Here is a 57,671-nt window from a genome sequence, read left to right on the forward strand (position 1 = left end):
TCGACACCACCAGCTCAACGGCTTGCCGCTTGTACTCCTCGGTAAACGACCGACGTTGACGTTCCATTCGACACCTCCGCGCTCAATGAGCCTACTACAGGTGTCCACTCATTCGGAGGAGGTTCACTCGCCTAATTCTGGAATCCTCAACCGACTCAGCATCAGACACTCAAGTTCGGGCCATTGCGGGAGATAACGGCAGGAGGCCGCAATGACCCTCCTGCCGATGCTTGACCGTAAGCCGTGGAAGCCGACGTGATGCCTGGATTCGCCACCAGGTGGGGTGGGGATTCGCTCGGGGCTACCGGTGATCTGGCCCAGGCGAGCTGGCCAGAGGCCGGTAGGTCAGCGACACTTATATCTGAACGAGGCGAAGTTTCGGCGCGCCAATCAAGGGAGCGAGCCGTTGCTGGATCGCGACGATCTTTTCAAGAGGGCGCCACTGGATCGACATCCTTGCGATCCGGCCATCAGTGTCGACGCTCAGATCATCAACGCCAGTGACCTCGGCGTCTCCCGCGCGGATTCGCAACATGATGGCAGCGCGGTTCTCACCCGCGATGATGTCGGTCGCCTCGAACTGGTCGATGCCCGAAAGAAGGACCCTAAGCACGCCCAGAGCCGCCTCCTTACCAACAAAGGGCTCCGTAAAAATTGGACTCTCCAGCACCACGTGGTCGGCGAGATGCTCGCCAAGAGAATCAGGGTTGCGAGCGCGCATTCCTTCGAGAAAAGGAGAAACATGGTCCATCATCATCACAGCAGCTCCATCTTGGGGAATTTCGGTATCATGAAGAAAGAGGATCTCGGCTCCCGCCTTGCTTTTGGCCTTAGGATGTTCAGGTCTGCTATTTTGAGAGATGGCCGTCAAAGAATGACGCAATCTCCTCGAACACCTCACGCGTCTCTGGCATGGTGTCATCGCGAAGATATTGCGCGTGAGACATGGCCTCGAAGATCTGGAGCTGTGCGTCCACACCGGACTGGCGAAGCTTGCGGTGTAGGCGTACCGTGCTGCTCAGCAGTAAATCTCGCGTGCCGCTCGTCAGGATCGCTGGCGGAAGCTCCGCAAGCTTCCCGTAGATAGGTGATAAGAGGGGATCAGCGACATCGTGCCCGTTTGCGTAGAGGCGAGCTGCCGGCTCGCAGAAGCCCTCGCGTGACACCAGAACGTTGTCAATCATCGAGTTGGTGGCGAAGCTGTCGCCGACACCGGTCAGGTCCGCCATCGGAGCGCCAAGCCCGATGGCGCCAGGAAGCGGGATGCCTTGATCTCTAACGCGCAACATTGTTGCAAGTGTGAGTGCAGCGCCGGCTGAGGTGCCGAACATGGCCATTTGTGAGGACTTGCGAGTCTTGAGCGCCTCTTTCCAGACGGCAACCACATCATCAAGCGCAGCCGGAAAATAAGCGGCCGGTGGCATGCGATAATCGATAGCGATGACGTGATAGTTACCGAAGCCTGCCATCAAGATCGCCTCGACAGCCGCCGCCTCTCCGCCACCAAGAACGTAGCATCCCGCATGAACTTGAAGCAGCAGCCGATTGCGATTTTTCGGCGCTAGGCTGGAAGGCATGACATCGAACACGCGCACGCCGCCCATCACCATCGGTGTCACGGTCACATGCAGGCGCTCCACCAAGGCCAGCGCCGTCTTGGTGCCGCTCGCCTCACTCGAGCGCTGCCGTTCAGCCCAACCCTGTGGAGTGTTGGGCCACTGATTGAAGTCGGCCGGTGGTGGCTTTGCCACCAGCGTTTGAAGCGCGCTGCTGATGTCGGAAGGCGCAGGCAGGGGGCGGGCGGGCGCGACGCGGTCCTGCGCGTTCGCAGTGCCAAAGCAGAGAGACAATGCGACCAAACCAGCAGTCCGCACGAATGAGGGCAGCGTCTTCACGAGGCGTGCTCCTATCAGCCCTTCACGAGGCCGGCAATTTTTGCGAGTGCCGCATACTGAGTCTTAAAAGCCTCTAGAACCTCAGGCGGTGCGCTCTCGGGGCGGCCTGAGTGGAAGGGCGGGTCAGGCTCGTACTCCATCAGCAACTGGACGACTTGAGCTTGGACGGGGCCGCGCAGCATGGCAGCTACGGTTAAGGCGAAGTCGATGCCGGCCGTTACTCCTCCGCCGCTCGTGTAGCGGCCGTCAATGACGACGCGAGCGGGGTCTGGGATGGCCCCATACTGCGGAAGTAAATTGCGCTGCGCCCAGTGACAGGCACTTCGTCGCCCCTTCAGAAGGCCGGCTGCTCCAAGGATGAGCGAACCGTTGCAGATCGAGGTGACATATTTTGCCCCGTCAGAGAGGCGTCGCAAATCCTGCTGCACATCAGGCGTCATCATCGTCGAGCGATCCGTGCCGCCGGGGACACAGATCAAATCGCAGCCCTGCACGTCTGCGAGCTTCTGGCTTCCGCCGATCGAGACGTGCGTATCCGAGATGATCGTGCCACCCTGCGGACTTGCGATACTAACCCTCACATGTGGAAGGCGGGCAAGTACCTCATTTGCGCCAGCAAAGTCCTGGAGCGTGAATTTCTCGTACAGGACAAACAGGATGTGGAATGGGCTGCCGGCATCGATGGCTTCGGCGGCGATGGCTGCAGGCAGCGGTAAACCGCCTAGGACCGCGGCGGCCCCGGCGAGACCGCCGAGCATGAGCGCGCGGCGCGAAAGATCGGCCGACGCCGAGACGTTTAGCTTTGACTCGATGTCTTCGGCCATGTGCAATGCTCCAGTTGTCACGTCAGCAGCGCCGAATTGCGCTCAAGCATTTTTATCGTGATCAACGCCGGGCCCAAACGACATCGTTCCCTCAATTCACGCCATGGCTCAGGGCCAATTGTGCGGGTACCGCAGCGTGTCCGGAAGTCTTTCGTTCAATTTGGGCGATGTTTTCAGGAGCTGAACTGGTGCTGCATTCGGCTACTCGAGGAGGTCGTCAGTTCTCCAAAGAGCCTCGCAGCGCAGATCCATCAACAAATTTGCTTATCCATGCTCGTCCATGTGGCAACCAGGACAACCTCTCACATCGGGTGGAAGCCGCTCTAGCGGCCAGAAATGAGGGATCTACGTCGTTTTTCGGCGGTAGCGACCTTGATAGGTTGGCTGCAAGTACTAGCGCTTTCGGTGACTATTAAGGCAAATCATGACCGGAGAAACGCCGGGACACTTGGCACACATTGAGGATATCAAGCGCCTCAAGTCTCGCTACTGCCGCTTCATAGACGGCAAGCAGTGGGGCCGCTTGAAAGAGCTGTTCACCCCCGAACTGCAACTTGAAGGCTTCACGATTGTTGGCGGTAACGGTGCAACTTTTGTCGATGATCTGGCTCGGCGACTCGAAGCCTCAATGACCGCCCACCATTGCCACACCCCTGAGATCAGATTGACCGGACCCCACACTGCCGAAGGCGTGTGGGCGATGATGGATTTGGTTGAGTGGCCCCATCCAGTGGACCTCAAGAACTTCTCCGGTGCGACGGGATTTTACGGGACCGGGTTCTATGAAGAGCGCTATCGCTGGGACAACGGCCAGTGGCGGATCGCATTCATGCGCCTGACGCGAACCCGATTCGAACCTCTGATCCATGGCGCGCGGCCACCGGGCTTCGACGTATTTGCCGGTCTTCGCGGCTTCACGCCACCTTCGTCCGATTGGATGCGCTGATGCGCGATGCTTGATACTCACGATATAGAGAGGACCGATGATCGAACCGCTTAACAGACGCTCCGTGATGACGCTCACCGGTGCTGCCGCCGGCATCGTCGCAATCGCTCCGCCACGCGCCCAGGCGCAGGATACCAAGAAGATTGCCGCAATGAGAAAAACAGTTCTTGAGATTCCAGTAGACAACCCAACCTTCGCAGCCAGTATCGGATCATACGAGAAATTTGGCTACTCGCCCGCCGTTCGGGCCGGCGGGCTGCTCTTTATCGCCGGTCAAATCGGGCGCAGGCCCGATGGAAAGATCGGTGACACCGTCGCTGAGCAAACGGAACTGGCGTTGCAACGAACAGCCGAGATTTTGCGCCTTGAGGGTCTGGATATGACCGACTTGGTCGAGGTCGTTAGCTACCATGTCGATATCCAGCATAATCTCGAAGCCTTCATGGCGGCGAAAGAACGCTATGCCGTAAAGCCGTACCCCGCGTGGTCGATCATTGGCATTGATGCGCTAACCTCGCCCGATTTCAAGATCGAGATCCGGAGCATCGCCGCTTTGCGAAGCTAAGGACGAATCGGCGTATCGACCGACGTGTTTCTGTCAAAAAACATCACGCTAGATACTCGCTTAATTGACGGCGCGCTCCGGTGCTAATTCAGGTGACGGGACTCATGAACTGCTAGGGTGCCCGAATCTGGTTTACGAATGCCATCAATGCAGGCGTACGAACTGCTGCTTCCGATAGTAGGCGAAGTATCCAGGATATCGCGGCGGCCAATCCTCGAATAGGGGATTAGTTGTTCTGCCTCTATATGCGGAAGCATAAGGTGGTCGACCCACATAGCAATGCCTATCGCTATCCGGATCCGTAACAGATCAAATTCGAAGGACGCATCTTCCTGCCAAAGGCGGGTTGGACCCGGATGGTGGTCCACCGGGCCGATCCTGGGCAAGGTCAAGATGTGACGATCTCCAGCGTTGCCGAAGCTCGGCCATTTAGGGCCGAGAGTAGTCACTTGCCGGTCTGCCGATCGAGGCGGCGGACCGCCTGGGGAGGCATGCCGTAATGTTTTACAAAGGCTCGCCGCATGCGCTCGGGGTCGGTGAAACCGACCGCTTGCGCGATCGCCTCGATCGGCTCAGATCCGGCCTGTAATCGTGCGCGGGCCGCTTCGAGCCGAAGTCGTTCGACAGCCCTCGCTGGCGTCTCACCCGTTTCGCGCCGAAATGCGCGGCCGAATTGACGAAGGCTGAGACGCGCAGCTTCCGCAAGGCGTTCGATAGGTAACGGCTCCTGCAGACGATCGCGTGCGAAAGCCAATGCGATCCTTATGCGATCGGACTCCGGTTCCATCTGAGAGATCGGGGAATATTGCGATTGTCCGCCGGCGCGTCGATGATAGACGACAAGTTCGCGCGCTACTTTGCGCGCTAGTTCGACGCCGTGGTCAGCCTCGATCAGCGCCAAAGCAAGGTCGATGCCTGCCGTGACGCCTGCCGATGTCCAGATAGCGCGATCGGCGATAAAGATCTTGTCGGCATCGACCTCCACCGCCGGATACCTCCGTTGCAACTGGTGCGCCATCCGCCAATGCGTGGTGGCGCGTTTTCCATCGAGCAGTCCTGCCTCGGCCAGCAGAAATGCACCAGTGCAGACGCTCGCGATCCTGGATGTCCGCACGGCAAGCCGCGCCACCGCCTGCACTTCGCCCGGTTTAAGCATCGGGGCGATGTCGCCGCCGGAAATGACAAGCGTGTTCACATTGGCGTCACCGGCCGCCATGGTGGTCACCGGAACGCCACCGCTGCTCGGGACGAGTCCACCGGCGCGCGATAGGACCTCAAGCCTGTAAAGCGGCCGCCCGGCGACCTTGGCCACGGTCTCGAAGGCAGCGAACGGGCCAGCAAGGTCGAGGATCTGATGGCCTGGGTAAACGAAAAATCCGACGATGTGCATCGTTGGCGCATTCTAAGGGATCCAAGTCCTTTGCGCCATACGCTCCTGCCGACATAATCCGTGTGAACCGGGGAGGCCACCCATGACCATTCTGATCCCGCATTATGAGGGGGCTCGGAGCCCAGCGTCGGTGCCCGAGCATGCGTAGGTGTCCCAAGATCGAGCCGGCCGACTTGCCGTCGGTCTCGCGGCTGAGCTCGTCCTATGGCCGAGCCGATTTTGCCGATGCGTTTTCGGCGGACTTGCCAGAAACGGCCTCTGGGGACGTAGAGGCGCTCGCACGACATGTCTTCGAACAGCAACCTGAGTGGATCGCGATGCTGATGAGCATCCGAGACATTCTAGTGCGGCCTTTCGGCCTCAAAAGAGCAGCCGATCTGCAGTCCAGCGGAGGCGACCGCATCAGCATCTTTCGTGTCTTCGATCGAGACCAGGACGAGATCATCCTGGGAGAAGACGACCGGCATCTCGATTTCCGTGTGTCGGTCCTCTTGCAACCGACATCCGAGGGCCGGCCCCGTCGACTGATCGTAACGACGCTCGTCTTCTACAATCGTCTGCTGGGCCGGGCTTACATCGCGCTTATCGCGCCCTTCCATCGCTTGGTCGTACGATCGTCGCTCGATCAAGCGCAGAAGCGCGGATGGCCGAGTGATAGCGGCCGTGCCGCTCAGCCGCCTCCCGCGACGGGCCCAGCCAACGCCAGCAACGCATCGGATTGAACGCTAACAGGGACCGAGCGACGGTCATGCTTCTATGCCGGCAGGAGCCCTGTGGCCCGGTAGCTTTCGATCAACGCGTCAAACAATGATATGTCAGAGCGGCTTCTCGCCATGAGCTGAGCTCCGGCGACTGCCGCAAAGATCGCACGTGCCCGCGCCTGGCTGTTATCTGGGCGCGCCACGTCGGCGGCGACAAGCGCCTTGCTGATCCAGGCCACGTTGACGTCGGAGAAGGTCTGAACCTCTGCCGTCACCTCATCCGGAAGATCATCATATTCGGCCGACATGAAGCTGCAAAGGCAAAGCCGATTGTTGCTCTCAAGCGATCTCCGGAAGATTTTTCGGATACTCCCGTAGTGCACTGATCGGATCCGCCGCGTCTCTGAGTAAGCTTTCGAGCTCGCTTTCGGTATCTTCCCAGTAGCGCCGAGCAACCGCTGCACCCAAGCCCGCCTTGCTGGGGAAGTGGTGATAGATGCTCGCCGCCTTGATCCCGACCTGGTCTGCGAGATCGCGGAAGTTCAGTCCGCTGCAACCATGCGATTGAGCGATCTGCCTGGCAGCAATCCCCGAGCCTCTTCGTTTGGAAACAACCACCAACATATTGATATTGCTGAGGTACAATCCTCCGATTTTTTCCAAACGCGCGTTAAAATCGTTGAATAATCAAGCAGGTTTTGATTCCGCCATTCGGGCGTTCGCTCAAGGCTGGCGTTGGTGCGGAACTCCTGGACTTAGCGCTCCACTCGGCTGTTCATTTGGAAACTAGGAATTTGGAAAGGCGCCGTGTTGCCGGCGGCCAGGATCAAGTCTCAGCCAGCATCCAACTATCTCAGATCCCCCGCAGTCCCGTTCTCGTCTAGGACGCCGCAACGAATTCGCAACGAATTGGGTGAAACGACCGTGAACAGAACGCGACCAATGCGGTCCCCACATCAAGAAAGATCAATAACTTAGAAGATGCTCACTGCGTTCGGGACGCAGGGAGCCCCACGGTCAGATCGCAACTTGAACCGAATGTCGGTATCGGTGGTTGCGCCTCCCCGCAACCAACGATCCTTGCGAAAGCAAGGCACCCAAAACCCCGGCTTCCGAGAGGATGTCGGGGTCTTTCTTGTTCGCGGCGAACCGAAGGATCGCGGCCTGGTCGCCGCGCAGCACGATCGCCAACTCCGCCTCTTCAGGCACAAGCGTCACCTGATCGACTAGGGTGCGAAAGACTTCCGCGGCCTCGGCCTTCCCGTCCTCGCTCTGCAGGCTCTCATAGAGCGCCGCGATCCGCTGACGGTAGATCTCGGCCATATTCGGATGCAGGAGGGGCGGCGGCTCTTCGGCGTTCGCCAGCAATTCGGTCAGCTCGGCCTTGCGGGCTTCCAGACCGCCGATCTTGTACTTGAGCTGAGCGCCCGGCACGCCATCCAGGATGGCTTGGATTGCTCGGTCCAAGTCCCGCTGGACGCGTTCTAGCTCTTTTCGCTGACTGATGATGTCTGCGCTACGCTCAATCCGCAGCCGGTTCACCTCGCGGGTAAACTCGTCGCAGAACTCCTTGAATAGCTCCGGCTCCATCAGGTGGGTCCGCAAGCCGCTGAGCACCGAGGCTACGAGCGCGTCCCGTCGGATATTCAGCCGGCTGTCGCAGGTGCCCTTGTTCCGCGACGTCGCGCAGCCGAGCAGATCCTTAGAGATCATCGTGTAGCGCCTGCGACATGTGGCAGAATGCCCAGCCGATCGGTCATCACGGTGGCAACCGTGCGGCGAAGATCATGCGTGGTCCAATAGGGCAGGGGCTTAGAGACGACAAATCGTCGAACTCTGGCATCTCAATGAGTGATCTGAACTCGCGCCAATCATGAGGAACTCAAGTTCCGGACTTTCGCACCCTTGCAAGGGGTCGGCCTGCGTCGGCGAGCGCTACGGCCAGAACGATCTCATCATCCAGGGGCGCATCCGGAATCGAGAGCGATACCGCATCGAAATGATCGAAGCTCCACTCATCATCTTTCTGGTGAAGGGGAATATCGACGCTTGCGCCAGCGGCGGCCCGCTTGGTGACGGAGGGAATGACAGCCAATCCTCGGCCGACGACCGCACGAATGTATTTCCCGAGTGTCGGATGGAGAAGCGCCGCGCCATGTTCCAGCTCCCCGCGGAGACCGACAATGGCTCCTTTGCCATAACTGACGGCCGGTCTGCGATATACGAGCAGTTCGACGGCGCGTTTCGCAAGGATGGGTCCGACATTATCCGCTGCCTGGATCAGAGGAAATAGGTCCTCGGCGAAGCGGCCCGCAAACGGGTTGCCGAGCACCGCCGCGACGACGACCTTGCGCACCGACGGTGCGAGCTCCCTGTCGACCTCCTGATGAAGGTCCTCGACGATGGCGACGATTTTGCGAACGGTTGTCATGGCCAAGTCTCATTCCGAGGCGCCGACTACGAAGCTACACATTGCGCCGGCAGATTGCCGAGATCTGCGATGGTCTCAATGCCGTTGTCTGGCTGAACCCGCCCCAGCAGCGCCTCGCAGATGACGTGCCCGGAACTGTCGAGTCGCGCATTTCCCCTCGGGGCCTCGATTTCAACTTGTGGAAAGACGATACGGATCTTGTCGGTGTCGAGGGAGCCCGCGCGACGAACCGCATCGGCCCAAAGCTTCAGCGCGACATAGGTTCGCTCTCCATGCGGAAGCACCACTGTGGTGCCACGAACAGTACGGCGCACCGAAGCTGCAAATCGCTTGTCATAGGCCGCGAGCATCGCCTTATTGCTTGGCGTATCGATGCTCATGAAATAGTCCTCAACACTAAGGCCACCTGCGGCGGCGCCTTCCGTCGCTGCGGCGATCGATTCGTGAATGAGATTGGTCGCCAGTTGCGGCTTCATCTCGAAGCTCTTGTATTGTTTGACGAACGTGACCGGGTCGTCGCCAATGCCATGCCATACGATGTCGGCGCCCGATTCTCTGACCTGCTGGAAGGCCGGACCGAAATCACGAGCTCCAAACGGGAAGAACTGGACGCCCGCGAGTTTACCGCCTTTCGCTTCGATCGATGTCTTGATGGCCGGAACGAGAACATCCCGATTGGTTCCGAGATCCGACGCCAGGACATAAATCGATTTGCCGGCATTGCTCGCCAGCCATTCGATAGCCGGATTGACACTCTGGTTGATGGTGAGGCCTGTCGTAACCAGCCTGGGATGGCATCGTCCTTCATCGAAATTCGGGTGGAATAGGAGCTTCTTCGCGCTGGCTGCAACCGTCAGGATCGCCTCGCGTTCGGAAGGTAGAACCGTGCCGGTGATCATGGCGACGCCATCCGGGCCGAACAACTTGCGTGCCTTTTCAAGGGTCGTCCGCGTGGACATCTCGCTGTCTTCGGTCACGATCTCGATCTGCCGCCCCGCCGCTCCTCCGGCGGCGTTCACCTCGTCGACGGCAAGCGTCAGGCAGTTCTGATTGGTCTGTCCGACGAACGCCAAGGGTCCACTGAGTGGCCCGAGAAATCCGATCTTGACCACTTCCGCTGCTCGCAAAATGGCCGGAGCCCCGATCAGTGCTGCTGTGGAGGCCGCTCCAGCAAGCAGCAGGCGCCTGCGATTCAACAAATGCGTAGCGCGCGACATCATTCCACCCCTTCTTCAACCGTCAAATTGCGAAATACTTTTGCAGAAGGTCCGGGTCCCTGAACTCCGTGGGCGCCCCCTCATGAACGATCCCGCCACGGTCCATGACGATGCAGCGCTGTCCCGCTGCGATCGCGAGATCGATATTCTGTTCGACCAGCACAATGGCGAGCGACATATCGCGCGCCAGCGTCGGGAGCAGCTCGCCGATCAAGTCGACGATCATCGGCGCGATTCCGTCGGAGGGCTCGTCCATCAGCAATACGTCGGGCTGTCCGCAGAGCGCACGCGCGATCGCGAGCATCTGCTGCTCGCCGCCGGACATCGTGCCGCCTTTCTGGTCGAGGCGTTGACGCAACACCGGGAAATAGCCGAAAATGGTCTCGTCAACGTTCGTCTTGCCGTCGCGACGAGACCGGCTGCCGAGTTCGAGATTTTCTCTCACGGTGAGCCGTGAAAAAATGCCGCGCCCCTGCGGGACATAGGCAACGCCAAGTCTCGCGATGCGGTGCGCGGGGAGACCGACGACCTGTGCGCCGTGGACTCGAACGGACCCGGAAACGTCTGGAACGATCCCGATAATCGACTTGGCAAGGGTTGACTTTCCCGATCCATTGCGGCCAAGCACGGACAGAACCTCGCCGATCTCGACGCGCAGGCTCAAGTTGCTGATGATCGGCGCAAGCCCGTAGCCTGCAGTTAGATTCTCAATGTTGAGCATGTCTGGAGACCGAGCGACCGAGATACGCGTCGCGGATACGCGCATCCTGTTGAATGTCTTCAAGTGCACCGTCGCCGATCAACTCGCCCTGGTGCATCACCAGTATCCGGCAGTTCAGCGAACGCACGAAACTCATATTGTGCTCGATCACGGCAACGGCACAGCGCTCGCGAAGACGCTCGACGAGGCGCGCCATGTCCTTTACGCCTTCGACTGTCATCCCGGCTGTCGGCTCGTCCAACAGCAGAACATGCGGACGGCACATCAAGGTCATGCCGACCTCAAGCCACTGGCGCTGGCCGTGCGAGATCGCGTTGGCTGGTAGCTTGGCCTGCGGCGCAAGTTTGATCGTTTGCAACACGTCATTCGGGTCGGGCATCGAAACGCCGCTATGCGCCTCGACCGCGACACCCGCGACGATCAGATTGTCGCGGACTGACAGGTGTGAAAATACATTCGCGCCTTGAAACTTTCGGACGATTCCAGACCGACTGAATGCGTGAAGCGGTTGTCCGATCATGTCTTTGCCGCCAAGTCTGAGTCCACCAGCGTTCGGCCGCTGCGCGCCCGACAGGATATTGAGCAACGTGCTCTTGCCTGCCCCATTCGGACCGATGATGCAGATCAGCTCGTTGGACGACAGATTGAATCCGACGTTGCTAACTGCTCTGACAGCCCCGAACGCAACGGATAGCTGCGAGGCAGATAACAGCGGTTGGCTCATCGGTTCGCCTCTATTGAGGCGGTCGACCGATGCGTTGATGGCCAGCGAATCCTGCGAACTACCGCGAGGCCGTCCGGCACGAAAAGCACCTGAAGAACGAAAAGGCCGCCAAGCAGGATCGGCCACAGGTTGGCGCTGTAGCTCGCAAGCTCAAATTGCAGCCGGGTGACGAGCAGCGCCGCGACGACCGGACCGATCAACGTACCGCGGCCGCCCACGGCGACCCACACCAGGATCTCCATGGACATCGAGGGCAGGAACAGGTCGGGAGCGACCACCTGATTGGTGGCGGCAAACAGGCTTCCCGCGAGAGCGGCCAGCGCTGCCGAGAACACGAAGACTCCCAGAAGATAGAGAGACGTATCGTGACCCAGGGAATGTGCGCGAAATTCGTTCATTCCGAGTGCGGCCAGCACCTTTCCATAGTTGGACCGGGAGGCGAGCCACAGGCCGAGAAGCGAGACTGCCAGCAAGGCGAGCGCCAGGTAGTAGCTGGCATAAGGCCCGGAGAAATCGATCGCACCGTTCAGGAACGAAAGAGTGGGAATTCCCAGAATGCCGACATCTCCGCCAGTGAGCGACGACCAACTGACGACGAGTTGAGCCACAATCATCGTCATTGCCATCGTTATGATCGCGAAGAAGTGCAACCTGACGCCAGCGTAAATCAGGAAATAGCCGATCGCCCCGGCCAACAGGACCGCTGCGCCGATGCCAGTCATGACACCGAGGAATGAGCCAAGCATGAACTTTGTCGTGGCGATGGCCGTGCCATAGGCGCCAAGACCAAAGAAAACGGCATGCCCCAGACTCAGAATGTGAGCCCGGCCCCAGAGGAGATCGAGGCTGAGGGACAGGATAGCCATGATCACGGCGTCCCGTAGAGCCGAAAGTCCGTATTCGCTGATCATTGCCGGCAGCAGCGCGAGGCAGGCAAACCCAAGAGCCGTCAACAGGGCAATGCGGCGTTCACCCTTAGCCAACGGCTCCTGTCGGCAGAGTGTCGCTATTTGCGCGAGGCGAACCATGTCAGCGTCTTCCCGTCATGTCGTGCGCCGCGCTGAAGCCCGGGATGAGCCCCTGTGGCCGCATGCGCATGATCACGATGGCAAGGCCGAGGCTGAGCGCCGATGCCGCTGACGGGTCAATGCGATAGCTCAGCAACGTCTCGGCGCTCCCCATCAATACGCTCCCGATGACGGGGCCGATCAATGATCCGATCCCGCCGACGATCACCACAAAGAAGGCCTTACCGATGTAGAAGGAGCCGAGATGGGCTTCGACCGACGCCAGAGGCGCGACCAATGCTCCCGCGGTCGCCGCGAGCGCACTGCCAGCACAGAACGCAAGCCTCCCGACCCGTTTGGTATCAATGCCGAGCGCCTCCGCCATGATCCGGTTCTGCAGCATAGCTCGCAGATCAAGACCAATGCGCGTACGTGTGAACGCGATCATCGATATCGCGATCAGTACTGCCGCCATAGCGATAATGAAGAGCCGATAGGTCGGATATTCCGCACCAAGGATCGGCAAGACGCCTGCAATCGGCGTCTGGACGTTCTGGGGACGCGCGCCAAAACCAAGCTCGATGAGCTTTTGCAGGACAAGGCTCAATCCGAATGTGGCGAGCAGCGTATCGAGTGGGCGGAGATAGAGCCTCTGAACGATCAGCATTTCGATCGCCAGGCCGATAAGTGCTCCGAGCAATGGAGCCGCGCAGAGTCCAAGCCAGAACGCTCCGGCACCATAGGAACTTCCGATCACCTGAGCGAGCGAAACCGTGTAGGCGCCAATCGTCACCAGCTCGCCGTGGGCGAGATTGATGACGTCCATCAGGCCGAAGATGATCGCAAGCCCGAGCGCGACAAGCGCAAGAATGCTGATCAGCGTAAGCGCGTTAAGCACGATGACGGCAATATCAGCCACGACGGCCCCTCAATTGTTTCCGGAGATCCGCGGCGTGACATTCATGCGCAAATCCGAATCCAGAACGAGGCGTCGGCTCACATCGGCGTTGAGGCGCCTGACATATCGCTCTGCCTCCACGATGTGTTCAAGCATGAGCTGACGAACGGCGTCGGCATCCTTCTTGCGGATTGCCGCCACGATAGCGCGATGCGCAGCGACGTTGGCATCCCCGAAGCGGCGATACTCCTTGCCGGCGGGATCGCTCCCGAGCACAACAAGGTGACGCAACATCTGGTTGATGATCTGACAGAACAGGCGCAGCAGCGGGTTCGGATTGGCCTGTGCAAGAATGTCGTGGAAGTGCAGGTCTTCCTGGCGCTGGAGCAGCGCATGTGCGCGATCCTTAGAGTGCGGCGCGCAGGTTTCAATGCTGCGCTCGAGCGCAGCGATTTGCTCCTCGGTCAGATGCGGCACCGCACCTGCGGCCAATTCAGGCTCAATGACGCGACGGATCGCATAGATATCGTGGATCGTGACGTCCTTGAAGAACAGGTAGTTCTGCAGCAACTGGAATGTACGGTCCAACTCAACTTCGCCAACGCGTGCGCCGCCGGCGGGGCCGGTGCTGATCGTCACGAGTCCTTGCACCTCAAGCGATTTTAACGCCTCCCGCATCGTCCCTTTGGACACCCCGAACGTGTCCTGAAGTTCGCTTTCCTTCGGAAACCGGTCTCCGGGCTGCATGGCGTGCTCCGCGATCCAGCGCTTGATTTCTTCGGCGACGAGGTCGCCGCGCTTCTGGGCGTTCAGCGGCTTGCGAGGCCGGGGCGACTTCGACGCGTCGGGAGTTTGGTTCATTTCACCGGACCTTGACCGTCCGGATGCCGAACGGCTAATGAATATATTTATCATAATAAATATAACCAGAAGGACGAGCATGTCAACCGGCAAGGCACCAAGAGAAGGATCCGCCAGCGTTCATTCACCCCGGGAGCTGTGGGCGTTCTCCGCCAGCCAGCTTTCGAGGGGCTATGAACGCCACGAAATTTCGCCGGTGGAGGTTTGTCACGCGATCCTGGACCGCCTATCGGCAATTAATCCGTCGCTCAAAGCGTTCTGCTTCGTCGATGAGGACGAGGTGCTGGCGCAGGCTCGCCAAGCGGAAGAGCGGCATCGGCGCGGCGCAGCGCTCAGCGCGCTCGACGGAGTGCCTGTCTCGGTCAAAGACAATATACAGGCTGACGGTACGCCGACCCTGTTCGGTTCACGCGCGATCGACCGCGCAACCTCGTTCAAGCAGGACAGCCCGTCCGTTGCACGGCTGCGCGAGGCCGGCGCCGTCATTCTCGGCAAGACCACCATGCCGGAATTCGCCTACAAAGTGACCACGGAAAGCCCATTGACCGGCATCACCGTGAATCCTTGGAACCGAGAACACTCTCCGGGTGGCTCAAGCGGCGGCGCCGCCGCGGCCGTGGCAGCCGGACTTGGCCCCATCGCACTCGGTACTGATGGAGGCGGTTCGATTCGAGTACCAGCAGCATGGTCCGGCATCTTCGGTTTCAAGCCAAGCTTTGGACGTGTGCCTCACTATCCTCGCGGCACATTCGCGCCGCTGAGTCATGTTGGCCCGATGACCCGCACCGTCACGGATGCCGCTCTCATGATGCAGGAAATCACCCGACCCGACGTCCGCGACTGGTATTCTCTTCCCCCTGATGAGGTCGATTACCTTGCGGAAATCGGACGCGGCGTGGAGGGAATGAAGGTCGCGGTGACCACCGCCATGGGGCTGCCAAACGTCAGCGGCGACCCTGAAATTGCGCAGGCCGTCAAACGAGCAGCCGACATTCTCGCATCCCACGGAGCACTCATTGTCGATGCGGACCCGCCGGCCGTGGAGAATTGCCGGGCGTTGCATTTCACGATGTGGACTTCGTATTGTGCAGCCGTTGTTCGCAGCCTCTCTGAAAAGCGAGATCTCCTCGATCCGGGTCTGCTCAAACTGGCGGAGCTAGGTGAGAGCCTTCCCAGGCACGCATTCCTCGAGGCCGTTGCTGCACGCGCGGATGTCGGCCGGGACATCAACACGTTCTTTTCGCGTTACGACCTTCTACTTGGTCCTGTATCGCCTATTGTTGCGCCTCGCACACCCTGGCTTCCAGCGAGCCCACCGATCGTCCCGTTTCTTACGAGCTGGTGTAATCAGGCAGGCGTGCCTGCAGCGTCGGTACCGATGAGCTTTAGCAAAACTGGACTTCCGATCGGAATCCATCTGGTTGGGGCACGATTTGCGGATACGACCGTCTTGCGGGCGAGTATGATCCTCGAAGCCAGTCGGGCCCCTTTGCCATGGCCTGAGATTCGATAATTCAGGACCGGTCCCCTCCGCCTTACATCAAATCGGTCGTTGACCGCGTGGACGTACCGCGCCTGCGTGCATCGCGGGTGATAAAGCAACCCTCGAGCAGACTTATCGTAGGTGAGCAAAACGCGAACCGAATGTTCGCAGTTTTTACGTAGATAGCGCCCCTGGCCGGAATCGAACCGATGAAGAAAGGTGCGTGATCTTGGCCCTAAGTTTGCGTCGGCATCTAAATGTCAATCTCGATCATAGGAAAGATTCTTTAGAAAGTGATGCGCCCGGCGATGTAGCGCACCTCTGATTCGAACCCCGACAGCCGGCGATAGCAGCCCGCGGCCCTCAACACACACGGGCGAGCGCGGCGGCCGTCGGTCAGCTAACCTTGGCCGGAGATATCGCTGGTCATCCGAAGATGGCCTCGACGTCCTTCAAGGAGTGGCCGGTCACAGCAGCGATCTGCGGCACGCTCGCGCCAGCAATAGCGAGGCGAACCAATCAGGAAAATTCGAATTTCGCGAGAGAAGAAGCCGGCGCGTCAGTCAGATTTTTGACCGGCGGTTAACCGATCTCGCCGAGACTTTGCACCCAGCCAGACCCGGAGACGTGGAAGTGTCCTTCCAACTGACCGTCTTGAAAGTGCTGGCCGGCCAGTCCGCCGGGCGAGCCTCCGTTGCCGAGGTCCGGCACGCCGTCGAAATCTTGATCAACAGCGGCAAGGACTGGACTGATCGCATGAAGCGGTTGGCTGAGCACGCGCCCGATCTGAATATCTTCACGGCCAAGTTCGTGCTTCGGGATAGTGCGGGCTGGGAAATCACGGAGGAGGGGCGGCTATTCCTGGCCGCGCTTGAAACTGCGGTCGCCGTTCGAAGATCGCCGCTTCGATCATTGGACGATCCGCCAGCGACTGAACCCGCCGCGCCGGGGGCGACAGATGCGGCGAGATTGTCCGATCCTCCCCGAAGCCGTCGTCAACGAACACGGCGTCGCCGCGGCAAAGGTCGATCAAATCGACGAACGGCGTGAAACGCGCGGATGCTCAATCGCGTGACGCGATTGCAAGCCCTCGTTCGCTGCGTCGACGTCAGATCGCGGCGGATAAAGTTTTCGTCGATCTCGGCAAGAGCGCGCCCGATGATCGGCGCGGGATCGATCCGAGAAACGCGATCGAAGGGTCTATGTCGGGGCAACCACCGCGTACCCTTGTCTCAACGCCTCTTCAAACACGCGTTTAAGCCCGGGATCAGACAAGATTGCTTCGCCCGGCTGGAAACCATCCACCGGTCGCCACTCAAGCCCGCGCTTTGGCGCAGGCAGCTTGCTCGGATTGATGGCGTACGCGGTCCGCCCGGGCGCCTCACCGAAGGCGCCTTGTTCAATAAATTTCTGAAGCCGGTTCATCGATCCCCCAATCACGTGGCCGGCAGCTTGCCATGCTGGGAAGAGGGCAGCAACGCAGAGCCCGCGGCAGCTAGCGCCGATGTTGCTGGCCTATCGCGTGCCGTGCCTCAAGTCCGGCGGCGGCCGGCACTTTCCCATGCCCCGCATGATCCTAGCTTCTCAGCGCTCCGATATGTGAGGCCCCATTTTTGCCGGCGAATGCGACGCTGAAATCGGTTGCTGCCCCCGGTATCCTCGATCGAAGAAGGCTTTGACGGCGATCAGGGCATCGATCTTAGGAAATCTGCTGCACTGGGCAGCGGACCCATTCCTAAGACGGCTATCCAAATCTGCCTAGCCGCGAAAAGCGCCAATTCGTGCAGCGGTCGGAAACGCGTCGTCATGAGCCGACCCGACCGACGATCATATCGCCGATCTTGCGCCACAGCGGTTCTCCGGAGTTTGGGTCCAGGCAACCTTTTGATTCGGAGCGTATTGATGGGTGTGAAGCGCTATGAGGTAAGCGAGGCACAATGGGCTCGGCCAAGGTAGCTGGTCCCGGCCGCAGGTTTTGTGGGTTCTACGGTCTGGTGCCAACTGGCAGCACCTGCCGGAGCGCTATGGTAAGTGGAAGAGCGTACACGCGCGTTTCACTCGCTGGGCCAACCGCGGCAAAGTATTTGCCGTTGGTGAATGCGACCAATCGGACGCCACGGCGCTTTAGCTCATAGAGGGTTTCTCGAACATCAGAAAACAATTGTAGTTTGCTTTTTCGTACCTTGTTGAATGCGTGAAAAGCTGGATCGGGAAGGCGCCAAATTTGCTCGGCGCCCTCAGCCGTCACGTGTGCCAGGACTATGTTGGTTTCGAAAGCGCGTAAGGATGTTCAACGTCGTGATGTTTGACATGCACGGCCTTCAACTGGCTTAGGAGCAATTCTTTATCACAGCGCAGAAGTGCCTCCACCGCATCGACGATGGCGTAAAAGGCAGGCAGGAACGATGCGTACCCGTTGTATGGGGTGTTATCCAGATCGAAGACCGCTAGGTCGACGTAGGCCCGCATAATCCATACGAGCTTCAGAACCTCAAGATCCAGCTTGCCGCCGCGCTTGGCCGGTCGAAGTTCGCCGCCAGTCCGCTAGATCTTGAGCCAAGGTCGTTAGTGGGGTGTGACACGGTGCCGGTCGAGGCTGTGTGTTGGAGTTGAGGGCGCGGTTGCTGAAGGCGGCAGAGCGGGTAGTTAACCTTGCGTCTCCAGCGACACACCAAGAGTAAACGCCTTCGCAATCGTAGCGCTCTTCGTCCGCTTCAGCTTTTTTGCGATTTTCTCGGCACCCAACTTCTGCTTTGCGAGAACCTTCAGATCGCGAACATCTTCTGTCGTCCACTTGCGACGGATTACTTTTCCATTCTTGGCCAACTCGGCGCTCCTTTTGTTGTAGGGGGCGCGATTTAGCACAACGCGCGGTGTAGGCAAGACGACATCACGCAACCCTGAAAGTACACAATGCTCGACCCCAGCAATTTGCCACCCGAACTCTCCGAGCCTCCATCGGATGCGCGCGGCTGGCTCGCGTTCCAACCGGACACGGGCAAGGTCTGCCGAAAAGTAGAGGGCGAATGGTTGCCAATCGCCGAAGCGCAAGAACGTATTCAGGTTAGGACTCCCCATTGACCGCACTTAATTCCTATTCAACGGGCAGGGTTTCCGTTGCCGCTAATGGCACGACTTTAACTGGGTCTGGCACGATTTGGTCCGGCGTGAATTGGGCACCGGCGACATTTTGCAGATCGGAAATTAAGGCGGTCCGCGAACCGGTCCGCGATAAAAGGCCACCGTCTACTAGGCCGTGAACCCATAAACTTTCCTGGCGCACGGCTTGCCAGAGTCCGCTATGCCCAGATAGTAGACGTATGGTTGCAAAGCAGCGAAACGACGCTATGTGCCAACATCGGAAGTTGATGGCACCCGCCGCGAGACATATTCAATCACGCCAGTGCTTTAGAAAGGCTCGCTGCCACGTGTTCATGAGTACTCGTGGGATTTACCATTCCGGCGATCGAACTGTCGGCCCGATATCCTCAGGGCCCGGAAGGCCAGGCGCTGGCGGTTGCGGCGTGCCAACGGGCGGAAGCAAGTTGCCCCAATCCGTGCGCGCGCGCATCTGGTCGACTGTTGCCGCGGTCACGAAGTTGCCGTCCACCCGTATCTGCCATCCTCCACCGAGCGCCCGAAACACCGCAGTCAAGCCGAGCGGAACATTGGCGGCGGCAACGGCAAAGCTGTTCTCCGCCTGCAACAGATTCTGCTCCGCGGTCAGTACGGTCGTGAATGACACACCCCCTTGCTCGTATTGCTCCGTTGCAATTCTCAGAGCCCCGCTGGCGGCCTGAACGCTGCGACGCAGGAACTCGGCCTGGTTTCGCGACTGCACGTAGTTCACAAGTCCGTTGTCCACTTCCTGCTGGGCACTCAACACGGTGTTCTGATAGTCGACCAGCAATTGCTGCAGCTTGGCATCCTGCAAACGGACGTTGTTGGTGATCTGTCCGTAGTTCAGGAGATTCCATTGAAATGATGGTCCGGCGGCATAGGCCACGCCCTTCCAGTTGACGACGTCGCCAAGGGTATGGCCGTTGGCGGTGCTCGCCGAGCCGCCGAATGTGCCGGTGATGCTGATTGCCGGATAAAGTTGGGTGAGGGCGACGCCAATCTGTGCACTCTGTGCCAAAGCAGCAAGTTCGGCGGCGCGAACGTCCGGTCTGCGGCGCAGCAGATCGGCGGGGATGCCGACAACGATGGTTCGCGGAGGCGACGGTATCCGACCCACCGAACGTGAAAGCAACATTCCCAGCGACTGCGGGGGAACGCCGAGCAGCACGCAGAGCGCGTTTTCTCCTTGCTGCAATTGAACCGTTAGCTGGGGTATCGACGCCCGGGTCTGTTCGAGCACATTGGTCGCCTGGAAAACGTCAAGCTCCGAGGCACCCCCGCCCTGGAATTTTGCCTTCGCGATGCTGAGCGCCTTCTCCTGTCTGCGGACATTGGTTCGTGCGATGGCCATCAGCTGCTCCGTCGTACGAATGCCGATATAGGTCGCGGTAACGTCACCAAGCAGCGACACCAGAACGTTGTCGTAGGACGCGATCGACGCCAGATACATACCATCGGCGGATTCGACCCCTCGCCGGAACTTGCCCCACAAATCCAGTTCCCAGGCCGCTTGCGCGGCAACGGCATCGGTCCAGAAATACGAGGGCGTCGCGTTTGGACCCGACAGCGGCGTGGCCGCGCTGGTCCTGTTGTAGACAACCGAGCCCACTCCTTGCTGCACCTGCGGATAGGATATGCCAACGGCGATTCCAAGTAGCGCGCGAGCCTGCAGCACGCGGGTCCCCGCGCTTAGCAGCGTCAGATTTTGATTATAGGCAATCTGGACCATCTTATTGAGGGTGGGGTCGCGAAAACCTTCCCACCAATGTTCGTACTCAAGGGGGCCGGATTTGACCGAGCGATGGTCTACGTCACGAAATTTGTCGGCGAGCGGAGCGATCGGCGCGGTGAAATCCGGCCCAATGGTGCATGCCGTGATCGGCAGAAGAAGTGCTCCGGCAAGTATCCAATGAATTCCGCGGCCTGGCACACTGGCGACATTGTGCGGCCGAGCAATCGTCGTATGATACTGCTTGCCTACCACAGCGTTCCCCCGTCCGTGCACGTCGAATTGGATCTCACCTCGCGCGCCGCGTTAACCTCATGTTACACGCCTATGACGGCTTTTCCACAGTGGGCATGACATACAACAGCCACTTCTTCATCCGGATCGCGACTTTCGAGATGACGTGCGTAGCCTTACCCTTCTGCGTATAGATCGCCGCTGACCCGCCTGAGCCGATAGACAGCTTTCGGGCGACGGCGTCGTCGGCGAAATTGATCCGCACCGCATAAAGACCATCGGACCCAATCCGAGCCGCATTCGGGATGGTGCCGCTTGTTGTGAATTGACCGCCGCCCGAAGCGGGTATGATGTAATCTACCTTCCCCAGGAACAGCTTACCCGGATAGGGGTTGAGCACCATCTCGACGTCGTCACCCGGCTCGACATTCGAGAGCCAGTTTTGCGGAAACACTGCGGCGACCGCGGTATCTGAGACGTTGACGAAGGTTCCGGCAGCCGCAAGTGGCATGGGCACCAGCATAGTCCCGACTTGCACCTGCCAGTTTGTAACGTACCCATCGCCAGGGGCCGTCATCTTGCACTGTGCGAGGTTGAACCGCGCATCATCCAATTGAGCTTCCACCGCGGGAACGCTGCTTTGCGCTGTTTGCACGGCGGCGGCAGCCTGTTGCGCAGAAGCCTGCGCTTGCGCGAGGCCGGCTTGGGCCTGCAGGACAGCGGCATCTGCCTGCTCGCGCTCTTGTACGGCCTTGGCTACATTGAGCTGGCTGATCGCAGCCTTGTCCTGGCGTTGAATATTGAGCGCGATTTGCTCCTGGGTCTTGGCCAGTTCGTCGGCGGCCTTGACTTTAGTGAGGTTAGCCTCCGCATTCGGTATGGCGGCGTTTGCAGTTGCCAGTGCAGCCTCGGCTTGTTTTACGTTGGCCTTCGACGTAGCCAACTGCGCTTCCACCTGGCTCACCGTGTATTGGTAGGGCGCCGGGTCAATCTCCAGCAGCAAATCGCCTTTCTTGAGAGGCTGATTCGCCTGGGCGTAGATTGTCTTGACCTGTCCCTTCACGTAAGGGACGAGCTGAACCACGTACTGGCTCGTCACCATCTTGTCCGTGATCGGCGCCGACTGGGTCCAGACCACCACGACGCCACCGATCATGAACACACCGGCAACGATCATTGACGCGATAATATAGGCCGTGGGCTTGATGTGCAGGACCTTGAACAGCACCAGCACGACGGCGGTGTAGACAATGATCAGGAATGCGATCACCGCCGCGTCTCCTTGTCGTCGGGAGGTTTACGCAATGCAGTCAAACGCGATGCAGCTTCGACCGCACCAAGCGATTGCTCATCGTCCTTTGCTGATTTTGCACCAAATGGCGTCGTGAATGCCCATATGAACGCGATCGGCCAGAGCAATCCGCCCGTCGCAATTCCAATCCAGCTCATGGCGTTGATGGCACCTGCCTGCGGATGCCCCCATCTGTGCGCGAGCTGGCCGGGCAGTTTACCCACGCTGACGACGATTATGACGCCCACAAAAATAAGGACCGCAAATACGACAAAAGCGAACGCATCCAACGCGCCAAATGAGGAATCCACCGTTCGGCACTCCTTAAATTCAACTATTCAACTGAAGCTAATCCGATGGTCAGCCGGCCATTTCAAATCCGGCAGTCTCCAGCTCTTTGTCCAAAATCGCCTTCTCCTACGTCCGATAAGTGCCATAACCGGAAGTAGGCGAACCTCATTCGATCACTACCTCACCGGGCACAGCGGACTTTCGGCGGCTGCGATTCGCGCACTTAGTCGCGCGCTCTTTCGAGTGCGTGCCGCGTGATCTTTTCATCATTACCCGTCAATTGCGTTGGCCCCAGGTTGAAGGTCAACTTGTCGATCTTCCCGGTGAATTGGAACGGCAGCTTGTAGCTGTCATCCACCCCCGTGCGGGTGTAGCCGGACTTACCGATCCACGGAAAAATCTGAGTCGTATTTTTGTAGAGATAAAATCTGAGTCGTATTTTTGTAGAGATAAGGCGTCCACTGGTCGGTCTCGCCGCCCATGAATCCGTAAAAATATTGAAATCCCATGCCGACCGGCCATTGGTCGAACGGCCCCGCCGCGCTGTACAGATAGGTTGGGGTATTATGGTTCTTGCCGAACCACGAGGTGGCAAAGCCGTGATCCCGCAGAATCGTCCCGATTGTCGCGCTCTCAGGTCCGATGACGGAATCGTAGCCCGGATATCCGGTGGACAATTCACCGATCACGCCAAACCCGACCGAATGGTGGTTGCGACCGGTAATCAGCGCTGCCCGCGTCGGTGAGCAAAGCGCCGTCGAGTGAAACTGCGTATAGCGCAAACCGGCTTTCGCGATGCGATCCATGCTCGGGGTCGGGATGACACCGCCAAAGGTGCCGGACACTCCATAGCCTTGGTCATCGGTCATGATCAGCAACACGTTTGGCGCGCCTTTGGGCGGCACGACGGACGGTGACCAGTAAGGCTTGGAATCTTTGGCGTCTTCCTTGATCACGCCGCCGAACTGCGGGGGCTCGGGAGGGAAGCTGTTTGCCATCGATGTTGTCGTGGCGCTGGGCGAACCCGGCGTGCCCGTGATCTGCTGAGCCACCGCGCCCGGCGCGAGCGACATGCAAAGAACAATACTGGATGAAGATAGGAAACTCGTAATTTTACTCACGACGCGCTCCTACAATGCCGGTTTCGCGGTGCACAACGCCGCGTTGAACGTAGAACGATACTCTCCTAGTTCAAGAACTTAAAGTCTAAGAAAATACCCCTTTCCCTTCGCGGGCCTATGCATTTTCGGTCCCGAACGAATGAAACATCCGCGCGAGCGCTTCGTTTACCGGAGCATCTATGTCCGGCTTCGGTCACGCGGAAGTAATTCAAGGGCATTAGCGGCAACGCCATAGGCCATCGCGGGTTGAAGGCACCGGCCGACACGTGATTCAAGCTCCGAAACCGGAGCCTCGAATCATGCGCTACGAACTCAGCGATTATGAATGGACCGCCATCAAGCCAATGTTGCCGAACAAGCCGCGCGGCGTTCGGCGTGTAAATGACCGTCGCGTGCTTAATGGCATCTTTTGGGTCCTGCGTTCAGGTGCGCCATGGCGCGACCTGCCAGCGACCTATGGTCCCCGCACTACCTGTTACAATCGCTTCGTTCGGTGGCGGCAGGCTGGCGTCTGGGACCAGATCATGGATGCGCTTGCCGCCGGTCATGACGCGGCGGTACAGATGATTGATACCTCCGTCGTCCGCGTGCACCAGCACGGAGCCTGTATCGCGGACAACAATCATCAGGATATGGGTCGCTCGCGAGGGGGCCTGACCAGCAAGATTCACGCGGTCGTGGACACCAATGGCCTGCCGGTCCATCTCGCTCTCACGTCCGGCGAGGCGCATGACAACCGGCTGTGTTCGGTCCTCCTCAGCGCCTTGCGTCCCCAAACGATGTTGCTCGCGGATCGCGGCTACGACGCCGACTGGATCAGGGAGCTTGCTCGTCAGCAAGGAGCATGGGCCAACATTCCGCCGAAACGCAATCGCAAAGGCCCGATCTGCTTCAGCCCATATCTATATTGCGCGCGCAACTTGATCGAACGGTTCTTCAACAAGATCAAGCAGTGCCGCGCGTCGCGACCCGATATGACAAGCTCGCGGCCAACTTTCTAGCCTTCGTCAAGCTCGCATCCATCCGTATTTGGCTGCGTGCTAATGAGTCCACGCCCTAAAACCATTGAGCTCACTGGTGGGCCCGGCAGGACTCGAACCTGCAACCAGACCGTTATGAGCGCGAGGCTCGTAGGTGCAATAGCTGCCTTGTGCAATGCAGCAGTCAAAGCAGCGCGCTACTGGTTTCTCAGTGGCGGCCAACCCCGATGACCGAATTGCTGAAATGGAGGCAAGTCGATTGACTGATAAGGTTTGGTCGCAAATGGACTCAGTGGCCGCACTGATAAGGAAAACCGACAAACCTCATCAGTCCACGAAAAGCTTATCAGTCGCGGCAGTCGCCAAGGGTCTTGCAGCATTGAGGTCTGCTTCTTGTTGTTGTGAAGCAGACAAGGGGAGGGCATGCCGACGGTCGCCTTGTAGACCCAGAGCGGACTGACTACGGACGATCACCTCGCCGCAAGTAGACGCGACGTGTGCAGCACCATCGCATGCACGGGGTCCGATAGCGACGGGCCTGGTTCCGCCGAGCATGATCGCTGAGGACGTGGGAAGCATCTCGGCGCGAAAGCGTTGGGATTGCGCGCCTATGTCCTCCGCAACAAACCTTCACCGAACATTGAGGGTCTCGTGATCGCAGGAACTCGGGATGCTAGAGGAGTTAGGTGCGTTGAGGCCACTGAAGTCGGATGACCGTTGGAGGTCAAAAGTCTGCGAGCGTTTCTTGTCGACCGGTCTTGCTGGTTCGCACGCAAAATGTTCGGAAATAAAAGCAAAAAGCCAACTTAGACCAAAGGCTTTGATGGGCATCGATTTCGCTCAGGTGAGACAAAAGCACGAGATGGACTTCCCTATTGGCTCATTCCGCTACCAAGCCGGGTAGGCGACGCGGTGCGCTCGGAAGGCGTGGCGAAATCGAAAACGTCCGGCAGTTATTGTCGGATCAGATAGACTTGGACAGAGAAACAGAGAGTTGGCACAAACTGCATACTTTTTGCGGATAAAATACCTATCATTTCCAAGCATCCCCCTCTGCAGCGCCTGTGGCTGATGGGCCGCAGTCTCCAACTCTTTTTTGGCAAACCTGTCCTCGCTGAATTTACGTGGTGAGCCCCACGTGTTCCAGGATTACAGTGTCCCCCGAGTTGTAATCGGAGGCGACACACCTTACGGGGAGCAATATGACTGGAGGAATTGCACTGGCAGCGGCGAAAAGCGGGCGGCCAATCTCAGCACATCGACGAAGACTTGGCGTTGCTGCAGTCGTCTTGGCGCCCGCGATCACGTTTTTTTCCCAGTGTGCGTTGGCCGATGAAAGCGGCATCAGCTTCTGGATCCCCGGCCTCTTTGGAAGCCTCGCGGCCACACCGCAACAGCCGGGCTGGTCATGGGCGAATATCTACTACCACACCTCCGTATCCGCCGGCGCCGACGTCGCGCGGGCGCGCGAATTCACGCTCGGTAGGGTTCCGGCCAACGTTACCGTCAACACAAATCTGAATTTGAGTGTCAACGCCACCGGCGATCTTGGCTTTGTGCTCCCGAGCTATGTATTTGCAACGCCAGTGCTCGGCGGCCAGGCGTCGGTGTCCCTCTTGGCAGCCTATGGCGTCGTCGGCACCAGCCTGGCGGGGACTTTGTCCGGCGTGGCCACGGGCCCGTTCGGCAACACCGTTCCCTTCGCGCGGTCCGACACCATCAGCGACGCGACATGGGGCTTCGGGGATTTGGCGCCGCAATTCGCATTGCGCTGGAACGCCGGCGTCCACAACTACATGACCTATATCACCGGCGACATCCCGGTTGGCGCTTACCAATCCGATCGCTTGTCGAATCTGGGTATCGGACACGGCGCGATCGACGCCGGCGGCGGCTACACCTATTTCAACCCGCAGACCGGACACGAATTCTCCGGGGTGCTCGGGTTCACCTACAATTTCAAGAATACTGCGACGCAGTATCAAAACGGCGTCGACATGCATTTCGACTGGGGCGCATCGCAATTCCTGTCGAAGCAGGTCATGGTTGGCCTCGTAGGCTATGTCTACAAGGAACTCGGCTGCGACAGCGGTTCAGGCGACCGTGTCGGCTGCTTCCAATCCCAGGTGGTTGGGGTCGGTCCCCAGATCGGGTTTCTTTTTCCGGTCGGCGACATGCAGGGCTATCTCAATTTTAAGGCTTACGGAGAGTTCGCTGCGGAAAACCGGCCATCAGGCTGGAATACCTGGGTGACCTTCTCAATCTCGCCGCCCACGCCCGGAGCGCCTCCGACGACAAAGCCGATCGTCAGAAAATATTAGGATCAACTAACCCGCCGGTCCACCGAACCGCCAAACTTGCCCAGCCGCGCCTACGAGGCGATCGAACGACGTAGCCGATCGCTGCGATGCTTGAGTCCGTTTTTGACCCTTTTGCGAATTAGCGCCCGATGCTGATTATGTCTGATAACGGGGGTAACCACGAAGCTATCGGGGAGCGGTCGAACCGACGCAACTGGCCCACAACGAACATAAGAACTTTGCAACAAGCACTCGAAGCCAGCCCCTATCAATGCACTCAGTTGACCTGATACGATGGCCCGCTCGGGGGCGATATGCAATGGCGGGAATTTCTTGGCGTCGTTGATGGTGCGGTGGTCGGGGGGCCGCACGCCAGGGACGCACAGGAGGGCCTATAATGAAGAAGACATTTGCTGCTTTTGTCGCGGTCGCAACGATTGCCGGTTCGTTCGCCGCGACGCCCGCAAGCGCACAGCGTGGCGTCGCCGCTCCGGGCCGCTATTATGAGCCCGTCCCTTACGGAGCAGGTCGCGGGCCATACGACGATTTTGGCAGTTGCGAATGGGTGACACAGCGCTTCTGGGACGGCCATGGCTGGCGGGTCCGCCGGGTGCGAGTATGCGGCTGATCCGCGATTGCGGCGAGGTCGGACGACTCGTAGCAACCCTCGAAAGTCGAGCGGAGGCCATCGAAATGACCGGGACCGCCACGCGCAAGCCGACGAAGACTGCAATGATCTTGGCTTTTTGCCAAAGTCCGACACTTCCTTTTTCGATCATGCTGTATCGTGGACTAGCTACGAAAGTGGTTTGCCCCTTAGGAGGATAAAATGAAGTGGGGATCAATCGCGTTGTGGGCGTCGCTAATAATTGGGTTCTTAGCTGGAAGTACTGGAACCGGGAGTGCCGTAGTTTACTGCCAATACGTTGGCTATCCTGCCAATTGCGTCGTACGGCCCGGAGCTGTAGTCGCAACAAGCCATGATCCTTACAGAATTCGACCTTCAATTGATGCTCGCACGCGCGGCCTTATTAGGCAGGACTTATTCGATCGGAATAACCCGAACAACCTGCGATCGGATTGGCCCAGTCCACCTGCTCAACCGGGCCAGTTCTGAAAAATAGCGCTGCGGCGCAGTCGTGGCTTTGCGAGTGCCGCAGACCGCCAAATTCGCGCCCGTCTCCGAACCTTTTCGTTCTGAGGTTGGCCTATAGCGTCAATTGGCACGCTGTCCGGAGTCGAGGGAAAGGCGGAATCCCAACGCATATGATAATTTTAGATCACAAGCGGCATGCACAATTCGACAGAAGGCCGAAGAGCATTCCTTCATGCCAAGGTCGACCTCTTGGCCCGTTTGAGGGTTCGATTGGTTCTGACGATATCCGCTGTAAGAAGTAGATCGGAAGGGATCGCCTCGATAGCGTCGTCGCAGTAAGCTACGGCTTCCATCTAACTGTCATTGCCGGCTTGAATGCGCTGCTATCGTTCTGGCGCTGCGAGGTCGCCGCAATCCCGAGTTGCTGGCAACAGCGATCTTTCCGGTCGTCGCACTCGTGTTCGGAACGGTGATGGCCGTCGTCGCGCCGTTCGTTGCGCAATTCACATGGTGCCTGGCATTTGGCGCGCCTCTGGCGGGGTGGTTGGCGGCCCGGCGTTGTCCGCCGAGAACGAATTAGCGAGCTCGATCTTTGCCAAGCGTCCTCGTATGCAATCAATGCCTAACCGGCCTTGCGATAGGTTTCGCAAGAGCGGCGCCGTGCATCTCGATATCGACTATGAACCGCGCTTCCCCCTCCTGGCCCACGGCGTCAGTTAACGCAGTGCGGCGACATATCCGAAGCTAAGGGTAAGAGCGGAAGTAGCTGACCGACTGCAAAGACGACGCGATTGACCCAACTCGGACATCGGCCCTGATTCAACCACGCGGAAATCTTGATCTATATCAAGGCCACTACCGTCGGCGTTGGCTTGCTGCTCCAAGCGTTATCCCTTTTTGATGCGCTTCTATCGTTATCACCGAAATGGGAGCTGAACATGTCGGTTGAGCCGCTCGACATCAACCTACGGCGCTACCGGGTTGGGGAAATTGATCGCCGATCCTTAATCCCCTTACTCGGCGCCGGGACGGCCTTCCTGATGCTGGCGGGCAAGGCTTGGGCGCAGCAGGTCCCGATCCCCACAACCGCCGCCCAGGTTCCCGGCCCGCCGAGCGGCACCGCCATGACCACGGCCTACGTGCAGTCGGTTGGACGTGCGGCCTATCTGTGGGGCTGGACGCTGGTCAACATGGCCAACCGCCACGCGGATTTTTCGAAGGCGCCCGAACCCGGCCTGACCGGCGGGGTGGTGCCGGTCGCGCACAACGCGGTCGCGATGCTGACCGGTTATATCAGCCCGGACCAGCGCATCATCGCCTGCGCGAACCAGGATGTCGCGTACGGGGCCGGCTTCCTCGACAACCTGGATAGCGAGCCCATCGTTTTCCAGGTGCCAGACTTCGGCGACCGCTTTTGGGTCTATGCGCTTTATGATGCGCGTACAGACCAACTCTCGAACATCGGCAAGCAATACGGCACGAAGCCCGGCATCTACATGGTGGTCGGCCCGAACTGGAAGGGTGAGACGCCGAAGGGAATTACGGCGGTGTTGCGATCTTCCACGACGGTGGTCTTCGTCATCCCACGTGTATTCATGGACGACACGCCGGAGGATCACGCCGCCATCCAATCGCTGATCAGTCAGATCGTCTTCTACCCGCTCTCGCGCTTCGACGGGAAAACGAAGACCGTGGATTGGAGCAAGCTCCCCCACTTCCCCGCGCCCAAGTCCAGTGGCGCAGGCGAGGTTCAGTGGGTGAACCCCGAGACTTTTTTCGATGAGCTGCCTGCGGTGATGAAAAGCGTGCCCCCGCTACCGGGCGAGGAAGCTCTCTATGCGTCGATCGGCAGTGTGCTCGATGCGGCGGCCAAGGACACGGCGATCAAGAAGACGCTGACCGAAACCGCCGTCGCCGCCGACCGAGAGATGATCACACCGTTCTTGCAGTGGCGCTATAATGGACGCTCCGCCGGCAATGGCTGGAATTCGCCGGTCAATAATGCGGAGTGGGGAACGGACTATCTCAATCGCACCGCCACGGCGAAATCGAACATGTTCGACAACCTGGCGACGGAAACCAAGTACATCTATACTGACGATGACAGTTCGGGAAAACAGCTCAACGGCCAGAACACCTATGCGGTCACCTTTGCCAAGGTCCCGCCGGTCAAGGGGTTCTGGTCGCTCACGTTGTACAACGATGTCCATTTCTTCAATCCGAACCCGCTGAAACGCTACTCGCTCGGCACCAAGAACAAGACCCTCAAATACAACGCGGACGGATCGCTGACGCTCTATGCCGGCGCCAAGTCTCCCGGCACAGACAAGGAGAGCAACTGGCTGCCGGCGCCTGAAGGAACGTTCTCGCTCTACATCCGGGCCTACTGGCCCGACAAGGCCATCATCGACGCCACATGGCAGCCGCCGACCATCGCGATGGTGAAGTGAATAAGCCGATCAAGCGCAGGAAGAACACGAACATGACAACCAATCGCAGCCTCAGCCTTATCGCCACCGCGCTGGTTGGCGGTCTGGCAATGAACGGCCTTGCTACGCAGGCTTTCGCTCAGGAGACCTCCTTCGATAAGTTGGCCAACCTCCCGTTCGCGGAAGGCCGGCCGACGAAGGAGACCGCGCAGACACTGCGCGACGAGCTGCTCTTCCAGCGGGCAACGCAGACTTACCTGTGGGCGATGCCGTTGATCAACACGCTCGGCATGCAGGTCGGTTCGGAAAAGGTTTTCGGCGCCGGTTACAATGTCCTGCCGATCTGGAAAAAGCGCCTCGACGCCAAGACCCTCGTGACCACCCCCAACTCTGACGTGCTCTACGCGATGAGCTACGTCGACTTGGGCAAGGATGGCCCGCTGGTGATGGAAGCGCCGGCTGAGCTGCAAGGCATCCTGCTCGATTACTGGCAGCGCCCTATCCCGGTCGACGGTGGCAAGTTCTTCGGTGACGTGGGCCTGTTTGGACCGGATCAAGGCAAGGGCGGTAAGTTTTTGATGCTGCCACCCGGTTACAAAGGCGCTGTGCCGGAAGGCCATTACGTCTACCGGTCGGAGACGAACAACGTCTTCGTCTTCCTGCGTGGATTTTATCAGGATCCGAACAATCTTGCGCCCGCCGTCGCGCATCTTGAAAAGACAAAGATCTATCCGCTGAACGGCGAGTCCACCGCCAAGCCGATGAAGTTCTCCGATGCTTCCAGTGTCCAGGCCAACATGCTGCCGATCAGCGACGGCAGCGCGTTCGACCAGCTCAAGCAGCTCGCAGACCGGGAGGGCGACAATCTCGCAGGTCCCGATTGGCTTGGCATGCTGGCGGCGATCGGCATCGTCAAGGGCCAAGCGTTTTCGCCCGACGCGCAGACGCGCGAGATTCTCGATCGCGCCGCCAAGACTGGCTACAAGATGAGCCGGGTAATTGGGTTTGAAGAAGTCGTAAGCGGCAGATCATTCCGTGAGTATCCTGATCGCCGCTGGCTCAATCCGATCGCTGATGGTACTCCCGCCAATCCGGGCGGGCCGTTCGATCTGCAATGGCGACGGCCGGCCGGGAACTACCTCGACTTGAATACGCGCATCTGGTTCTTCACCGATTACTACGCGTTTAGCCCAGGCATGATATCTCAAACTCCGGGAAAGGGCGCGAAATACGTTATCGCCTTTACCGATAGCACCGGCACGCCACTAGTGGGCAGTTCGAGCTACAAGATCAACCTGCCGCCGAACATTCCCGCCGCCAACTTCTGGTCGGTGACGCTCTACGAAGCCGAGAACGCCTCGGGTCTCGTCAATGGCCAACCATTTCCGTCGCTCGGCTCGCGCGACAAGCCGGCGCAGAATGCCGATGGCAGCACGGACCTTTACATCGGTCCCAAAGCCCCCGATGGCAAGGCCGGCAACTGGCTCGAGACTGTGCCGGGTGGGGGGTATTTTGCCATCCTCAGGCTCTACGGCCCGACCGAAGCCGCCATCGACAAGAGTTGGAAGCCTGGCGACTTTGAGAAGGTGAAGTGAACGTCATGCGGCCGATGCGGAACGTGAACACACCTACCAACGCGGATAGACGCCTCATGTCGCTTATTGGCCCCTTTCGTAAGTGCTGCGCTGGCAAATGAAAGTCCGGTGTCGGGGGTGAAGCGGACGCCACGATCGCGCGTTCTAGCAGACATGAATAACTCCCACTCAGGGATTTTATTCTAGCCGATGGCGATCTTGTGCCCCGCTCTCAACGGCGCAGCAGCTTCCTTCGAGAACCATTGATACCTGAATCGCTTACGAAGGCGCCGGGAGCCGATGAATCGGGTGTCGCTGGTGCAAAGCGGTGTTTATTTTCAGAGGACGAGACATAGTAATTTGCAAAGACGAACGCGCAATTCGCCGCTGCAGCCGATCAGCAACTAATGGCCGTTTAGTCATGGCAGACCTCTAGACCCACTGTGCAAACTCTAGTCAGCGCCGACCTATGCAGGGGCGAGCATGGGAGGACCACGCAGCTGTCGGTAGCGCCGAGCCGCAGCCGAATCGGAAGGGCTTTCTTTGTTGGTTCGGTGGTCTTGGTGTCGTGGCGCGCGTTCCGTCGCTTCTCGCGTCCCGTGCGCCGCTCTTGATGTCGCTATGCGCGTCCTTGCGGCGTTCCTGCGTCCGCTTCGCCGGTTCTGTCGCCGCTCTGTGCAAGACTTCGCCGTGTCCGTGGGCGGCGTCGCGAGGGTGGCGGGAGTAGAGGTGGTTTGGGGCTTTAGCCGGTGAGACCGTCAGAACCGCAGCAGGAGCGACAAGTCCAAATGCAGGCGCGTCTCCAAAGAAAGCGAGCGCGCTGCGACGACAGACCTCTTTCGGCTCCGCACCCAGCGGCTGGGTGCCGGTCTAGCCACGCTTGGTGCAAGTGGACGGAATGGACGAATGGCAGAAGGAAGCCTCATGACCATATAGGGTCAACGTGTCACGCTGTCACCGTTGCATAACGGTCAAAGGCGATCCAATTTGCCGCTGGTCTGGTCGTCTTGCGCTCAGACGGCGTAAACGTTTCACGATGACCAACGGCCAATCAGCTCGCAATCGAGGGCACACCATGGAAAGCTTGGCGCATTATCCTTTTTTTGTGTTCGTCCTTACTTTCGTTTTCCTGTCGATTGCCACGATAGCGGGTGCCTCCTTGCACAAGCGATACCCAACTGTCACGGCAGATCATAAAGACGATTTGGGCATCATTCTTGCGGCCACACTGACACTCTTGGCGCTGATCATAGGCTTTAGCTTCGCCATGGCCACGAACCGCTACGATGAGCGCAAGAGGCTTGAAGAAGCGGAGGCCAGCGCGACCCGTACTGAAATAGCGCGAGCCGAATTGTTGCAGCCAGTAGAGGCCGAGAAAGTACGCAAGCTGCTGAGAGAATATCTTGATCAGCGCATATTGTTCTATGACATCAGGGACATTTCGCGACGGGCGCAGATAGCTCAGCGCACCAGCCAACTGGAGGGCGATCTCTGGGTACCCATCCGCGAAGCTGCGGCGGCGCAGCCAACGCCTGTGGTCGCCCTCATAGTCGCCGGCATGAATGATGTGTTGAAGGCCCAGGGCGACGCTCAGGCAGCCGAGTGGAACCGAATTCCTATCGCTACATGGCTCTTAATGGCAGCAATCGCTTTGTGCTGCACAGTGTTGTTGGGCTATCGTGCGCGAACTTCTATGCCACTGGCTCTCGTCCTTCCCCTCGTGGTCGCAAGCTCTTTCTTTTTGATCGCCGATATCGACGCCCCACGTCACGGTCTCATTCATGTCGGTCCGGAAAACCTAAAAAGTGTGGCCCTCGGTCATACGCAGTAGACGATGGTCGGGGCGGTATTGCATCCCATCGGTTTCGGGGTCTTTCTGAAGCGCAGCAACGAGTGGGGAGCGCGCGACGAAACCTGCGCGTATTTGTAAAAGATGCATCGCACCGAAATTTCATGAAGATCGAAAGGATACGGGCTGGCCAGATGGCAAGCGGCTACACGTTGATCTCGCCCGCGGCGCGCACAATCGCTGAGATGGCTGCTTTAGCTGCCGGCGACGAGGTTCTCCCTCGCAAACGCACAATGCCCGTGGTCGACGTCGGCGATTGCCAGCCGTGCACGATAAGTCGGACGAGCCTCCCGGATTCCAGCTCCTCCCATACCGCCGCGGTCGTCGCACCCAGAACGGTATCCGTGGTGAGCGCGACCGTCTTGAGCATGCCATAGTTGTCGCACTCGAGCGCAATGGTGGCCTCCTGGCCCTCAGGCAGGCCCAGCAGGGCGGCTAGTTCCACCTTTGAGGGGCTCAGTAGCTTAGGCACCGCGAGACCGTACGTCCAGATTTCCTGGAGCGTGTGCTCGCGGCCGGCTAGCGGATGGCCTGCTCGCACGTAGAGGTGGGCCGGTTGCCCTCCGATCAGCTGGATATCCAGCGCGGCGTCCCTCGGCATGTCGCGCACATCGGCGGCGAAGAACTCAATGTTCTCGGAACGCAGGCTCTCCAGCAACTGCAACCAGTTGCCGACCTCCATGCGCAGCGCCACCTGCGGATACTCGCGGCGCAACGCCACAAGCGCGCGTGGCATTAGGGTGATCGTCAGCAGCGGTCCGACACCGAAGGGCGTGTCGCCGAGCTGGCCGTCGCGGTAAAGATCTATGTCGCGCTGCAGGCAACGTGCTTCGAACAGGAGCTTGCGCGCTCGCTCGATGACGAATTTGCCGGCCGGGGTGGGACGCACGTCACCAACTTCGCGGTCGAACAGGCGGATACCCAGGTCGCTCTCAATGGCTTGAATGCTGCGGCTGAAAGCCGGCTGGCTCAAGTGGACGGCTTCGGCGGCGCGGGCGAAGTGCAGAGTGTCGGCTAGGGCGACGACGTGGCTGAGGCGGCGTAGGTCCATGGCATTGCTCTCCATGCATCAAAACAATGCGAATTATGCATTGGACGCATTACGCCGCCAACTACTAAGATTATTCTCACAATCCAGAACATGAGAGCGGAGACGCCCCACATGAGCTCGCAACTGCAATACCTCCTGATCGGCGCCTGCATCCTAGGCTTTGCGGCCATGGAGCTCATTACTCGGCGCTACCAGTCCGCCGTGCGCGACACCGCGACAGCCAACGACGCTTGGCTCGAGGTGCTGATGTTCGTCAGTCTGTTAGCCATCACCCAGCCGATCGCGCTGCTGGGCAGCAACGCCTTGTGCAACTGGCTCATGCCCGCGCAACACAACGCCTGGTCCAACCTACCGTGGTGGGCCATGACCGGCTTGCTGCTGATCGGCGATGACCTCACGCAGTACCTCTGGCACCGCGCCTCGCACACACCGCTGCTGTGGCCACTGCACCGCGCGCACCACAGCGCGGCCTACATGAGCGTGCGCATTACCTACCGCAACAACTTCTTCTATTACCTAATGATGCCGGGCCTGTGGATCGGCGGCGTGGCGGTATACCTTGGTTTCGGCCCAGTCTACGCGGCGTACTTAGTGATCAAGCTGGCGGTCATCCTGGGTGCGCACTGCGCCTGGGCGTGGGACGCGCCGCTGTACCGCATACGCGCCCTGCATCCGCTGATGTGGGTGCTGGAGCGCACCATCTCCACACCGGCCACGCACTGGGCGCACCACGCTCTTACCAACGAAGATGGCATCGGCCACTACAAGGGCAACTTCGGCAACCTGCTGTTCTTCTGGGATGTGCTGTTCGGCACGGCGCATATCACGCGCAAATATCCGGCCAAGATCGGCCTGCAGGACGACATTCTTTTTGGCCCGGAGCGCTGGACGACGCAGATGTTCTACCCACTAATCCACTCCAAGCGCGAGCATTCGGCGCTGCGCCCCGGCGGCTATGGCTTCACCGAAGCCGACCTACAGACCGAAGCTAAAGAGAAGGCTGCTTGAGCGATCGCGCCGGACTGCTGGTTTGCTCCCGCCCGTGTGGGTCGCGCAATCGAGGCGCAACAGCAGACGTTCGCGATGCCTCGGAAGGAACTGAAATGCGTAAGCATCTAGTCTGCGAGCGGCCTATTTGCCACGCAGAGATGACCGGAATGGAAACCATCGTGCTCGCGGCTAGGCGGAGCACGGCGGTTGTGCCGGCTTTCATCCGTATCGTTGGTATTGGTTAGGGGGAAGGCGATGATCGTCTGTTCTTGCAATGTGTTCAGCGACCATCAGGTGCGCTCAGTGGTCGTAAAGGAGGCGCGACGGCCCCGTATGAGCGAGGTGTATGCTTGCCTCGGATGCAGCGCCCAGTGCGGCCGCTGCGCTCACGCGATCAAGCGGATCGTGGACGAAAGGCCCGGCTGCGCTCATGCGAACGCAAGCGTGCACTAACTTGAAGTTGATACATTCACGACCACGCGCGATTCCCGTTAGTTAGCTTGGAGGACACGCGACAACCACGAGAAAGCATGAACGTGCCTGTCAATTCGATCGAAATTCCAACTGAATTCCAGTCCTGCTTTGACAAACAGCGTGCGGCTTACTTGGCGGCGCCGGAGCCATCCTATGCTCAACGCATTGCTGACTTGAAGTCGCTGATGCGTCTTCTAAAGGACAATAAGGAAGAGCTGGTGGCAGCGATCAACGCTGACTACGGCAACCGGTCTGAATTCGAAACCCTGTTCGCCGAATATTTCGTTGTCCTGGAGACCGTCGGCGACGCAGTCAAAAATTTGAAGAAGTGGATGAAGCCGCAGCGAAGGCGCGTCGACTTCATAACCTATCCGCTCGCACGAAATCGTGTCATCCCGCAGCCGCTCGGCGTCGTCGGGGTCATCGTTCCCTGGAATTTCCCGCTTAACCTCAGCTTCTGCCCCCTCGCAGCGATTCTGGCGGCTGGCAATCGAGCGATGGTCAAAATGTCGGAGAATTCAAAATCACTTGCAAAAGTTCTCACGCGCGTATCCTCAAAGTATTTTCCGATCGAGAAGCTTGCCTTTTTCGAGGATGGCGGCGGGCGGGGGCCGGGATTCTCGTCGTTGCCTTTCGACCACCTGCTGTTCACAGGATCCGGTACGACAGGTCGCTCGGTCATGGCTAACGCAGCCCGTAACCTCACCCCTGTCACGCTTGAACTTGGCGGCAAGGCACCTGCGATTGTTGGACCTGACTTCCCGGTCAAAACAGCGGCGGAGCGCATTCTCTGGGTTAAGATGTTCAATGCCGGCCAGATCTGTACGAATGTCGACTACATGTTTTTGCCAAGAGGGAGTGAAGACGAGTTCATCCGCCATTGCAGGCGACTGATTGCCGAGCGCTTCCCGGACATCAACGGCAAGGACTACACGTCGATCATCGATGAACAGTCTTTCACGCGGCTGCAGGTGACACTGGAGGATGCCCGTACAAAGGGCGCAGTCCTGGTCAATCTTTCGGAACAGCAGATTCCGGATGCGGAGCGCCGCAAATTTGCACCGCATCTCGTGCTAAATCCGACTGAGGACATGATTGTCATGCAGCGCGAGATCTTTGGCCCGATCCTGCCGATCAAGACTTATGCAGATCGGCAGGAGGTTGCCGACTATATCAATGGCCGCGACCGCCCGTTGGCAATTTATCCATTCACTCACAATGCCGAGCTGCGTGACTTCTACATCTCGCGGGTCATGTCGGGTGGCGTTTCGGTCAACGACGCTCTCCTCCACGTCGGCCAGCACGACCTGCCTTTCGGTGGAGTCGGGGCGAGCGGCATGGGGCACTACCACGCACGCGAAGGGTTCAACACCTTTTCAAAATTGCGCCCGGTCTTCTACCAGGGCCCTCTCTCGCCTATCCAAATGCTATTTCAGCCGCCCTACGCCGGCCGCGCAATGAGTGTCCTGCAGACGATGATCAAATGGAAGACGTGATTTGTGATGTGAGCATGTCTGGGTAAACGAACATGGTGAGGAGCCAGGACCCTGCGTCTATGCGCGACGCTCAAAGAGAAATACAGCGCGTGAGCCACTTTCCAAGATACGTGATGGTCGAAAACCCGCCGACCGTATGAGCAAATCGGCCTCCGCCACGGGTCGAGATCTTCCACGATCGGATCAGCCTCTTCGCGACTGACGCGCAAGCCAGCCAGTTCACGCACCGCCAGACGACAAGGCGCGGACCGCGTTGTTAAGGATAGGATTTTGGCGTCCGCCCGCTACTACTATTGGCCGAAGAAGGGAGACCAACTCAGGTCGTCGCGTCGCCGGTCCTGGAGTTGGGAATGATCAGAAGCAATGAGCAGCCTTGGAAAGTGCAACAAAAGGTCTCGTGGTTGCAGTCAGCATACTGCGGCCTTGTTCCTCGACGTCCAGCGCAGCAAAGCTTGCCGCCGTTTCGTTCGAGAAAATTGCCCAAGCCTTAGCACGCGCTGGATTTAACTGGCGTTCACTCTCCGTATTGTCGCGGTCGATGTCAGCCAGGGTGGCGCAATGTTGCAAATGAAGCTCTCCTAACTATAGCGGCTGCGGCCTCGATTCATTCTCATTCGCGCGGGGAACACCATGAAGGATAAAGTCGTTGTCATCACCGGCGCGCTGGGCGCGCTTGGCAATGTAGTCGCTGAGGAAGCCCTTTCGGTGGGTGCGCGGGTCGCCGCTATCGATCATGCTGCCTCGCAGCTCGCGGCAACAGCCGATCGGATCGAACTTGGCCACATCGATTTGACTGATGCAGCACAGGCGAAAACAGCGATCGATGCCGCCGCCGCTCATTTCGGCGCGATCGACGCGCTGATCAATATTGCCGGCGGATTTACCTTCGAGACCATCGCCGATGGCGATTCCAAGGCCTGGCAGCGCATGTATGCTCTGAATGTCGAGACCGCGCTGAATGCCTCGCGCGCGGCGATCCCGCATCTTCTCAACTCGCGCGCAGCCCGCATCGTCAATATCGGCGCGATGGGCGCTTTACAGGCCGGCTCAGGCATGGGGCCTTATGCGGCGTCGAAGGCGAGCCTGCACAAGTTGACCGAGTCACTAGCTGCCGAGTTGAAAGGCAAGATCACCGTGAACGCAGTGCTGCCCTCGGTCATCGATACCGCGGCAAACCGCGCCAGCATGCCGAAGGCCGATCCTGCCAAATGGGTGAGGCCGACTGAACTCGCCGACGTCATCCTCTTCCTGGCGAGCGACGCCCCAGCGCCGTCACTGGCGCGTTACTGCCGGTCAATGGACGGGTCTGAACACCGCTATCAACTTCCGAAGCACGGTAGCTTCGCACTTAGGTGCTGGAAAAACTGATGCCGACCTCACTTACCGAGACCGGACGTTCGTCATGTCTCGTCGTACGTTCGCGGTTAATTACCAGTCACCACTCTTCAAGTGCGGTGCCATCAGTGCCGGCAGGCGCACCCCCGACCCTTCCCGGTCGCCCTTGCCGAACGCGAAAACAATCTCCGAAGCATCGGCCTACACGTTCCGGACCCAGGATGCCGAGCAAACGCTGGCGGCTTGTTTGCGTCGTGCCATGTGCAGTCTTCACCGTTGGATGCTGTAGGAAGGACGTGGGGGGCAGCGACACTTTATTTTCACCCAAGAAGACCGGAAAAATGCTCGGGCTCAGGCGAACCAGTGTGACTGTCGTCGCGGTCTGCTGGCTTGATAAAATACGCTCCGGGAAAACATCAAATCACTCGGACGCTGGGACCTGGATCAGGCAGGACAAAGTTATGCTCATGGGTCGAGGTTCTGCAAGTGTACAGGTCTCCATCAGAGGCAAGAGAGTCTTCGAGCGTTAGCGCCCGCGTTGCCAGAATCGCCCACTGCCGAAGCCGCGACAGCGTCACTTGGCGAATTGCCTGCTGATTCCGTGCCAGGCTTGATCTTTGAGGGCAATCAGGGTCGGAGGCGGCAATTCAGCTGGTGGTTGGGTACTCCTGGCACCGTTCACGACCAGGCGGGCGACGTCGATTTCTCCATCTGTGTAATAGGCGTCGCCTTCTCCATTTCGACCAAAGAGGGTCGGTCCTATTCCGGAAATCTGGAAAAGCGCCTCGACCATGCCGGCCACCTTCAGATCATGCATCAGCAGGTCACGTTCAGCATCAATATCCGGTCCGATATGATGGGTGACTTGGCCCGTGTCGTGGCTAAGTCCGACACCACGATCGAAGGTGATCGACCCGAGCCAAACTGGGCGACCATCTGTACCTTTTTCAAGAACCTGCCACAGCCGAACGTGGTGCCGCCGATCGGCGCTCCTACCGTCTGGCTTCTCGAAAGCAAGCTGTTCCTCTTTCCCTTGATAGTAGAGCGGACTAACGGGCGCGTCCCGGTATGGGCGGTCAAGTATGACGCTGCCGATGATTTCGATGCTCGTTCTCAACGTGATCGGATCGGCGGGAAACCATTCAGCGGCATTCATGGCGCGAATGATGTCTTCCTTGCCGCCGACAAGCCCGACGTTTAGAGCGTCGCCCGGAATGCTGGCAGAGGTACGTGTCACCATGGGCAGATTCGTCAAATCTGGCTCATGCTCATGGTGGCTCCACATCGCAGGCAACACGAGGTAGGCCGATATGAAATAGACGACTGGCACGGCCCCGAGAATGATCAGCCAACGACGGCGTTTTGCGGATCGTTTCATTTGAAGCCATCCCCGCTATTGCTAACAAAGGCGCTTCGGCGCGACCCAAGTCATTAGGTGAACGTTCCCTCCCAGTGGGGATGGCGCGCTACCGATCGTATGAGGCATTTTCGATCAATCGACTATGCAGAAGCGGCCGGATTGGAGAAGATACCAGGATGGCACCCCCTCATTCTGTCGCCTGATGTCAATTTCATCGCCGACAAATCAGCCAGGCCCGCCGAGATCGAGAATTCCATCCGCCGCCCTATTCGGTCGCCCCGCATGCAATTCCGTTGGCGATCTGTTGAAATACAGAGGTCTCGACGCCGTTGCGGACACGGCTACCGTAGGGTGGACCTGGTCGAAGTGAGAAGGATTAGAAGGCGATCTTCCCGGCAGTCAGTTTCTTGATTGTGAGAGGAAGGTGCAATGCGATGAAAATCGTCAGTACCCAAGAGCGCGGTCGCCGTCTCTTTTGCTTTGCACACGCATAGGTTTTGTGGCAGCTTCCCGACCTATTAGGGAACTGTTTGTCCCTGAGAAGACGCCACTATTTATTGCAGTCCAGGCCATGGCGGGATCAGGCCTTTCGTCCCCGGAGCGAAACGCCAACGACCTCTTATAGAATTACGCCGCTCTCGCGCGGCAAGCAATTTTCCAGTTCGGCAAGGAGTGTGGGATGCCCTTCACCAACTCTTTCGTCTTTTCCGATCCATTGCCGTATCAGGCAGCTCTGCGCATCTTCGATTTGGAAGTCATTCCCACGTGCACGGGTAAGTTTCGGGCAGAGTTAACGCAAATCGACTTGGAAAAGCTGCGGATGGAGCGCGGCCATGAAAATCTGCCGCATGTCGTCGCTGGGTCCGCCAAGCCCGGTCGCAAAACGATTACGTTCCTCACCGGAGAGCAGGTGATGGTATACTGCGGTCATGAAGTCTTGCTCGGTGATATTATCATCCTGAGAACAGGTTCCCAACATCAACGAAACAGGGCGAACCACCACTGGGGATCGATGTCTCTTACGCACGACGACTTCGCGGCGGCTTACGCGGCCATAACCGGTCGCGAAAACTCGGAAGCAACTCTCAAGCTTGTTGTGCGACCGAACTCTGACCTCATGTCGCGACTGCTGATGGCGCATGAAATGGTTGGACAAATGGCGGAGATGACCCCCGATGTGCTTGCGATACCTGAGGTGTCGCGTGCTCTCGAACAACAACTGATCCAATTGATGATGAGATGCCTGGACGAAAGCGAGTCGTCAGAAGTGACGACCGGTAGTCACCGCCATGATCTGATCGTCGCGCGACTCGAGGGCTTCCTGCAAGAGAATCCCAAACGGCCGCTGTATTTGATGGAGATTTGCACCGCGATTGGTGTTGCAGAGCGAACACTCCGGGCCGCCTGCCAAGAGCATTTGGGAATGGGCCCGATCCGCTATCTTTATTTGCGAAGAATGCACCTGGTGCGCCGTGCGCTCTTGGGCGCGGATCCGTCGACCGTTAGCGTCACGCGGATTGCGACCGACCACGGCTTCTGGGAGCTTGGCCGATTCTCAGTTTCTTATCGCAACGTGTTTGGCGAGTGTCCCTCGGAAACCTTGCGCAGGCCAATGCAAGACAAGCCCGAACTGCTCGGGCGCCCATCGTCGCTCGCTGGCGTTACCTACCAGTAGACGCTTGAAAGCATCGCCGCGATGCATTGAGCTGCCGTTTTCGCATAGTCGGTACCCCGGTTCTGGGCGGCCAACTTGCGGTCGGATACTGTCTCGCAGAGGCTACCCTAAGTTTTGGGAGGGGCTATGCGAAACGGCAAAAACCGTGACTGTTCCGCTTGCCGACCAGATCACCCCTTAAAAGGGCGCCCAGGGCGGAAAAAGAACGCCGTCCCGGAAAGCGCCCTCAGCTTCCGAAGTTGCATAGCCGGATCACCTCTGATCTTCCATCCTGCAATTCGGCCATTGCAGTTCGCGATGACGGCACGCATCGAATGAGACGGCCTGGATGGCGGAGCACGGCACGGCCACGTTTGCCAGTCCCGAAGACTACAGCGCCGCAATTGGAGCTGCGAGGCTCAACCTCTTCGTCACCGCCGGGGGAGACTTCAACGGGCGACTGACGTGGTTGAATGTGAGCGGCCTGCAGGTGGTTCGCGGGCGGGAGAATATCCCGCGCATCGGCTTTCTTGTGCTGCCGCCGGCCCAGGCGGTCATCTCGTTCCCCGCGAGCGGAGAATCGTCCTTTGCGTATTGCGGGATTGGCTTGGATTTCGGCGATTTCGTATTCCATGGCCTCGGCGAGCGCGCCCATCAGCGGACCGATGCGGGAGGCGTTTGGGGGCTTATATCACTTCCACCAGAGCAGCTCGCGGCTTGCAGCAGGGCCCTGACCGGGCAAAGCATCAGGCCGCCATCACAAGGCCACGTCACGCGGCCCGCGCGCGATGCCGCAAAATGCTTGCTAGGGCTATTTTCAAAGGTGTGTCGGCTCGCTGAAAACAAACGTGCGCTAATCGTCAATCCGGAGGTTGCGCGAGCCCTCGAGCAAGAGTTGCTTCACGCGCTTGTCAATTGCCTGACAACCGGCGCTGCCGCCGAAAGCCCAAGGCGGAGACGACGTCACACCGATGTCATGATCCGGTTCGAGGAAGCCTTGGCCGCTCGAAGCGAGCCGCATTTGAACGTCTCGCAGCTCTGCGCGGCAATCGGCGTGCCGGAACGAACCCTGCGACAATGCTGCGCCGAGTTTCTGGGCATGAGCCCGACCCGGTACTACCTGTTGCGCCGCCTGAACATGGCGCGCGCGGCATTGCGGCGCGCCGACCCGAAGACGGCAAGTGTGGCGGCGATCGCGCGCGACCATCAATTCGTTGAGCTCGGACGCTTCGCCGTGGCTTACCGCGCCGTGTTCGGCGAAATGCCATCGTCAACGCTGCGCCGCGCTCGATCCAAAACGGAATGATCCAAAAGGTTCTGCCGAAGTCGCATAGCGCACCCTACGCGTACCTAGGAAGATCGATATCGACAGGCAGCGGACGGCCACGGCGAAAGCCGTCGGCAAAAATGATCTGTTGCCTGCAACCAAGCGCCGGAATCCGAAGGATCTTTCCTAACACGCATCGCGATTCGCAATCGGAGGAGCTGGAGTCATGAACATCAGTAAAAGCTTAAGAAACAAGCTGGTTTCAAGTGTTGCCTTGGCGGCAATAAGCCTGCCCGCAATGAACCTGACGGCATCCGCCCAGGCGCCGGCCGGCAAGCCGAACATTCTCTTCATCATGGGCGACGACATCGGCATCATGCAGCCGAGCATCTATCACCGAGGGCTGATGGTTGGCGAGACGCCAAACATCGACCGCATCGGAAACGACGGCGCGCTCTTCATGACATATTATGCCGAGCAGAGCTGCACCGCTGGGCGCAATGCCTTCTTCACCGGAATGCATCCGCTTCGCACGGGCATGATTCCCCCGCAACTGCCCGGCAGCCCGTCCTGGCTGCGGCCTGGCACCCCCGCCGTCGCCAAGTTCTTGCTCGACCTCGGTTACAACACCGGTGAGTTCGGCAAGAATCACCTTGGCGACAACCCTGAGGCGCTACCAACTGCGCATGGTTTCCAGGAGTTCTGGGGGTATCTGTACCACCTCGACGCGATGCAGGGCGTGAGCTTCCCCGACATCAACAAGAGCCCGACCGTGCAAGGGATCGCGCCGCCGTGCAAAGCAACGCCGGTCCCGGGTCTCGCCGATGTGCCCGGCGCTGTCGACCCGCGGACAACGACCTGCCTGACGCCGCCGCGGCCGGTGCTTGCCTGCAAATCATCGGACGGCTCGCAAGCGAACCAGACCTGCAAGGACGAAGGTCCCTTGACGCTCGACCGATCACGAACTGTGGACGAAGAAATCTCGGCGAAGGTCATCGACTATCTTGATCGCAACGATCCCAAGAAGACCAACAAGCCGTTCTTCGTTTGGTATAACCCTGCCCGCATGCACATTACGACCGTGTTGCCCCCCAAATACGAGGCGATGATCGGCGAGCCCGGCGGTAAGGACTGGGGCCTCAACGAGGCCGGCATGAAGCAGATGGACGACAATATCGGCTACGTCCTCAAGAAGCTTGAGGATATGGGCCAGCTCGACAACACCATCATCGTCTTCACGACAGATAACGGCGCCGAGAACATCACCTTTCCCGATGGTGGCACTACCCCCTTCAAGGGCGGCAAGCTGACCACCTGGGAAGGTGGCATGCGCGCTCCGCTGGTCGTTCGCTGGCCGGGCCACATCAAGCCGGGCACGGTCAAGAACGAGATGATGTCAGCGCTCGACTGGCTGCCGACGCTGGTCGACATCGCCGGCGGGCCGAAGGGCGACGCTTTGAAGAAGCAGATCGAGGCCGGAAGCTATCCCGGCATCGTCAAGACCACGCTCGACGGCGTCGACCAGCGCGCCTATCTCGAAGGCACGGACAAGTCGGCGCGCGAAGTCTTCTTCTACTACACCGGCGCGCAGCCATCGGCGGTACGCTACAAGAACTGGAAGATGTACTACACGATGGTGCCGGACACCGGCACCGGCGGTTTGTTCGGAGCGCAGAGTTTCCATTGGACGCAGGTCGCCAACATCAAGCGTGACCCATTCGAGCAGACAGTCGGCTCCGATGCCAAATCGCTGCTGGGCTATGCCGGTTCGATCGGCTCGCCGAGCACAGCCTATCTCTACGACTGGAATATCCTGCCCCTCGGCCAACTGCTCTGGGAAAAGGAGCTCTTCTCGTACAAGGACTTCCCTCCGATGCAAGCGCCGGAGACCTATAACCTCGACGGCATCCTTGCGGAAATGAAGAAGGCCGGCCACCAGAGCGAATGACTTCGACGTCCGAACAAGGTGGTCGGCTCCAACGAGCCGGCCGCTTCACTGCCAGACATAGCGGTTGTCCTCGTCATCTCTCGTCACGGGCTTTCCGCGGACTAATTAAGCCGAAGGCTTTCCGCAAAGGCCAGGTTCATTCTCGGTGGAGGCAAGCCCTAGAGAAGCGGAGGGGGCCCCCGGTCAAGCAACTAAGCGGCATATGCCGGAGCAAATGGAGACGATCATGAAGCCAGTCACGAGATCTCCTCACTTTAATCGCCGCGTCCTTCTCTCTTCGCTGGCGGTGCTTCCGTTGCTTTCGGCCTCACTTCACTCCAGCGCGGTGATGGCAGGAGCGCAGCGCGACGCGATGCCTTCCTGGAATGACGGCACCGCCAAGGCGTCTATCCTCGACTTCGTCGAGCGCGTCACGGAGCACGGCGGGCCGTATTTCGTGCCGCCCGATCAGCGTATAGCAACCTTCGACAATGACGGCACGCTTTGGGTCGAGCAACCAATGTATGTGCAACTCGCCTTTGTGCTCGACCGCGTGAAAATCATGGCTCCGATGCATCCGGAATGGAAGGCCAAGCAGCCCTTCGCTGCGGTGCTGGATGGCGACCTGAAGGCGTTGGCGGCTTCCGGCGAAAAGGGCCTGGCCGAACTGGTCGCGGTCACGCACGCCGGCATGACAACGGTGGAGTTTGAGACGATCGTCACTGACTGGCTTGCGAACGCGCGCGATCGCCGCTTCAGACGACCTTACACCGAGTTGGTGTACCATCCGATGCTGGAGTTGCTTGCCTACCTGCGGACGAACGGCTTCAAGACCTTCATCGTGTCAGGCGGCGGCATCGAGTTCATGCGACCATGGACGGATTCTGTCTACGGCGTCCCTCCGGAGCAGGTTGTCGGATCGTCGATCAAGACCCGATATGAAATTCGTGACGGTACCCCGACTCTATTCCGCCTTCCTGAAGTCAACTTCGTCAACGACAAGGCAGACAAGCCGATCGGTATCAACGAGCGTATAGGCCTCCGACCGATAGCAGCCTTTGGCAACTCTGACGGCGACCTCGAAATGCTGCAATGGACGACGCTCACCGACGGCGCTCGGTTTGGCCTAATCGTCCACCATACCGACGCCGAACGCGAATATGCCTATGACCGTCAATCAGATTTTGGGAAACTGGACGTGGCGCTGGACGCCGCGGCAGTCAACCGGTGGACGGTGGTCGACATGAAGAGGGACTGGAAGCGGATCTTCGCCTTTGAGTAAGGACGGAAACCGCGAAGCCCGGTGACACCGCCAATGCAGTGTGGAGCGTATTTCGATCGCTCAACGCGACGCATGGTGAAACTTTGTTGCCGCAGCCGGCGGGCCCCTTGCAGGATGATAGTTTTGCCGAAACTGCATAGTGCGAGAGGCCGCGATTCGGCAATCTGACGGTCGCTGTGGCCGGGGTTTGTGATGAGTTTCACCAGTACGAAATATGCCCGAGGGCAAGCGGTCGAGCGCCCCGCAGACGAGGGAATGGATTATATTCCGGGCGGGACTTTTCGCATGGGTTCGGATGGACACTATCCGGAGGAGGCGCCAGCGCACCGGGTTGTCGTGGACGGGTTCTGGATAGACCGAACGCCCGTCACCAATCTTGAATTCCGGGAGTTCATCAACGCCACGGGCTACGTGACCTTCGCCGAGTTGACACCCGATGCAAAGGACTATCCGAACGCATTACCACACATGCTGAAGGCCGGCTCCCTCGTCTTCACGCCGCCCAAGCAGGCTGTCGACCTGCGCTATTGGGGCGAATGGTGGACGTTTAAATTTGGAGCCAGTTGGCGTCGTCCCTATGGACCGCACAGTAACCTCCGCGGACTCGACGATCATCCGGTCGTACATGTCGCCTACCGTGACGTCGAAGCCTATGCAAAGTGGGCCGGCAAGGAATTGCCGACCGAGGCCGAATGGGAATTCGCCGCACGCGGGGGCTTGGATGGCGCCGAGTTTGCCTGGGGCGACGAACTGATGCCCGGCGGCAAGCATATGGCGAACACCTGGCAGGGCAACTTTCCGCACGAGAATCTGGCGACCGACGGTTTCGAACGGACCTCGCCGGTCACAGCGTTCCCGGCCAACAGTTACGGTGTGCACGACATGATCGGCAACGTTTGGGAGTGGACCGCCGATTGGTACTCGCCGAAGCACGAGGCCGATGCGCCGAAGGCGTGCTGCATTCCGGAAAACCCGCGCGGTGGTCCGGAGACGGCAAGCTTCGACCCACGGGATCCGAAGATCAGGATTCCACGCAAGGTGCTCAAGGGCGGCTCGCATCTTTGCGCTCCCAACTACTGCCGCCGTTATCGTCCGGCCGCGCGTCATGCCGAGCCGATCGATACGTCAGCCAGCCACGTCGGTTTCCGTTGCGTCGTCAGGAAGAGGAGTGCGTCATGAGCAGCGACAAGATTCCAGAAAATTCCGAGACCAGCGCCACGTCATCCAGCACAGGTTTGAAACGCCGCGATCTGTTGCTCAGCGGTAGCTCTCTTGTCGCAGCTTCGGCGTTTTCGGCTGCCGGACTGACAAGTCCCGCAGAAGCGCAACAACCGACCGCGGCGCCTGCGTCGACCGGCCAGCGGCCCAACATCGTTGTCATCATGGGTGACGACGTCGGCATGTGGAACATCGGCGCCTATCACCGGGGCCTGATGGCCGGCCGGACCCCGAACCTCGATAAGCTCGCAGCTGAAGGCATGATGTTCACCGACTACTACGCCGAGGCGAGTTGTACGGCAGGGCGCGCCAACTTCATCACCGGCGAGTTGCCGATTCGAACCGGCATGACCACGGTCGGTCAGGCCGGCGCATCCACAGGCATACCGGCACAGGCGGCAACGATCGCTACCGCACTTAAGGGAATGGGCTACGCCACCGGGCAGTTCGGGAAGAACCACCTTGGTGACAAGAATGAATTTTTACCGACGGTGCACGGCTTCGACGAATTCTTCGGCTATCTCTATCACCTCGACGCGATGGAGGATCCTGCACATCCGGGATATCCGCAGGAGCTGCTGAACACCGTCGGTCCGCGCAACATGCTCCATTGTTATGCGACCAATGTCGACGATCCCACCGTGGATCCACGCTGGGGCAAGGTTGGCAAGCAGAGGATCGAGGACGCCGGAACGCTCTATCCCAAGCGGATGGAAACCGTCGACGACGAAATCCGTGACCTCGCCCTGAAGTTCATTGACAAGGCCAGGGCCGACAACAAGCCGTTCTTCCTGTGGCTCAATCCGACCCGCATGCACATCGTCACCCATCTGTCACCAAAATACGAGGCGCTGCGCAATTCCAAGAACGGCTGGACCATCCATGAAGCCGGCATGGCGCAGCTCGATGACGACGTCGGCGTCGTGATGCAGAAACTCAAGGACATGGGCGTCGATGACAACACCATCGTGGTTTTCACGACCGACAATGGCACCGAGGTCTTCACCTGGCCGGACGGTGGACAGACGCCGTTCGCGCAGAGCAAGGGCACAGTCCTGGAAGGTGGGTTCCGTGTACCCTGCATGATCCGCTGGCCGGGCAAGGTGCCGGCCGGCAAGGTTGAGAACGGTATCATCTCCGGGCTGGACTGGTTTCCGACCTTTCTCGCGGCAGCCGGTAACCCGAACATCGCCGAAGAGCTGAAGAAGGGCAAACAGATTGGTGACACCACCTATAAGTGTCACCTGGACGGCTATAACCAGATGGACATGATCACCGGAAAGGGCCCGTCGAACCGGCACGAAATCTTTTATTTCGGCGAAAGCGAGCTTGGTGCCGTGCGCATCGACGACTTCAAATATCGTTTTATCGACCAGCCTGGAGGCTGGCTGGGTGAAAAAACCAAACCCGATGTGCCCTATTTGATCAACCTTCGCCTCGATCCCTTCGAGCGCACCGGCTGGCCAAATAGCGGGACCAAGGAGGGGGCCCAGCAATACTTCGACTGGTTCAAATACGAGTTCTGGCGTTTCGTCTTTGTCCAGCAGCAGGTGGAAAAACTGGCTATGACGGCGATCGAGTTTCCGCCGATGCAAAGGGGCGCGAGCTTCAATCTCGATGCCGTGAAAGCGAAAATCGCAGCAGCCCAGGCAGCCATCGCCAAATAGATACGCTGAAGTTCATGACGGGTGCCGAAGCCTGGGCGTCCGTCATGACGAGCGTCTCGTGGCCTGACCTGCTTGCAGGCTGCAAACGAGACCAATGCCGCAAGCAAACTGTACGATCAATGAAGCAACGCAAGCCGTTGATTGCTGCACGACGAGCCATAGCGGATTCCGGTGCGTCGTAAGCAGGGAATACGTCATGAGTGATGAGCATTTATTTGAAGAGCATCGAAACGGCGCGGCGCCAGCTGGTACGGGAATCAATCGACGCGATCTTCTGCTGGGCGGCAGTTCGTTAGCGACAGCATCGGTCCTGGCGGCGACCAGTCTCGCGACACTGGCACAGGCCCAGCAACCGCCGCGGGGTAGGCGACCAAATATTGTTTTCATTCTGGCGGATAATTTGGGCTACGGCGAGCTGGGAGTTTACGGCGGCGGCATTCTACGCGGCGCGCCGACCACACGCATTGACGCGCTCGCCAGCGAGGGCACACGCCTGCTTAACTTCAACGTCGAAGCACAGTGTACGCCCTCGCGGTCCGCGCTCATGACGGGTCGCTTCTCCATACGCTCCGGTACCTACGAAGTGCCAATCGGCGGGGCCCCGGACGGCCTTACGCAGTGGGAGGTCACCGTTGCGAAGCTACTATCAGATCAAGGCTATGCCACCGGTATGTGGGGCAAATGGCATCTGGGCAGCGCCGAAGAGCGGCTTCCCACACATTTTGGCTTCGACGAGTGGTATGGAATCCCGCGCACCTACGACGAGGCGATGTGGCCGTCGCTGGACGAAGCGAACGGCATGTGGCCGTCGGTTGGCAACAAGCAGGGCTGGAACGCAAATATTGTTGGTCCCGAACCGATCTACGAAGCGCGCAGGGGTGAGAGAGCCCAGAAGGTCGGCGACCTAAACCTGGACAGTCGCCGAACGATGGAGGCCCAGATAACGAGCCGTGCCGTCGAGTTCATCAGGCGCAATGCACAGACGGGCAAGCCGTTCTTCGCGTACGTTTCATCGTCCCTCATGCATATGCCAGTGCTACCGGGTCCCGACTTCGTCGGGAAAACCGGCAATGGCGATTGGGCTGACACTTTAGCCGAATTGGACTACCGCACCGGTCAGATACTTGACGTCATCAAGCAAGCTGGGATTGAAGACAATACGATAGTTGTCTTCACCAGCGATAATGGCCCGGAGGCGACGCACCCGTGGGAGGGCGATAGCGGACCTTGGCGGGGCACATACTTCACGGCGATGGAAGCCTCCCTTCGTGCTCCATTTATTATCCGCTGGCCGGGTAAGGTGCCTGCGGGCCGCGTAAGTAATGAGATCGTCCATATCGTGGACATGTTACCGACCCTCGCGCGCGTGGGCGCCGCGGACGTCCCGAAGGATCGTCCCATCGACGGCGTGGACGAGTTGGATTTCCTCCTCGGGAAACAGGAGCTCTCCAATCGCGAGGGATTTCCAGCCTATGTGGCCGACCGGCTTTCGGCGGTAAAGTGGCGCAACTGGAAGATGCACCTGATTTGGCAGGTAAGTATGTACGACACGCCACAGAATCTGCCCTTACCGAGAATATTCAACTTGCTCACTGACCGGAAGGAAGAGCGCGACGTGGGCGCTTACAACAGTTGGATAGCTGAGCCGATGTTCAAAATCCTCGCAAAGTTCCAGGCAAGCTTGAAGAGATATCCGCCAATCAAGGCCGGCACGCCTGACCCTTATTCGCCGCCACCGTTCCCGTGAGAGGCCATCGCTGAACCGATAACGATTCAGATGCGGAGGAAACTAGTATGAGCTCGAACAACGTCGTATGCGCCTTCTACGCAGTGCTTCTGTCATTGATTTCGCCGGTCGCTAGTATGGGAACACCTGATGCACGCGACACCGATTTCTCCTCACGCGTGTTCACGGCGGCTCAGACCGCCAAGCGGCAATGCGTAAATACCTGTCGTGCACGATATCGCGACTGCGTGGCCACGAAGCAAATACCAAACTCCGAGTGTCGGGGTGTTTACCAGGATTGCACCCGTTTCACTTGTAACGCTGTCCAGGGATGACCGACCGCGGTTTAAACGACGCGATAAGCGGCTGATCGTCGATCACGGCCTAAGTACTGAAGTGCGATCGCAAGCCGTTCTTGCAGGACTAAGAACCAAACTCGAAATGAGACCTGATCGGCGTGGGACTGAAGCTGCCATTTATTACCGCGGACGGCTCTAAGCTGTTATAGATCGGGGATTGCGCAAGGCATGTCCTCAGTGGGGCCAGATGCGACAGCGCGAGTTCATCAAACGCTGGGGCGGTGCAGCGGCAGCTTGGCCGCTCGCCGCGCTTGCGCAGCAAGCGAACATGTTGAGACAGCTGGCCATAGCCGTTTGCCTGATCCTGCTTGCATCGCATCCTGCCGTTGCGCTCGATCCAGTGTCCCTGCAGCTCAAATGGAAGCATCAGTTTCAGTTCGCTGGCTACTATGCAGCCGTCGAGCAGGGCTTTTACCGCAGCGCCGGTCTCGACGTAACGATCCGCGAGGGCGGTCCCGATATCGACGCCGCCGAAGCGGTTGCCGGCGGCCAAGCGGATTTCGGCGTCTGCACCTCCAGCGTCCTGCGCGAATGGGTGATGGGCCGCCATTTGGTCGTGCTGGCCGTCATCTTCCAGCAGTCCCCAGCGATCATTCTGGTGCCGCGCCGGGCCGACATCAGAAGCGTCTCAGACTTGCGGGGCCGCACGCTGATGGACACGCCGGGCAGCGATGAAATCGCTGCCATGTTGAAGCACGAAGGTGTGGATTATGCGGCGATGCCGCGCATTGACCACCGGGGCGATCCACGCGATCTCCTGGCCGGCAAGGCCGACGCGATGGTCGCCTACAACACCAACGAGCCATTCGTCCTTGAACAGCTCGGCGCCGCGTATCGCACCTTCTCGCCCGCGGCATACGGGGTCGATTTCTACGGCGACAATCTGTGCACCTCCGAAGCCGAGGTGAAGGCCCACCCAGAACGTGTGGCGGCATTCAGGACTGCAAGTCTGAAAGGCTGGGCCTATGCGCTGGCGCACAAGGAGGCGACGGTCGATCTCATCCTTAAGACCTATTCGGCAAAGAAGAGCCGCGAGGCCCTGCTGTTCGAAGCTGCCCGCATGGATACCCTGGTCAGGCCGGGCCCCGGCCGGATCGGTGAGCAGGATGCTGCCCACTGGCGACTCATCGCCACGACCTATCACAAGCTCGGGCTGCTGGCTGACGATACGCTGCCCGCGAGACTGATGTGGACTGGCGAAGACGACATCGAAGGGCACTGGTTGATCGCCGTTTTGTTTGGGGTTGTCGGATTGGCGTTTATGGTGCTGGCTTTGTACCGAAGCCGCTCCCTGCGTAGGGCATTAGCCCGGTTCGGAGCATTTCCGCCGGTCGCCACGATAGGGCGGCCGAGGCTGAGTTTTGTCATGTCGTTGCTGTTCATCTGCCTCAGCATTCCCATTCTCATTTTCATTCTGATCTACAATTACAACAAGAATTCCGCCGGCATGGTATCCATCCTGAACGACGCGGTCGCGCAGACCAGCCGCTCCGGCGTCGAGCGCGCCGAGAACTTGATCGACAGCACCGAAACCCCGTTGCGCTTTCTCGCCGACGTGGCCGCCGCTGATCCCGGCTATTTCCGCATCGAGCAAAGCAATGATCTGTTGTACCGCGCGCTGACCTCGGCAGCGCATATCGACGCCGTCTACGTCAGTTTCGAGGATGGTTATCATAGGGTCGTCACCCGCATGGACGACGATCGAAGACGTAACGACCCCCGTATTCCGGCGGCTGCGAATTGGCACGCCAGCTATATCGATGCGATCACCTTTGCGCTCTCGCGGGTTCGGCATCGCAAATTTTTTGACGTCTGGCCGCATTTAATCGGCGGGTACGATGTTGCAACCGACTTGGACATCAGGACCTTACCCGGCTATCAGACGGCCAAGATGACACGGACCCTTGCGGTAACCGAGCCCGCAATCAATCCCGACACCGGATTCCCTATTCTCTACTTGCGTGTTCCAATCTTCCGCGGCGTCAATTTTCTCGGCTGCGCAACGGCCAATATCACCATGGACGTGTTGTCGCGGTTTCTCGACAAGCACCGCGCCAGCGCGCACAGCGTCACCCTGATCGCCGACCGCAATAGCGGCGAGATCATCGCCTTCCCGTATATGCAGAAGAGCGTGCGCGTCGAGAACGGCAAACTCAAGATCGCGACCCTGACCGATATCGACGATCCGGATGTCCGTGAGGCTTCTCGCCGACACGCCGGTGCCGATACCGACAGTTTCGTTTTTCGGTCCCCTGCAAACGGACGGGATCTGATTGCGGCCTTCGCCAATTTCCCGGATGGCTTTGGCCAGCCCTGGCAGGTGATCACCTTGACGCCAATCGACGATTTCGTGGGGACGTTGAAGGCGACCAATCGGTTGATCATGGTGGTCATCATCATCCTCACCACGATCGAGCTTTTCTTCATCTATATCGCGGCCAGCCGGCTATCTCGGCCAGTAGAAAACGTATCGCAGCAATTGCAAGCCATCGAAAGTCTGCAATTCGACGCGCCGGCATCGCGGCCATCCAACATCAGGGAAATCGCAAGGCTTGAATCGGCAGCTGCGCTACTTCGCAACTCGCTGAAATCGTTTTCCTCCTTCGTTCCGCTCGATGTGGTCCGCCAGCTCATCAAGTCGGGCATTCCGCTGACCCTGGGCGTCGAGCCGCGGTTCCTCACCGTGTTCTTTTCCGACCTGGAGAATTTCTCCACACACTCGGAAACCCTGGCCCCGGAAGACTTGCTGGTGCAGATCTCGACCTATCTCGAGCAGGTTTCCGGCGCGATCTTGGTAGAAGGCGGGACCGTCGACAAATTCATTGGCGATGGTGTCATGGCGTTCTGGAATGCTCCGATTCAGTGCCCCGACCATGTTCTGCGCGCCTGCGCGGGCGCGTTGCGAGCGGCACGGCGCATGGAGCGGGTGAACGATAGCTGGGAAGCGGAAGGACGGCCGCGAATCCGCATCCGGATCGGGCTCAATTGCGCCAACGTATTGGTCGGCAATGTCGGCTCCTCGGCCCGGCTGAGCTACACCGCTTTAGGGGATGGCGTAAATGTCGCGGCGCGACTTGAAGGCATTAACAAGCAGTTTGGCACGACGATCTGCATCAGCGACAGCATCTATGACCAGGTAGGGGCGGAGATATTGGCGCGCCCCTTGAAGCGGGTTCAGGTGAAGGGCCGCAAGACCGAGTTCATGATCTTTGAATTGCGTGCCTTGCGCGCCAGCTCCGACGCGGAGCTGAGGGCCCGCGACCGGGACGAGCAGCTCTGTGCAATGACGAGGTTAGCCTCGCAATATTTTGAGGCTGGTGACGTTGCGGCAGCGCAGCGGGCGTATCACTCTGTCCTTATTTCCTTTCCCGGCGATCCCGTGGCCAAATTCATGCTGACGGAATGCGAAAAGTGCCTCCTGATTGATTCCAGCGGCGGCGATTACGTTTAATAAGCAATTTCAATAAGTTGCGGAGCGATGAGCCTGGATGCTATCACGGCGGAGGGCTCTGAGCAGTTTCATTCTAGGTTCCCTCCCTCCACCGAGAAGCATCGCGAAGACCTCCGAGATGTAGGCGTGCTGTAACGCGAGTATTCAGACGGAGACCCGATGGGCCCCGAGTTTCAACCTATCAACCATATCAACCCAAGATCTGCGATCTGCAGCTAGTGACCTTTAGCAGCGTTCACGCTCACTCAATGTCCGCTCAGCACCAACGTCTTGACCGGCAGCACTAGCGCCTGAATGCGTAGCAACATTGCGTGCACAATGCTGGTGGGTCGACGGCGTGCAGCGCCGTTGCGCCATAATGCCGGGCAACTTGGTCTTGCTGAATCCGAGTCCCAGCTGCAACATCCGGCTGCAGACCCGGCTGGGGGCACCATGAAATCGATTGCTCACGCGGCTCCGGCCGTCGATGTCCAGGCAGCACCGAAGCTCCACAAGCGCAACGTCGCCCTGGACCGTGCACGCACCTTCCTGACGCTGGTCGTGCTGCTGCATCACGCGGTGATCCCCTACACCCATTTCGGGCACACCGACCCGACGTCCTGGATCGGCTTCGACTGCGTCGTGCTCGCCACCGACAGCTTCTTCATGGCGATGTTCTTCTTCCTGTCGGGGCTGTTCGTCTGGCCCGGGCTCGGCCACAAGCCGTGGCTGATCTTCCTGCGCGACCGGCTGCTGCGGCTCGGCCTGCCCTTCGTGATCTGCGCGTTCACCGTGATTCCGATCGCCTATTACGCGATCGCGCTGCGTGCGACGCCGGACCTGACCTTCTCCGAATACTGGTGGAAGACCATGATCTTCGGGCCCTGGCCGAGCGGCCCGATCTGGTTCGTTTGGGTCTTGATGACGTTCGACGTGACGGCGAGCGTGCTGTACCGGGTGTCATCGCGCCTGCTCGAGCCGATCAACCGCCTGTCGATCAAGGGATTTGAACGTCCCTCGAAGTTCTGGCTGTTCCTCGTCGTCGTCAGTGCCGCCGCCTATCTGCCGATGCTGGTCCATTACGGCCAGAACTACTGGTTCGAGCTCGGACCGTTCTCGGTGCAGGCGAGCCGGGTGCTGCTCTATGCGTCCTATTTCTTCATCGGTGCGGGGATCGGGGCGGCGAACCTCGAGGGCGGCCTGCTCAGCGCAAACGGACGGCTGACCGAGCGGCGTTGGTTCTGGACCGGCATCACGCTGATCCCCTACTGCTTGATGTGGGTGATGATCTACATCAAGCGCGGGGTCATCGGTAACCCCGACCCGCTGCCGGGCTGGTATCTCGCGTCCTACGGCACCTTCTACGTGCTGTTCAGCGCCTCGATCCTGTTCGCGATCCTGGCCTACTTCCTGCAATCGAAGGCGCAGGGACCGACGCTGCTCGACCGCATGCAGGGCGACGCCTACGGCATGTTCCTGGTGCACTATCCGATCGTGCTGTGGCTGCAATACTGGCTGTTCGACATGGAATTGCCGGCCATCGCCAAGGCCGCGATCGCGTTCTTCGCCACCGTGGCGCTGAGCTGGGCCGCCACCGCCGTGCTGCGCAAGCTGCCAGGCGCCAAATACGTGCTGTAACGACGCAGCGATCCAGAGTGGATCTGCACACGCTCTCCGTTCGCGGCAAACGGGTTGCGGTGATCGGGCAACTCGGGCGGCCGGAAGCACGGGAGGTCGACCGCCAAGAGGCCGAACGATGGAGTCTAGCTCGCTGTGCGCGCGCCGATGGTGCCAGTACGCCTTCGGTGACGCGTTCAGTGAATCTCACGCCCGCACAGAACCGCATCGTAGCGGAATCGGCGAGCGATCACCAGGAGCCGGACGATCCGCCCCGATAGCGGCAGATCGGTCACTCGGCGTCGATAGCGGCTCTGGACACGTCGGGAAACCGTTCCGCACGAAGGACAGAGGCCGATGCTTCCAGAAGCCCGAACCATAACAATCGACCTAACACACCACCAAACTCGAGCGTTGGAATGCCTGCTGCATGGCGCTGATTCTCCTCCAATCAAAGCGCCAGACATCCCGCAATCTGCATCCTCTAATCCCGATAGCTTAATCCTCTTCCGCTCTAAGGGTGTGGATCGGCTTTTGTCCCACTGCGCAAGGTCGGACTTCGTTGTGTCGACGCTCGCTTCGGTTAGCGTTGCAAGGCTCTTGACCGAAGTGCATGATCGTCGTGTGCGACCCAGGCCATTCTTGCAAAACTTGTGTCAACACTCGGTGGCGCTACGATAGTCATGGCCGCCATACGCGTCTATTTTACGCACCAATAGCGGCGCATGGGCGGGGACGCAGCATAAATGACCGGTTCAAATCGAGCATCGCAACCACCTGATCGTTCACTAGGAGGGCAGCGTTGGACGGCTGAAGACGATGACCGTCTTTTAGAGCTAGTTGTCGGTGGACAAGAGTGGAGGACGATAGCTGCAGCATTGAATAGGACTTTTTCCAGCGTTCAGAACCGGTTTCGATTTCTAAAGGGCTCCCAGGAACGCGCTGCGCAATCGTCCCGCACAATTTAACACGCGCGCAGGATCGTGGTTTGGAGCCAGATTGGTCCTGTGGCGCTTTTAGCGTCGCCGGTCGTCGGATCGCAGAGGCTCTAGCCCGTCTTATTCATGATTGCCGGGCGGGGCAGCTGGAACATTTCCGGTCGGGGTGAAGGCGCGCGCGAACGCTTCGGCTTTTTCGCCGC

45 protein-coding genes and 4 pseudogenes are annotated in these 57,671 nt (G+C 59.2%); 26 read left to right on the forward strand and 23 right to left on the reverse strand.

Annotation, left to right across the window (positions count from 1 at the left end):
• Positions 1-355: 355 nt before the first annotated feature.
• Genes AC066Y_RS35850 through AC066Y_RS35860 form a run of 3 tightly spaced genes read right to left on the reverse strand, consistent with a single transcriptional unit; the run spans position 356 to position 2,719 of the window.
• Entirely contained in the window at positions 356-871 is a 516-nt protein-coding gene (locus tag AC066Y_RS35850) for a nuclear transport factor 2 family protein (RefSeq protein WP_478277981.1), read from the reverse strand.
• Positions 849-1,895: an alpha/beta hydrolase fold domain-containing protein gene (locus AC066Y_RS35855; protein ID WP_478277982.1), complete on the reverse strand. Its 1,047-nt coding sequence runs from the start codon at positions 1,893-1,895 to the stop codon at positions 849-851. Before AC066Y_RS35855 ends, AC066Y_RS35850 begins: the two co-directional genes overlap by 23 nt.
• A 14-nt stretch (positions 1,896-1,909) precedes the next feature.
• Complete coding sequence (locus AC066Y_RS35860) at positions 1,910-2,719, reverse strand: DJ-1/PfpI family protein (protein ID WP_478277983.1); 810 nt, start codon at positions 2,717-2,719, stop codon at positions 1,910-1,912.
• A 424-nt stretch (positions 2,720-3,143) separates the two neighbouring features.
• On the opposite strand from AC066Y_RS35860, the gene AC066Y_RS35865 reads away from it, so the two are divergent.
• Together AC066Y_RS35865 and AC066Y_RS35870 are read left to right on the forward strand one after the other, a co-directional pair.
• On the forward strand, positions 3,144-3,665 hold the full coding sequence (locus AC066Y_RS35865) for a nuclear transport factor 2 family protein (protein ID WP_478277984.1): 522 nt from the start codon (positions 3,144-3,146) through the stop codon (positions 3,663-3,665).
• A 37-nt stretch (positions 3,666-3,702) separates the two neighbouring features.
• Entirely contained in the window at positions 3,703-4,230 is a 528-nt protein-coding gene (locus AC066Y_RS35870) for a RidA family protein (protein ID WP_210204544.1), read from the forward strand.
• A 445-nt stretch (positions 4,231-4,675) separates the two neighbouring features.
• Here the strand turns inward: AC066Y_RS35870 and AC066Y_RS35875 are convergent, their stop codons facing one another.
• Positions 4,676-5,620 (reverse strand): GlxA family transcriptional regulator, encoded by a 945-nt coding sequence (locus tag AC066Y_RS35875; protein WP_478277985.1) that lies wholly within the window; start codon positions 5,618-5,620, stop codon positions 4,676-4,678.
• 140 nt (positions 5,621-5,760) lie between these two features.
• Here AC066Y_RS35875 and AC066Y_RS35880 point away from each other — a divergent pair, with 140 nt between their 5' ends.
• Positions 5,761-6,342, forward strand: a complete 582-nt coding sequence (locus AC066Y_RS35880) for a DUF2867 domain-containing protein (RefSeq protein ID WP_478277986.1) — start codon at positions 5,761-5,763, stop codon at positions 6,340-6,342.
• A 32-nt stretch (positions 6,343-6,374) separates the two neighbouring features.
• Here AC066Y_RS35880 and AC066Y_RS35885 read toward each other — a convergent pair.
• The 9 genes and pseudogenes from AC066Y_RS35885 to AC066Y_RS35925 form a co-directional block, all read right to left on the reverse strand.
• Positions 6,375-6,939: pseudogene (locus AC066Y_RS35885) on the reverse strand (TetR/AcrR family transcriptional regulator).
• Positions 6,940-7,338: 399 nt separating this feature from the next.
• On the reverse strand, positions 7,339-8,034 hold the full coding sequence (locus tag AC066Y_RS35890; RefSeq protein WP_478277987.1) for a hypothetical protein: 696 nt from the start codon (positions 8,032-8,034) through the stop codon (positions 7,339-7,341).
• Between the two features lie 169 nt (positions 8,035-8,203).
• A complete protein-coding gene (locus tag AC066Y_RS35895) occupies positions 8,204-8,752 on the reverse strand; it encodes an amino acid synthesis family protein (RefSeq protein ID WP_478277988.1) in 549 nt (182 codons plus the stop codon).
• 26 nt (positions 8,753-8,778) lie between these two features.
• Positions 8,779-9,972, reverse strand: coding sequence for an ABC transporter substrate-binding protein (locus AC066Y_RS35900; protein ID WP_478277989.1), 1,194 nt, complete (start codon positions 9,970-9,972; stop codon positions 8,779-8,781).
• Positions 9,973-9,991: 19 nt separating this feature from the next.
• Positions 9,992-10,690: an ABC transporter ATP-binding protein gene (locus AC066Y_RS35905; RefSeq protein ID WP_478277990.1), complete on the reverse strand. Its 699-nt coding sequence runs from the start codon at positions 10,688-10,690 to the stop codon at positions 9,992-9,994.
• Complete coding sequence (locus tag AC066Y_RS35910) at positions 10,677-11,414, reverse strand: ATP-binding cassette domain-containing protein (RefSeq protein WP_478277991.1); 738 nt, start codon at positions 11,412-11,414, stop codon at positions 10,677-10,679. Before AC066Y_RS35910 ends, AC066Y_RS35905 begins: the two co-directional genes overlap by 14 nt.
• Positions 11,411-12,442: a branched-chain amino acid ABC transporter permease gene (locus AC066Y_RS35915; RefSeq protein ID WP_478277992.1), complete on the reverse strand. Its 1,032-nt coding sequence runs from the start codon at positions 12,440-12,442 to the stop codon at positions 11,411-11,413. Before AC066Y_RS35915 ends, AC066Y_RS35910 begins: the two co-directional genes overlap by 4 nt.
• Before the next feature lies 1 nt (position 12,443).
• The gene (urtB, locus tag AC066Y_RS35920) at positions 12,444-13,340 is read right to left on the reverse strand and encodes an urea ABC transporter permease subunit UrtB (protein ID WP_478277993.1); all 897 of its coding nucleotides are present in this window, start codon (positions 13,338-13,340) and stop codon (positions 12,444-12,446) included.
• A 9-nt stretch (positions 13,341-13,349) separates the two neighbouring features.
• Entirely contained in the window at positions 13,350-14,180 is an 831-nt protein-coding gene (locus AC066Y_RS35925; RefSeq protein WP_478277994.1) for a FadR/GntR family transcriptional regulator, read from the reverse strand.
• A 79-nt stretch (positions 14,181-14,259) separates the two neighbouring features.
• On the opposite strand from AC066Y_RS35925, the gene AC066Y_RS35930 reads away from it, so the two are divergent.
• Complete coding sequence (locus AC066Y_RS35930; protein ID WP_478277995.1) at positions 14,260-15,693, forward strand: amidase family protein; 1,434 nt, start codon at positions 14,260-14,262, stop codon at positions 15,691-15,693.
• Positions 15,694-16,296: 603 nt separating this feature from the next.
• Positions 16,297-16,713, forward strand: a complete 417-nt coding sequence (locus AC066Y_RS35935; RefSeq protein WP_478277996.1) for a hypothetical protein — start codon at positions 16,297-16,299, stop codon at positions 16,711-16,713.
• Between the two features lie 150 nt (positions 16,714-16,863).
• Here AC066Y_RS35935 and AC066Y_RS35940 read toward each other — a convergent pair whose 3' ends face one another.
• Positions 16,864-17,088, reverse strand: a complete 225-nt coding sequence (locus tag AC066Y_RS35940; RefSeq protein WP_478277997.1) for a hypothetical protein — start codon at positions 17,086-17,088, stop codon at positions 16,864-16,866.
• Between the two features lie 547 nt (positions 17,089-17,635).
• Here AC066Y_RS35940 and AC066Y_RS35945 point away from each other — a divergent pair.
• Positions 17,636-17,755: pseudogene (locus tag AC066Y_RS35945) on the forward strand (transposase); the annotation flags it as partial.
• A 554-nt stretch (positions 17,756-18,309) separates the two neighbouring features.
• On the opposite strand, the gene AC066Y_RS35950 reads toward AC066Y_RS35945, so the two are convergent.
• From AC066Y_RS35950 to AC066Y_RS35970, 5 genes and pseudogenes are all read right to left on the reverse strand, one after another.
• A complete protein-coding gene (locus AC066Y_RS35950) occupies positions 18,310-18,714 on the reverse strand; it encodes a hypothetical protein (protein ID WP_478277998.1) in 405 nt (134 codons plus the stop codon).
• A 400-nt stretch (positions 18,715-19,114) separates the two neighbouring features.
• A complete protein-coding gene (locus AC066Y_RS35955) occupies positions 19,115-20,767 on the reverse strand; it encodes an efflux transporter outer membrane subunit (RefSeq protein ID WP_478277999.1) in 1,653 nt (550 codons plus the stop codon).
• Between the two features lie 70 nt (positions 20,768-20,837).
• Complete coding sequence (locus AC066Y_RS35960) at positions 20,838-22,016, reverse strand: HlyD family secretion protein (protein WP_478278000.1); 1,179 nt, start codon at positions 22,014-22,016, stop codon at positions 20,838-20,840.
• Positions 22,013-22,348, reverse strand: coding sequence for a DUF3302 domain-containing protein (locus AC066Y_RS35965; protein ID WP_478278001.1), 336 nt, complete (start codon positions 22,346-22,348; stop codon positions 22,013-22,015). The genes AC066Y_RS35960 and AC066Y_RS35965 overlap by 4 nt, the downstream gene beginning before the upstream one ends.
• Positions 22,349-22,689: 341 nt before the next feature.
• Positions 22,690-23,401: pseudogene (locus AC066Y_RS35970) on the reverse strand (sulfatase-like hydrolase/transferase); the annotation flags it as partial.
• Between the two features lie 347 nt (positions 23,402-23,748).
• Here AC066Y_RS35970 and AC066Y_RS35975 point away from each other — a divergent pair.
• From AC066Y_RS35975 to AC066Y_RS36000, 6 genes are all read left to right on the forward strand, one after another.
• Positions 23,749-24,509, forward strand: a protein-coding gene (locus tag AC066Y_RS35975) for an IS5 family transposase (protein WP_478278002.1) whose coding sequence is annotated in 2 segments (ribosomal slippage) — positions 23,749-24,406 and positions 24,406-24,509 — 762 coding nt in all. Because the reading frame shifts where the segments join, the coding sequence is not laid out codon by codon here.
• A 1,122-nt stretch (positions 24,510-25,631) separates the two neighbouring features.
• Positions 25,632-26,750 (forward strand): SphA family protein, encoded by a 1,119-nt coding sequence (locus tag AC066Y_RS35980; protein ID WP_478278003.1) that lies wholly within the window; start codon positions 25,632-25,634, stop codon positions 26,748-26,750.
• Between the two features lie 376 nt (positions 26,751-27,126).
• Positions 27,127-27,357, forward strand: coding sequence for a hypothetical protein (locus tag AC066Y_RS35985; RefSeq protein WP_456719432.1), 231 nt, complete (start codon positions 27,127-27,129; stop codon positions 27,355-27,357).
• Between the two features lie 1,406 nt (positions 27,358-28,763).
• Positions 28,764-30,275 carry a DUF1254 domain-containing protein gene (locus AC066Y_RS35990; protein ID WP_478278021.1) on the forward strand — a complete coding sequence of 504 codons (1,512 nt, stop codon included), beginning with the start codon at positions 28,764-28,766 and terminating at the stop codon, positions 30,273-30,275.
• A 32-nt stretch (positions 30,276-30,307) separates the two neighbouring features.
• The gene (locus AC066Y_RS35995; protein WP_478278022.1) at positions 30,308-31,849 is read left to right on the forward strand and encodes a DUF1254 domain-containing protein; all 1,542 of its coding nucleotides are present in this window, start codon (positions 30,308-30,310) and stop codon (positions 31,847-31,849) included.
• Positions 31,850-32,903: 1,054 nt separating this feature from the next.
• Positions 32,904-33,659 carry a bestrophin-like domain gene (locus AC066Y_RS36000; protein ID WP_478278004.1) on the forward strand — a complete coding sequence of 252 codons (756 nt, stop codon included), beginning with the start codon at positions 32,904-32,906 and terminating at the stop codon, positions 33,657-33,659.
• Between the two features lie 163 nt (positions 33,660-33,822).
• Here the strand turns inward: AC066Y_RS36000 and AC066Y_RS36005 are convergent, their stop codons facing one another.
• On the reverse strand, positions 33,823-34,728 hold the full coding sequence (locus AC066Y_RS36005; protein ID WP_478278005.1) for a LysR family transcriptional regulator: 906 nt from the start codon (positions 34,726-34,728) through the stop codon (positions 33,823-33,825).
• A gap of 111 nt (positions 34,729-34,839) precedes the next feature.
• On the opposite strand from AC066Y_RS36005, the gene AC066Y_RS36010 reads away from it, so the two are divergent.
• The 3 genes from AC066Y_RS36010 (at position 34,840) to AC066Y_RS36020 (ending at position 37,688) form a co-directional block, all read left to right on the forward strand.
• Positions 34,840-35,736 (forward strand): sterol desaturase family protein, encoded by an 897-nt coding sequence (locus AC066Y_RS36010; protein ID WP_478278006.1) that lies wholly within the window; start codon positions 34,840-34,842, stop codon positions 35,734-35,736.
• A gap of 237 nt (positions 35,737-35,973) precedes the next feature.
• Positions 35,974-36,171, forward strand: a complete 198-nt coding sequence (locus tag AC066Y_RS36015) for a (2Fe-2S)-binding protein (RefSeq protein WP_478278007.1) — start codon at positions 35,974-35,976, stop codon at positions 36,169-36,171.
• 77 nt (positions 36,172-36,248) lie between these two features.
• Positions 36,249-37,688, forward strand: coding sequence for a coniferyl aldehyde dehydrogenase (locus tag AC066Y_RS36020; RefSeq protein ID WP_478278008.1), 1,440 nt, complete (start codon positions 36,249-36,251; stop codon positions 37,686-37,688).
• A gap of 354 nt (positions 37,689-38,042) precedes the next feature.
• On the opposite strand, the gene AC066Y_RS36025 is transcribed toward AC066Y_RS36020, so the two are convergent.
• Positions 38,043-38,255, reverse strand: a complete 213-nt coding sequence (locus AC066Y_RS36025; protein ID WP_478278009.1) for a hypothetical protein — start codon at positions 38,253-38,255, stop codon at positions 38,043-38,045.
• Positions 38,256-38,318: 63 nt separating this feature from the next.
• Between AC066Y_RS36025 and fabG the strand changes: the two are divergent.
• Positions 38,319-38,998: pseudogene (gene fabG, locus AC066Y_RS36030) on the forward strand (3-oxoacyl-ACP reductase FabG).
• Between the two features lie 599 nt (positions 38,999-39,597).
• On the opposite strand, the gene AC066Y_RS36035 reads toward fabG, so the two are convergent.
• Positions 39,598-40,401 carry an LssY C-terminal domain-containing protein gene (locus AC066Y_RS36035; RefSeq protein WP_478278010.1) on the reverse strand — a complete coding sequence of 268 codons (804 nt, stop codon included), beginning with the start codon at positions 40,399-40,401 and terminating at the stop codon, positions 39,598-39,600.
• A gap of 661 nt (positions 40,402-41,062) precedes the next feature.
• Here AC066Y_RS36035 and AC066Y_RS36040 point away from each other — a divergent pair.
• From AC066Y_RS36040 to AC066Y_RS36080, 9 genes are all read left to right on the forward strand, one after another.
• On the forward strand, positions 41,063-42,058 hold the full coding sequence (locus tag AC066Y_RS36040) for an AraC family transcriptional regulator (RefSeq protein WP_478278011.1): 996 nt from the start codon (positions 41,063-41,065) through the stop codon (positions 42,056-42,058).
• Between the two features lie 328 nt (positions 42,059-42,386).
• Entirely contained in the window at positions 42,387-43,343 is a 957-nt protein-coding gene (locus tag AC066Y_RS36045; RefSeq protein WP_478278012.1) for a helix-turn-helix domain-containing protein, read from the forward strand.
• 259 nt (positions 43,344-43,602) lie between these two features.
• Positions 43,603-45,252 (forward strand): arylsulfatase, encoded by a 1,650-nt coding sequence (locus tag AC066Y_RS36050; RefSeq protein ID WP_478278023.1) that lies wholly within the window; start codon positions 43,603-43,605, stop codon positions 45,250-45,252.
• Positions 45,253-45,478: 226 nt separating this feature from the next.
• A complete protein-coding gene (locus AC066Y_RS36055) occupies positions 45,479-46,513 on the forward strand; it encodes an HAD family hydrolase (RefSeq protein WP_478278013.1) in 1,035 nt (344 codons plus the stop codon).
• 192 nt (positions 46,514-46,705) lie between these two features.
• Positions 46,706-47,692, forward strand: a complete 987-nt coding sequence (locus AC066Y_RS36060; RefSeq protein WP_478278014.1) for a formylglycine-generating enzyme family protein — start codon at positions 46,706-46,708, stop codon at positions 47,690-47,692.
• The gene (locus AC066Y_RS36065) at positions 47,689-49,398 is read left to right on the forward strand and encodes an arylsulfatase (protein WP_478278015.1); all 1,710 of its coding nucleotides are present in this window, start codon (positions 47,689-47,691) and stop codon (positions 49,396-49,398) included. Before AC066Y_RS36060 ends, AC066Y_RS36065 begins: the two co-directional genes overlap by 4 nt.
• A gap of 196 nt (positions 49,399-49,594) precedes the next feature.
• Entirely contained in the window at positions 49,595-51,145 is a 1,551-nt protein-coding gene (locus tag AC066Y_RS36070) for an arylsulfatase (RefSeq protein WP_478278016.1), read from the forward strand.
• A 525-nt stretch (positions 51,146-51,670) separates the two neighbouring features.
• Complete coding sequence (locus AC066Y_RS36075; RefSeq protein ID WP_478278017.1) at positions 51,671-54,934, forward strand: ABC transporter substrate-binding protein; 3,264 nt, start codon at positions 51,671-51,673, stop codon at positions 54,932-54,934.
• A gap of 432 nt (positions 54,935-55,366) precedes the next feature.
• Positions 55,367-56,551 (forward strand): acyltransferase family protein, encoded by a 1,185-nt coding sequence (locus AC066Y_RS36080; protein WP_478278018.1) that lies wholly within the window; start codon positions 55,367-55,369, stop codon positions 56,549-56,551.
• A 176-nt stretch (positions 56,552-56,727) separates the two neighbouring features.
• Here AC066Y_RS36080 and AC066Y_RS36085 read toward each other — a convergent pair whose 3' ends face one another.
• Entirely contained in the window at positions 56,728-56,997 is a 270-nt protein-coding gene (locus tag AC066Y_RS36085) for a transposase family protein (protein ID WP_478278019.1), read from the reverse strand.
• Between the two features lie 279 nt (positions 56,998-57,276).
• Here AC066Y_RS36085 and AC066Y_RS36090 point away from each other — a divergent pair, with 279 nt between their 5' ends.
• Positions 57,277-57,498, forward strand: a complete 222-nt coding sequence (locus tag AC066Y_RS36090; RefSeq protein WP_478278020.1) for an SANT/Myb-like DNA-binding domain-containing protein — start codon at positions 57,277-57,279, stop codon at positions 57,496-57,498.
• Positions 57,499-57,671 lie beyond the last annotated feature (173 nt).

The sequence above is a fragment of the Bradyrhizobium sp. USDA3010 genome (assembly GCF_056429065.1).

What these genes read in the sequence shown, in the direction of transcription:
- AC066Y_RS35930 (WP_478277995.1), top strand. Translation starts at nt 14,260, where the DNA reads ATGTCAACCGGCAAGGCACCAAGAGAAGGATCCGCCAGCGTTCATTCA.
- AC066Y_RS36045 (WP_478278012.1), top strand. Translation starts at nt 42,387, where the DNA reads ATGGCGGAGCACGGCACGGCCACGTTTGCCAGTCCCGAAGACTACAGC.
- AC066Y_RS35900 (WP_478277989.1), bottom strand. Translation starts at nt 9,972, where the DNA reads ATGATGTCGCGCGCTACGCATTTGTTGAATCGCAGGCGCCTGCTGCTT.
- AC066Y_RS35980 (WP_478278003.1), top strand. Translation starts at nt 25,632, where the DNA reads ATGACTGGAGGAATTGCACTGGCAGCGGCGAAAAGCGGGCGGCCAATC.
- AC066Y_RS36065 (WP_478278015.1), top strand. Translation starts at nt 47,689, where the DNA reads ATGAGCAGCGACAAGATTCCAGAAAATTCCGAGACCAGCGCCACGTCA.
- AC066Y_RS35910 (WP_478277991.1), bottom strand. Translation starts at nt 11,414, where the DNA reads ATGAGCCAACCGCTGTTATCTGCCTCGCAGCTATCCGTTGCGTTCGGG.
- AC066Y_RS35890 (WP_478277987.1), bottom strand. Translation starts at nt 8,034, where the DNA reads ATGATCTCTAAGGATCTGCTCGGCTGCGCGACGTCGCGGAACAAGGGC.
- AC066Y_RS35870 (WP_210204544.1), top strand. Translation starts at nt 3,703, where the DNA reads ATGATCGAACCGCTTAACAGACGCTCCGTGATGACGCTCACCGGTGCT.
- AC066Y_RS36010 (WP_478278006.1), top strand. Translation starts at nt 34,840, where the DNA reads ATGAGCTCGCAACTGCAATACCTCCTGATCGGCGCCTGCATCCTAGGC.
- AC066Y_RS35925 (WP_478277994.1), bottom strand. Translation starts at nt 14,180, where the DNA reads ATGAACCAAACTCCCGACGCGTCGAAGTCGCCCCGGCCTCGCAAGCCG.
- AC066Y_RS35875 (WP_478277985.1), bottom strand. Translation starts at nt 5,620, where the DNA reads ATGCACATCGTCGGATTTTTCGTTTACCCAGGCCATCAGATCCTCGAC.
- AC066Y_RS36080 (WP_478278018.1), top strand. Translation starts at nt 55,367, where the DNA reads ATGAAATCGATTGCTCACGCGGCTCCGGCCGTCGATGTCCAGGCAGCA.
- AC066Y_RS36000 (WP_478278004.1), top strand. Translation starts at nt 32,904, where the DNA reads ATGGAAAGCTTGGCGCATTATCCTTTTTTTGTGTTCGTCCTTACTTTC.
- AC066Y_RS36085 (WP_478278019.1), bottom strand. Translation starts at nt 56,997, where the DNA reads ATGTCTGGCGCTTTGATTGGAGGAGAATCAGCGCCATGCAGCAGGCAT.
- AC066Y_RS35895 (WP_478277988.1), bottom strand. Translation starts at nt 8,752, where the DNA reads ATGACAACCGTTCGCAAAATCGTCGCCATCGTCGAGGACCTTCATCAG.
- AC066Y_RS35905 (WP_478277990.1), bottom strand. Translation starts at nt 10,690, where the DNA reads ATGCTCAACATTGAGAATCTAACTGCAGGCTACGGGCTTGCGCCGATC.
- AC066Y_RS35860 (WP_478277983.1), bottom strand. Translation starts at nt 2,719, where the DNA reads ATGGCCGAAGACATCGAGTCAAAGCTAAACGTCTCGGCGTCGGCCGAT.
- AC066Y_RS36090 (WP_478278020.1), top strand. Translation starts at nt 57,277, where the DNA reads ATGACCGGTTCAAATCGAGCATCGCAACCACCTGATCGTTCACTAGGA.
- AC066Y_RS35880 (WP_478277986.1), top strand. Translation starts at nt 5,761, where the DNA reads ATGCGTAGGTGTCCCAAGATCGAGCCGGCCGACTTGCCGTCGGTCTCG.
- AC066Y_RS36050 (WP_478278023.1), top strand. Translation starts at nt 43,603, where the DNA reads ATGAACCTGACGGCATCCGCCCAGGCGCCGGCCGGCAAGCCGAACATT.
- AC066Y_RS35865 (WP_478277984.1), top strand. Translation starts at nt 3,144, where the DNA reads ATGACCGGAGAAACGCCGGGACACTTGGCACACATTGAGGATATCAAG.
- AC066Y_RS35985 (WP_456719432.1), top strand. Translation starts at nt 27,127, where the DNA reads ATGAAGAAGACATTTGCTGCTTTTGTCGCGGTCGCAACGATTGCCGGT.
- AC066Y_RS35915 (WP_478277992.1), bottom strand. Translation starts at nt 12,442, where the DNA reads ATGGTTCGCCTCGCGCAAATAGCGACACTCTGCCGACAGGAGCCGTTG.
- AC066Y_RS36075 (WP_478278017.1), top strand. Translation starts at nt 51,671, where the DNA reads ATGCGACAGCGCGAGTTCATCAAACGCTGGGGCGGTGCAGCGGCAGCT.
- AC066Y_RS36035 (WP_478278010.1), bottom strand. Translation starts at nt 40,401, where the DNA reads ATGAAACGATCCGCAAAACGCCGTCGTTGGCTGATCATTCTCGGGGCC.
- AC066Y_RS35990 (WP_478278021.1), top strand. Translation starts at nt 28,764, where the DNA reads ATGTCGGTTGAGCCGCTCGACATCAACCTACGGCGCTACCGGGTTGGG.
- AC066Y_RS36070 (WP_478278016.1), top strand. Translation starts at nt 49,595, where the DNA reads ATGAGTGATGAGCATTTATTTGAAGAGCATCGAAACGGCGCGGCGCCA.
- AC066Y_RS36055 (WP_478278013.1), top strand. Translation starts at nt 45,479, where the DNA reads ATGAAGCCAGTCACGAGATCTCCTCACTTTAATCGCCGCGTCCTTCTC.
- AC066Y_RS36020 (WP_478278008.1), top strand. Translation starts at nt 36,249, where the DNA reads ATGAACGTGCCTGTCAATTCGATCGAAATTCCAACTGAATTCCAGTCC.
- AC066Y_RS36015 (WP_478278007.1), top strand. Translation starts at nt 35,974, where the DNA reads ATGATCGTCTGTTCTTGCAATGTGTTCAGCGACCATCAGGTGCGCTCA.
- AC066Y_RS35995 (WP_478278022.1), top strand. Translation starts at nt 30,308, where the DNA reads ATGACAACCAATCGCAGCCTCAGCCTTATCGCCACCGCGCTGGTTGGC.
- AC066Y_RS36005 (WP_478278005.1), bottom strand. Translation starts at nt 34,728, where the DNA reads ATGGACCTACGCCGCCTCAGCCACGTCGTCGCCCTAGCCGACACTCTG.
- AC066Y_RS36060 (WP_478278014.1), top strand. Translation starts at nt 46,706, where the DNA reads ATGAGTTTCACCAGTACGAAATATGCCCGAGGGCAAGCGGTCGAGCGC.
- AC066Y_RS36040 (WP_478278011.1), top strand. Translation starts at nt 41,063, where the DNA reads ATGCCCTTCACCAACTCTTTCGTCTTTTCCGATCCATTGCCGTATCAG.
- AC066Y_RS35940 (WP_478277997.1), bottom strand. Translation starts at nt 17,088, where the DNA reads ATGAACCGGCTTCAGAAATTTATTGAACAAGGCGCCTTCGGTGAGGCG.